The 57,671-nt window shown below is 43.9% G+C and carries 52 protein-coding genes (1 of these 52 running past the window's edge); 39 read left to right on the forward strand and 13 right to left on the reverse strand.

Going from position 1 to position 57,671, the window contains the following annotated elements; all coding sequences use genetic code 11:
- Positions 1-1,147: 1,147 nt before the first annotated feature.
- From mraZ to ftsZ, 14 genes are all read left to right on the forward strand, one after another.
- Complete coding sequence (mraZ, locus tag DQQ10_RS23730) at positions 1,148-1,591, forward strand: division/cell wall cluster transcriptional repressor MraZ (RefSeq protein ID WP_112749433.1); 444 nt, start codon at positions 1,148-1,150, stop codon at positions 1,589-1,591.
- A 96-nt stretch (positions 1,592-1,687) separates the two neighbouring features.
- Positions 1,688-2,050 (forward strand): four helix bundle protein, encoded by a 363-nt coding sequence (locus DQQ10_RS23735; protein WP_112749434.1) that lies wholly within the window; start codon positions 1,688-1,690, stop codon positions 2,048-2,050.
- 61 nt (positions 2,051-2,111) lie between these two features.
- Positions 2,112-3,065 carry a 16S rRNA (cytosine(1402)-N(4))-methyltransferase RsmH gene (rsmH, locus tag DQQ10_RS23740; protein ID WP_112749435.1) on the forward strand — a complete coding sequence of 318 codons (954 nt, stop codon included), beginning with the start codon at positions 2,112-2,114 and terminating at the stop codon, positions 3,063-3,065.
- Between the two features lie 48 nt (positions 3,066-3,113).
- Positions 3,114-3,512 (forward strand): FtsL-like putative cell division protein, encoded by a 399-nt coding sequence (locus tag DQQ10_RS23745; protein ID WP_112749436.1) that lies wholly within the window; start codon positions 3,114-3,116, stop codon positions 3,510-3,512.
- A 25-nt stretch (positions 3,513-3,537) separates the two neighbouring features.
- Positions 3,538-5,598 (forward strand): penicillin-binding protein, encoded by a 2,061-nt coding sequence (locus DQQ10_RS23750; RefSeq protein WP_317047966.1) that lies wholly within the window; start codon positions 3,538-3,540, stop codon positions 5,596-5,598.
- 54 nt (positions 5,599-5,652) lie between these two features.
- Positions 5,653-7,116, forward strand: a complete 1,464-nt coding sequence (locus DQQ10_RS23755) for a UDP-N-acetylmuramoyl-L-alanyl-D-glutamate--2,6-diaminopimelate ligase (protein WP_112749438.1) — start codon at positions 5,653-5,655, stop codon at positions 7,114-7,116.
- Between the two features lie 2 nt (positions 7,117-7,118).
- Complete coding sequence (gene mraY, locus DQQ10_RS23760; protein ID WP_112749439.1) at positions 7,119-8,345, forward strand: phospho-N-acetylmuramoyl-pentapeptide-transferase; 1,227 nt, start codon at positions 7,119-7,121, stop codon at positions 8,343-8,345.
- A gap of 3 nt (positions 8,346-8,348) precedes the next feature.
- Positions 8,349-9,701 (forward strand): UDP-N-acetylmuramoyl-L-alanine--D-glutamate ligase, encoded by a 1,353-nt coding sequence (gene murD, locus DQQ10_RS23765; RefSeq protein WP_112749440.1) that lies wholly within the window; start codon positions 8,349-8,351, stop codon positions 9,699-9,701.
- Between the two features lie 4 nt (positions 9,702-9,705).
- Positions 9,706-10,893, forward strand: a complete 1,188-nt coding sequence (locus tag DQQ10_RS23770) for an FtsW/RodA/SpoVE family cell cycle protein (RefSeq protein ID WP_112749441.1) — start codon at positions 9,706-9,708, stop codon at positions 10,891-10,893.
- A gap of 5 nt (positions 10,894-10,898) precedes the next feature.
- On the forward strand, positions 10,899-12,011 hold the full coding sequence (murG, locus tag DQQ10_RS23775; RefSeq protein WP_112749442.1) for an undecaprenyldiphospho-muramoylpentapeptide beta-N-acetylglucosaminyltransferase: 1,113 nt from the start codon (positions 10,899-10,901) through the stop codon (positions 12,009-12,011).
- A 55-nt stretch (positions 12,012-12,066) separates the two neighbouring features.
- A complete protein-coding gene (gene murC / locus DQQ10_RS23780; protein WP_112749443.1) occupies positions 12,067-13,461 on the forward strand; it encodes a UDP-N-acetylmuramate--L-alanine ligase in 1,395 nt (464 codons plus the stop codon).
- Positions 13,451-14,233, forward strand: coding sequence for a cell division protein FtsQ/DivIB (locus DQQ10_RS23785; RefSeq protein WP_112749444.1), 783 nt, complete (start codon positions 13,451-13,453; stop codon positions 14,231-14,233). Before murC ends, DQQ10_RS23785 begins: the two co-directional genes overlap by 11 nt.
- 104 nt (positions 14,234-14,337) lie before the next feature.
- A complete protein-coding gene (gene ftsA, locus DQQ10_RS23790; protein ID WP_112749445.1) occupies positions 14,338-15,648 on the forward strand; it encodes a cell division protein FtsA in 1,311 nt (436 codons plus the stop codon).
- Between the two features lie 40 nt (positions 15,649-15,688).
- The gene (ftsZ, locus tag DQQ10_RS23795) at positions 15,689-17,281 is read left to right on the forward strand and encodes a cell division protein FtsZ (protein WP_112749446.1); all 1,593 of its coding nucleotides are present in this window, start codon (positions 15,689-15,691) and stop codon (positions 17,279-17,281) included.
- Between the two features lie 654 nt (positions 17,282-17,935).
- Here the strand turns inward: ftsZ and DQQ10_RS23800 are convergent.
- The 4 genes from DQQ10_RS23800 to DQQ10_RS23815 are packed head-to-tail and all read right to left on the reverse strand — an operon-like array spanning position 17,936 to position 20,711.
- The gene (locus tag DQQ10_RS23800; RefSeq protein WP_112749447.1) at positions 17,936-18,391 is read right to left on the reverse strand and encodes an RES family NAD+ phosphorylase; all 456 of its coding nucleotides are present in this window, start codon (positions 18,389-18,391) and stop codon (positions 17,936-17,938) included.
- Positions 18,388-18,807 (reverse strand): type II RES/Xre toxin-antitoxin system antitoxin, encoded by a 420-nt coding sequence (gene parS / locus DQQ10_RS23805; protein ID WP_165824092.1) that lies wholly within the window; start codon positions 18,805-18,807, stop codon positions 18,388-18,390. Before parS ends, DQQ10_RS23800 begins: the two co-directional genes overlap by 4 nt.
- A 50-nt stretch (positions 18,808-18,857) precedes the next feature.
- Entirely contained in the window at positions 18,858-19,493 is a 636-nt protein-coding gene (gene nth, locus DQQ10_RS23810) for an endonuclease III (protein WP_112749449.1), read from the reverse strand.
- A 15-nt stretch (positions 19,494-19,508) separates the two neighbouring features.
- A complete protein-coding gene (locus tag DQQ10_RS23815) occupies positions 19,509-20,711 on the reverse strand; it encodes an exo-beta-N-acetylmuramidase NamZ family protein (RefSeq protein WP_112749450.1) in 1,203 nt (400 codons plus the stop codon).
- A gap of 70 nt (positions 20,712-20,781) precedes the next feature.
- Here DQQ10_RS23815 and DQQ10_RS27800 point away from each other — a divergent pair, with 70 nt between their 5' ends.
- Both DQQ10_RS27800 and DQQ10_RS23830 read left to right on the forward strand, forming a co-directional pair.
- Positions 20,782-22,002 (forward strand): ABC transporter permease, encoded by a 1,221-nt coding sequence (locus DQQ10_RS27800; protein ID WP_165824094.1) that lies wholly within the window; start codon positions 20,782-20,784, stop codon positions 22,000-22,002.
- A gap of 75 nt (positions 22,003-22,077) precedes the next feature.
- Entirely contained in the window at positions 22,078-22,635 is a 558-nt protein-coding gene (locus DQQ10_RS23830) for a hypothetical protein (protein WP_112749451.1), read from the forward strand.
- Positions 22,636-22,651: 16 nt separating this feature from the next.
- On the opposite strand, the gene DQQ10_RS23835 is transcribed toward DQQ10_RS23830, so the two are convergent.
- Complete coding sequence (locus tag DQQ10_RS23835; protein WP_112749452.1) at positions 22,652-23,398, reverse strand: polyprenol monophosphomannose synthase; 747 nt, start codon at positions 23,396-23,398, stop codon at positions 22,652-22,654.
- Between the two features lie 185 nt (positions 23,399-23,583).
- Positions 23,584-25,710, reverse strand: coding sequence for an elongation factor G (locus DQQ10_RS23840; RefSeq protein WP_112749453.1), 2,127 nt, complete (start codon positions 25,708-25,710; stop codon positions 23,584-23,586).
- Positions 25,711-25,994: 284 nt separating this feature from the next.
- On the opposite strand from DQQ10_RS23840, the gene DQQ10_RS28030 reads away from it, so the two are divergent.
- Together DQQ10_RS28030 and DQQ10_RS23855 are read left to right on the forward strand one after the other, a co-directional pair.
- On the forward strand, positions 25,995-26,816 hold the full coding sequence (locus DQQ10_RS28030) for a DUF4412 domain-containing protein (protein WP_165824096.1): 822 nt from the start codon (positions 25,995-25,997) through the stop codon (positions 26,814-26,816).
- Positions 26,817-26,936: 120 nt separating this feature from the next.
- On the forward strand, positions 26,937-27,725 hold the full coding sequence (locus DQQ10_RS23855) for a hypothetical protein (protein ID WP_112749456.1): 789 nt from the start codon (positions 26,937-26,939) through the stop codon (positions 27,723-27,725).
- A gap of 109 nt (positions 27,726-27,834) precedes the next feature.
- Here the strand turns inward: DQQ10_RS23855 and DQQ10_RS23860 are convergent, their stop codons facing one another.
- On the reverse strand, positions 27,835-29,232 hold the full coding sequence (locus tag DQQ10_RS23860) for a type III PLP-dependent enzyme domain-containing protein (protein ID WP_112749457.1): 1,398 nt from the start codon (positions 29,230-29,232) through the stop codon (positions 27,835-27,837).
- Between the two features lie 334 nt (positions 29,233-29,566).
- Here DQQ10_RS23860 and DQQ10_RS23865 point away from each other — a divergent pair, with 334 nt between their 5' ends.
- From DQQ10_RS23865 to argS, 3 genes are all read left to right on the forward strand, one after another.
- Entirely contained in the window at positions 29,567-30,529 is a 963-nt protein-coding gene (locus tag DQQ10_RS23865) for an arginase (protein WP_112749458.1), read from the forward strand.
- Positions 30,530-30,650: 121 nt separating this feature from the next.
- Positions 30,651-31,628 carry a deoxyhypusine synthase family protein gene (locus DQQ10_RS23870; RefSeq protein WP_112749459.1) on the forward strand — a complete coding sequence of 326 codons (978 nt, stop codon included), beginning with the start codon at positions 30,651-30,653 and terminating at the stop codon, positions 31,626-31,628.
- 76 nt (positions 31,629-31,704) lie between these two features.
- The gene (gene argS / locus DQQ10_RS23875) at positions 31,705-33,492 is read left to right on the forward strand and encodes an arginine--tRNA ligase (RefSeq protein WP_112749460.1); all 1,788 of its coding nucleotides are present in this window, start codon (positions 31,705-31,707) and stop codon (positions 33,490-33,492) included.
- Positions 33,493-33,701: 209 nt separating this feature from the next.
- On the opposite strand, the gene DQQ10_RS23880 is transcribed toward argS, so the two are convergent.
- The 3 genes from DQQ10_RS23880 to DQQ10_RS23890 form a co-directional block, all read right to left on the reverse strand.
- Positions 33,702-34,913, reverse strand: a complete 1,212-nt coding sequence (locus tag DQQ10_RS23880) for a DUF1624 domain-containing protein (RefSeq protein WP_112749461.1) — start codon at positions 34,911-34,913, stop codon at positions 33,702-33,704.
- 318 nt (positions 34,914-35,231) lie between these two features.
- Positions 35,232-35,774, reverse strand: a complete 543-nt coding sequence (locus tag DQQ10_RS23885) for a YceI family protein (RefSeq protein WP_185147045.1) — start codon at positions 35,772-35,774, stop codon at positions 35,232-35,234.
- Between the two features lie 262 nt (positions 35,775-36,036).
- Positions 36,037-36,618 carry a Crp/Fnr family transcriptional regulator gene (locus tag DQQ10_RS23890; protein WP_112749462.1) on the reverse strand — a complete coding sequence of 194 codons (582 nt, stop codon included), beginning with the start codon at positions 36,616-36,618 and terminating at the stop codon, positions 36,037-36,039.
- 52 nt (positions 36,619-36,670) lie between these two features.
- On the opposite strand from DQQ10_RS23890, the gene DQQ10_RS23895 reads away from it, so the two are divergent.
- Positions 36,671-37,156, forward strand: a complete 486-nt coding sequence (locus DQQ10_RS23895) for a YkgJ family cysteine cluster protein (RefSeq protein ID WP_112749463.1) — start codon at positions 36,671-36,673, stop codon at positions 37,154-37,156.
- 117 nt (positions 37,157-37,273) lie between these two features.
- Complete coding sequence (locus DQQ10_RS23900; RefSeq protein ID WP_112749464.1) at positions 37,274-38,680, forward strand: sialate O-acetylesterase; 1,407 nt, start codon at positions 37,274-37,276, stop codon at positions 38,678-38,680.
- 127 nt (positions 38,681-38,807) lie between these two features.
- Here DQQ10_RS23900 and trxA read toward each other — a convergent pair whose 3' ends face one another.
- The gene (trxA, locus tag DQQ10_RS23905) at positions 38,808-39,131 is read right to left on the reverse strand and encodes a thioredoxin (protein WP_112749465.1); all 324 of its coding nucleotides are present in this window, start codon (positions 39,129-39,131) and stop codon (positions 38,808-38,810) included.
- A 204-nt stretch (positions 39,132-39,335) separates the two neighbouring features.
- Positions 39,336-43,526 carry a DNA polymerase III subunit alpha gene (gene dnaE, locus DQQ10_RS23910; RefSeq protein ID WP_112749466.1) on the reverse strand — a complete coding sequence of 1,397 codons (4,191 nt, stop codon included), beginning with the start codon at positions 43,524-43,526 and terminating at the stop codon, positions 39,336-39,338.
- A 454-nt stretch (positions 43,527-43,980) separates the two neighbouring features.
- On the opposite strand from dnaE, the gene DQQ10_RS23915 reads away from it, so the two are divergent.
- The 6 genes from DQQ10_RS23915 to DQQ10_RS23935 all read left to right on the forward strand — a co-directional run bounded on the left by DQQ10_RS23915 (position 43,981) and on the right by DQQ10_RS23935 (position 48,854).
- Complete coding sequence (locus DQQ10_RS23915; RefSeq protein WP_112749467.1) at positions 43,981-44,658, forward strand: succinate dehydrogenase cytochrome b subunit; 678 nt, start codon at positions 43,981-43,983, stop codon at positions 44,656-44,658.
- Between the two features lie 40 nt (positions 44,659-44,698).
- Positions 44,699-46,621 carry a fumarate reductase/succinate dehydrogenase flavoprotein subunit gene (locus DQQ10_RS23920; RefSeq protein WP_112749468.1) on the forward strand — a complete coding sequence of 641 codons (1,923 nt, stop codon included), beginning with the start codon at positions 44,699-44,701 and terminating at the stop codon, positions 46,619-46,621.
- Between the two features lies 1 nt (position 46,622).
- Complete coding sequence (locus DQQ10_RS23925) at positions 46,623-47,390, forward strand: succinate dehydrogenase/fumarate reductase iron-sulfur subunit (RefSeq protein WP_112749528.1); 768 nt, start codon at positions 46,623-46,625, stop codon at positions 47,388-47,390.
- Between the two features lie 131 nt (positions 47,391-47,521).
- A complete protein-coding gene (locus DQQ10_RS28155; RefSeq protein WP_221409782.1) occupies positions 47,522-47,677 on the forward strand; it encodes a hypothetical protein in 156 nt (51 codons plus the stop codon).
- A gap of 57 nt (positions 47,678-47,734) precedes the next feature.
- Positions 47,735-48,160 carry a hypothetical protein gene (locus DQQ10_RS23930; protein WP_221409783.1) on the forward strand — a complete coding sequence of 142 codons (426 nt, stop codon included), beginning with the start codon at positions 47,735-47,737 and terminating at the stop codon, positions 48,158-48,160.
- 115 nt (positions 48,161-48,275) lie between these two features.
- A complete protein-coding gene (locus DQQ10_RS23935; protein WP_112749469.1) occupies positions 48,276-48,854 on the forward strand; it encodes a hypothetical protein in 579 nt (192 codons plus the stop codon).
- Positions 48,855-48,911: 57 nt separating this feature from the next.
- On the opposite strand, the gene DQQ10_RS23940 is transcribed toward DQQ10_RS23935, so the two are convergent.
- On the reverse strand, positions 48,912-49,424 hold the full coding sequence (locus DQQ10_RS23940; RefSeq protein ID WP_112749470.1) for a hypothetical protein: 513 nt from the start codon (positions 49,422-49,424) through the stop codon (positions 48,912-48,914).
- A 137-nt stretch (positions 49,425-49,561) separates the two neighbouring features.
- On the opposite strand from DQQ10_RS23940, the gene DQQ10_RS23945 reads away from it, so the two are divergent.
- The 10 genes from DQQ10_RS23945 to DQQ10_RS23995 all read left to right on the forward strand — a co-directional run.
- The gene (locus DQQ10_RS23945) at positions 49,562-50,929 is read left to right on the forward strand and encodes an LPP20 family lipoprotein (protein WP_165824098.1); all 1,368 of its coding nucleotides are present in this window, start codon (positions 49,562-49,564) and stop codon (positions 50,927-50,929) included.
- Between the two features lie 92 nt (positions 50,930-51,021).
- Positions 51,022-51,594, forward strand: a complete 573-nt coding sequence (locus DQQ10_RS23950) for an LPP20 family lipoprotein (RefSeq protein WP_112749472.1) — start codon at positions 51,022-51,024, stop codon at positions 51,592-51,594.
- Positions 51,595-51,840: 246 nt separating this feature from the next.
- Positions 51,841-52,605, forward strand: coding sequence for a J domain-containing protein (locus DQQ10_RS28350; RefSeq protein WP_112749474.1), 765 nt, complete (start codon positions 51,841-51,843; stop codon positions 52,603-52,605).
- Between the two features lie 12 nt (positions 52,606-52,617).
- Complete coding sequence (locus DQQ10_RS28355; RefSeq protein ID WP_112749475.1) at positions 52,618-53,397, forward strand: J domain-containing protein; 780 nt, start codon at positions 52,618-52,620, stop codon at positions 53,395-53,397.
- Between the two features lie 10 nt (positions 53,398-53,407).
- On the forward strand, positions 53,408-53,755 hold the full coding sequence (locus DQQ10_RS23970) for a translation initiation factor (protein ID WP_112749476.1): 348 nt from the start codon (positions 53,408-53,410) through the stop codon (positions 53,753-53,755).
- A gap of 113 nt (positions 53,756-53,868) precedes the next feature.
- Entirely contained in the window at positions 53,869-54,780 is a 912-nt protein-coding gene (locus tag DQQ10_RS23975; protein ID WP_112749477.1) for a YitT family protein, read from the forward strand.
- A 232-nt stretch (positions 54,781-55,012) separates the two neighbouring features.
- Complete coding sequence (locus DQQ10_RS23980) at positions 55,013-55,513, forward strand: NADH-quinone oxidoreductase subunit A (RefSeq protein ID WP_112749478.1); 501 nt, start codon at positions 55,013-55,015, stop codon at positions 55,511-55,513.
- Positions 55,510-56,052 (forward strand): NADH-quinone oxidoreductase subunit B, encoded by a 543-nt coding sequence (locus DQQ10_RS23985; protein ID WP_112749479.1) that lies wholly within the window; start codon positions 55,510-55,512, stop codon positions 56,050-56,052. The genes DQQ10_RS23980 and DQQ10_RS23985 overlap by 4 nt, the downstream gene beginning before the upstream one ends.
- Entirely contained in the window at positions 56,049-56,531 is a 483-nt protein-coding gene (locus tag DQQ10_RS23990; RefSeq protein WP_112749480.1) for an NADH-quinone oxidoreductase subunit C, read from the forward strand. Before DQQ10_RS23985 ends, DQQ10_RS23990 begins: the two co-directional genes overlap by 4 nt.
- A gap of 10 nt (positions 56,532-56,541) precedes the next feature.
- Positions 56,542-57,671: the 5' portion of an NADH-quinone oxidoreductase subunit D gene (locus tag DQQ10_RS23995; protein ID WP_112749481.1), read on the forward strand. Its footprint extends 88 nt past the window's final position; only the first 1,130 of its 1,218 coding nucleotides appear in the window; it begins with the start codon at positions 56,542-56,544; its stop codon lies off the right edge, out of view.

Raw genomic sequence — 57,671 nt, forward strand, 5'->3', positions numbered from 1 at the left:
TCGTTAACTTGTTCAGTCTGAATTGTTCGTCAAATAGACCTTTCGCCTTGTTTTTCATTTCCCTTACTTTGAAAGCAAGTACGCAAATCTTTACCGCTTTTCACTGAGGTTTTTAGAGATGCCCTTATCTGTTATCGGTAATGCACTTCTTTCAGACTTTTGGTCTTTATGTGTGAGTGCGATAGCAGAGGCAACCTATGAGTGTTGTCGGTTATCTGTTATCCGTGAACTGCGAACTGTGAACCGTTATGTGTGAGCGATAGTAGCGGCACCCCGCAGCAGCGTTGGGTTGTGTGTTGGGGCGAGGAGTACAGCGGATAGCGCGACCCGAACTTGAGAGGGGCACACCCAGGTGAATGAAAGTTTAAAGTTTTAAAGTTTAAAGTTTTAAAGTGAACCTGTGAACTGTGAGCTGCGAACTGTTATGTGAGCGATAGTAGCGGCACCCCGCAGCAGGGTTGGGTTGTGTGTTGGGGCGAGGAGTACAGCGGATAGCGCGACCCGAACTTGAGAGGGGCACACCCGGTGAGTAAAAAGTTGAAAGTTTAAAGTTTAAAGTTTTAAAGTGAACCTGTGAACTGTGAGCTGCGAACTGTGAACTGTTATGTGAGCGATAGTAGCGGCACCCCGCAGCAGGGTTAGGTTGTGTGTTGGGACGAGGAGTACGGCGGATAGCGCGACCCGAACGTGAGAGGGGCACACCCGGTGAGTAAAAAGTTGAAAGTTTAAAGTTTTAAGTGAACTGTGAACTGCGAACTGTGAGCTGTGAACTGTTATGTGTGAGCGATAGTAGCGGCACCCCGCAGCAGCGTTGGGTTGTGTGTTGGGGCGAGGAGTACAGCGGATAGCGCGACCCGAACTTGAGAGGGGCACACCCCGGGACCTTTCTAAAAGCTTCACTTTCTCCCACGACGAAATCAAATCCGGCTAACCACGATTCAGTAATAAAATCGGTTTTGCATGCAACGTCAACACCTCAACACGTCAACACCTCAACACCTCAACACATTCTTGACCACCTTCCCGCATTTCGACGGCAAAGTGGGGCGATTTGGGTGAAAAAATGTAAAAAAGTGGAGTAAAGTGGTTGAAAGTGGAGGAAATTTGAATATGTTTGCTTAGGAGAAAAAGGCAACCACTACGTCTAATGACTTTCTTCACCAGTGAATATGAGGCCAAGCTAGATTCCAAGGGCAGAATTGCACTGCCTTCGCGGATAAAAGCTCAACTACCGGAAAGCGGTGGTGATGAGCTCGTTATCCGTCGTGGATTCGAACAATGCCTGATTATTTATCCAATGGTGGAGTTCAAAAAGGTCTTCTCAAAAATTTCCGGTTTGAGTGAATTCAATGAAGAATACCGCAAACTCCAGCGGAATTTCTTCTCGGGAACAGCAACAGTTGAAATGGACAACACGGGCCGTTTCCTGATCCCGAAGAATATGCTCGGCTACGCTCAGCTCGACAAGGATGTGATCCTGGTGGGGATGGGTAATAAAGTTGAGGTTTGGAATCCCTCTATCTATGAGAAGCACCTAATCCAAGACCCAGGTGAGTTGTCGAAACTAGCGGAGAAGTATTTGAATGAGTAGCGGAGGCTGAATGCCTCAAGCTACAAGCTGCAAGTTTCAAGCTGTTTACAAAACCGTTGTGTTTTTAAGAGAAGCGCTTTTGCTTCGTCCTGTTGTATGAGAAATTATAAGAAGCTTTTCATCTGGCAGAAGGGGATGGTTATTGTCGAAAAGACTTACCGAATGGTCAAAAGCCTTCCTGATGAAGAGAAGTACGGATTGAGAAGTCAAGCTACAAGAGCTGCGGTTTCAATCGTGCTAAACATTGCAGAAGGCAGTGCGAAGACCCGTAAGAAGGATTATAAAAAGTATCTCGAAACATCATTGGGTTCGGCGTTTGAGTTGGAAACGTTACTCCTTGTTGTTGAAAGACTGAAGTTGGTAAATCGGGAAAGTACAGTGGATATTCTTGATGAAATTATCGAGGAGCAGCGAATGATTACCAGTTTCATAGAAAAAATAGGACGCGACAGCCAGTAGCAGCAAGTGAATGTCAGTGCATTTATGGCTTGCAGCTTGAGGCTTGAAACTTGAAGCCGAAATGCCAAAAGAAAAAGAAGATAAGGTTGAGGCCAGTGGATATCATAAACCTGTCATGCTCCAAGAGTGCATCGCTGGTTTGCAAATCGAGCCAACAAAAGTTTACGTCGACGTAACATTCGGCGGCGGGGGACATAGTAAAGAGATCTTAAAACATCTCGAGGAAGGAAAAGGAAGATTGATTGCTTTCGATCAGGATGATGATGCTAGAAAGCAAAGTGAAAAAATAGGAAGTCGTTCTTTAACATTTTGTCAGGCCAATTTCATGTACATGAAAAAGTATTTGAAGTTGAATGGCGTAACGAAAGTCGATGGGATATTGGCAGATCTGGGGATATCGTCGCACCAGATTGATTCTCCCGAAAGAGGATTTTCGACACGTTATGATGGGCCGCTCGATATGCGCATGGATCAGCAAGCTCCGAAAACAGCGGCTGATATCTTGAATACATACACAGAAGAAAATCTCCACAAGATCTTCGGAATGTATGGTGAACTAAAAAATGCGCGGACAGCTGCGGGACTTATCGTAAAGACGCGCGTGAATAAACCCTTTGCGCGTACAGAGGATTTGAAATTGGCACTGCAATCCATTGCTCCACGGGGCAAGGAAAATAAATACTTCGCACAGGTGTTTCAAGCTTTGCGCATTGAAGTGAATGCTGAGATGACCGCACTTGAAAATTTTTTGCACCAGTGTGCTGAAGTAATGGAAGAAGGCGGAAGGCTCGTGATTATGTCCTATCACTCGCTGGAAGATCGGATGGTGAAGAACTTTATCAGAACTGGTAAAGTCTTCGGTGAAGTAGAGAAGGACTTTTATGGAAATGAGATCAAACCTTTTGAGGCGGTTACGCGCAAGCCGATTGAAGCTTCAGAAGAAGAGGTCGAACAAAACAACAGAGCGCGAAGCGCAAAACTTCGCGTTGCTGAAAGAGTAAAAGAGAAAAAATAAACGTAAAGCTAAAACGCGGAGCGCGAAGCTCACAGCTCGAAGCTAATTATGGGAGAGAACAAGTTCAAGATTGGTCAACCGAAGGCAACGACTTCTGAAAAGAAGAGCGGGACAGGTGGGAGCATGTTTTCTGGTCTTGAGAAAAAGTTGAAGTTGGAAAGCTACTTCGAAGAAGGGTTTCCGGTACAACATCTACCAAAGATATTGTTCGTGTTGTTCTTGGGAATTCTTTATATCAGCAACTCTCACCACGCTGAAAAAACAGTGCGTGAGATTCATAAGATTGAAGAAGAAGTAGAGGATCTGCGTGCGGATTACACTACGCTGAAATCAGATCTGATGTTTTCAAGCAAACAGTCTGAAGTAGCGCGAAAAGTGAAAGAATTCGGTTTAAAAGAAAGTTTGACACCACCTGAAAAAATAGAAGTAGAAGAAGGTGAATATTAAGCAGTCCATATTATTAAGAGTACGCGTGGCATTTTTGTTCATGCTGATTTTTGCATTGGCAGTAGTTGCGAAAATCGGTCATTTACAATTTGTGCAGGGTGACAAGTGGGAGAAAATTGGTGAGCGCATTTCTTTTGATAACAAGCGCGTGAAAGCGACGCGTGGAAATATTTATTCTGACAACGGAAGTTTACTCGCAACGGACTTGCCTTTCTATAAAGTTGCGTTCGATGCGACACTCCCTGCCGATACTGTTTGGAAAAAAGGCATTGATAAACTTGCTAACAATCTCTCCGCTTTTTTTAAGAATAAGTCAGCGAAAGAGTATAAGCAGATGTTAGCAGATGCGCGGTCGTCGGGCAAACGCTACATGGTGTTGAGTCGGAAACAGATCGATTACCAGGATAAGAAAATGATGATGGAGTGGCCAATTTTTCGCGAAGGTAGACTTCGTGGCGGCGCCATCTTCGAGAAGGTGAATGTACGTTACAGGCCCTTCTCAAATCTTAGTCGCCGTACCATTGGTTTCGTCAATGAAAATGACAAGGGTGCCGGATTGGAATACAGTTTCAATGCACAGCTCGGCGGACAAGATGGATACGCCTACTATCAAAAGATTGCTGGTGGCGTATGGAAACCTGTATTCGATGCGAACAACGTGAAAGCTGTTGATGGTCTTGATATTCAAACAACGTTGGATATCAACCTCCAAGACGTAGCGGAAACTGCGTTGCACAATGCGATGATGAAACACAATGCCGATGATGGCTTGGTGGTGGTGATGAAAGTGAACACCGGAGAGATCAAAGCGATTTCGAACTTGAGTAGTGATGGTAATGGTAACTTCTATGAGAAGTTCAACTTTGCTGCGGGTATGGTTTTCGAACCAGGCTCGACCTTTAAGTTGGTAACCATGATTGCCTTGCTGGAAGATAGCCCCGTCGAGTTAAACGACAGCATCGACGTAGGTAATGGTGAGTACACTTTTTACAATCGCACGGTTCGCGATCACGAAGAAGATGGTCTCGGTGTAGTGTCAGTGCAGGAAGCCTTTGAACATTCTTCGAATGTGGCGATGGCCAAACTGGTCGATAAACATTTTGGTGTACGCCCCGAGAAGTTTGTAGACTACATTGATAAACTGAAATTATCGAAACCACTCGGACTGCAAATCGCAGGTGAACCAATGCCGAAGATCAAACGTCCGGGCGAAAAGGGATGGAGTGGTATCAGCTTACCGTGGATGGCTTATGGCTATGGATTTGAAATTACGCCGATGCATACCCTTGCACTTTACAACGCAGTAGCGAATGAAGGCAAGATGGTGAAGCCGATCATTGTGAAATCAATCCGGAAGGCAGACGAAGAGGAGGAAGAGTTTGAGACCGAAGTAATCAACAGCAAGATTTGCTCAAGCGAGACATTAGGCAAATTAAAAACACTTTTGGAAGGCGTTGTTGAACGCGGCACTGCTCAGAATATCAAGGGTACGCACTATCGAATCGCTGGAAAAACAGGGACAGCGCAGATCTTAGATAATGGCCATTACACTAAAAAATACCTGACCTCATTCGTTGGTTATTTTCCAGCGCACAACCCTCAATACAGTGCGATTGTGTTGATCAAAAATCCAAGAGGCTGGTATCAATATGGTAGCAGTGTGGCAGCGCCGGTGTTTAAAGAAATAGCGGATAATATTTACGCGCGCGATATTGATCTTCATGAGCCGATGGCGGTGAGAAAGTTTGCGCATGGTGAAGATGAAGTATTGCCAGTGATCAGAGCAGGTAATCAGCAGGAGTTAACGATGTTGTGCAATGAACTTGGAATTTCAAATCACTCACAAACGGAAGAGGAGTGGGTGAAGACATCACGAAACGGCGCAGCCGTTAATTGGAAGAAGACGACAGTTGGAAAAGATTTGGTGCCGGATGTGACGGGAATGACGTTCAGAGATGCTGTGTATCTGTTGGAAAAAAGTGGACTACATGTTTCTTACGAAGGTAAAGGCCGTGTGAAGCAACAATCGCTAACACCTGGCGGACGCGTAGGAAAAGGAAATAGAATTTATCTACGCTTGGGATAATTATGAGTAGCCAGCAGCTTAAATAGAAGAGGTATAATTTGACTTAAGATAGAAGTGCCAGAATTAAAAGACATACTTTACAAAGTTTCGCTCACATCAACTTATGGTGACATGAATGTTGATGTGAAAGGAGTATGCTCTGATTCACGTAAGGCAGCTGCAGGAACATTGTTCGTGGCTGTAAAGGGCACGCTCTCGGATGGCCATGATTACATCTCGAAAGCCGTTGACCTTGGCGCAACAGCTGTTGTTTGTGAGAAGTTACCGGAAGCCATAAACGACAAAGTAGTTTACGTAACCGTGAAGAACAGTGCTCAAGCACTTGGTATTATCGCTGCCAACTTCTTTGGTAACCCTTCAGAGAAAATGAAACTGACGGGTGTAACAGGTACGAACGGTAAGACTACCACGGCAACACTACTGTACCAGTTGTTTACAAAACTTGGCTATGTAGTGGGTTTGATTTCGACGGTAGAAAATCGCATAGCCGATAAGGTCATCCCTTCCACGCACACCACACCTGATCCGATTCAGCTTAACGAGCTGTTAAAAAAGATGGTGGATGCAGGATGTGCATACGTATTTATGGAAGTTAGCTCCCATGCTGTTGACCAGGATAGAATTGCTGGCTTGAAATTTATAGGTGCAATCTTTACAAACATCACGCACGATCACCTCGACTATCATAAGACATTCGAGAATTATATCAAGGCGAAGAAAAAATACTTCGATGAACTTCCTTCTGAAGCTTTTGCCATTGTGAACGCGGATGACAAACGCGGCATGGTGATGCTTCAAAACACGAAGGCTACTAAGTATACTTTCGGGTTAAAGAAGATGGTTGATTTCAAAGGAAAAATCATAACCAATTCTATTGAAGGACTCGAAGTGGAGATTGCAGGGAAGAACGTATGGTTTAAGATGATCGGCGACTTCAATGCTTACAATCTTCTTGGCGTTTACGGTGCAGCGGTATTGCTGGGACAAGATTCGGATGAAGTGCTTACGCAACTTTCGACCTTACAAGGAGCCCCCGGACGATTCGAGTTGGTGCTACCAGGTTCAAAAGTGATTGCTATCGTCGACTACGCGCATACGCCTGACGCTTTACAAAATGTGCTGGATACGATCGCGCAGTTCAGAACAGGAAATGAACAAGTGATTACAGTCGTAGGATGCGGCGGTAATCGTGATAAAACAAAACGTCCGTTGATGGCGTCGATTGCGTGCAGGCTTAGTGATAAAGTAATCCTCACGTCCGATAATCCGCGTGACGAAGATCCTATTGAGATCATCAAAGAAATGCAAACAGGTGTAATGCCGAGTGAAGCAAGAAAGACACTCGTCATTGCTGATCGTGAAGAAGCTATAAAGACAGCGTGTATGATGGCAAAGGAGAGAGATATTGTTTTGATAGCCGGAAAAGGACACGAAGATTATCAGGAAATAAAAGGTGTGAAGCACCCCTTTGATGATCGTAAAGTTGTGGAAAGGATGTTAAACCTCTTTTCAAATTAAGTATGTTGTATTATTTGTTTGACTATCTCGATAAACTTGACATACCTGGAGCCGGGGTGTTTCAATATATCTCTTTCCGTGCAGGTATGGCGGCATTCGTTTCGTTGCTGATTACCATCATGTTCGGAAAGCGTTTGATTAACTACTTGCGTAAAAAACAGGTCGGTGAAGATATTCGCGATCTTGGTTTGGAAGGTCAGATACAGAAGAAGGGCACACCGACAATGGGTGGCCTTATTATCATTGCAGCGATTCTCGTTCCTACATTGCTCTTCGCAAAATTAGATAACGTCTATGTTATCTTATTAATCGTTGCGACTTGCTGGCTAGGATTGATTGGCTTCCTTGATGACTACATTAAGGTTTTCAAAAAGAATAAGGAAGGTCTTGCAGGTAGATTCAAAATTGTCGGCCAAGTAGGTTTAGGTTTAATCGTAGGTCTGGTGTTGTATTTCAATGATGCCGTTGTTGTACGCGAGGTGAAACCATCGTCGTTGGCAAGTATTGAGATCAATGACCTTCAACAAGATGAGGTAGCGATCGACTTTAACGACGTGAAGTCGACAAAGACAACGGTTCCTTTTTTAAAGAACAACGAGCTCGACTATAGCAAGGTGCTGCCGTTTATTCCGGCAGAGTATACATGGGTGATCTATATCGTTGTGGTGATCTTGATTGTGACGTTTATCTCTAACGGTGCAAATATCACGGACGGAATAGATGGACTTGCCGCAGGGACATCAGCGATTATTGGATTGTCACTCGCAATTCTGGCGTATCTCTCGGGACGTATTGACTTCAGTAGTTATCTGAATATCATGTACATTCCAAACTTAGCTGAGCTTGTGATCTTCTGTACGGCATTCGTGGGCGCGTGCCTCGGATTCTTGTGGTACAATGCATATCCAGCACAAGTGTTTATGGGCGATACTGGAAGTTTAACACTGGGTGGTATCATCGCGGTGTTGGCGCTTGCAGTGAGAAAAGAACTTTTATTGCCTTTGTTGTGCGGAATATTCGTGATTGAAAACCTATCGGTAATCATTCAGGTGTCGTACTTCAAATACACAAAGAAAAAATATGGTGAAGGAAGACGGATCTTCTTGATGTCTCCGCTCCATCACCATTATCAAAAGAAACAGATTCATGAGGCGAAGATTGTCTCGCGTTTTTGGATCGTTGGAATTTTGTTGGCAATCATCACGTTGGCAACGTTGAAACTTAGATAAGGCATGGCTGAGAGAATCGTCATATTAGGAGCAGGGGAGAGCGGAACTGGTGCGGCATTGCTTGCGAAAGCAAAAGGCTTCGATGTGTTTGTATCAGACCAGGCTGTTTTAAAAGATAAGTATAAGACGGAATTGCAGAACAACGGAATTCCTTTTGAAGAAGGGAAACATACCGAATCTGAAATTCTTAACGCAAACACAATTATAAAAAGCCCTGGCATTCCTGATAAAGCAGAGATCATTAAAAAAATCAAAGCTGCAGGTATCACGGTTATCGATGAATTGGAATTTGCTTCTTACTACACATCAGCAAAAGTTATTGCCATTACCGGAACTAACGGTAAAACAACTACGACTTTGCTGACATACCACCTCATGAAGCAGGCTGGGTTCAATGTTGGACTCGCAGGCAATGTTGGTCAGAGTATGGCGCGCCAGGTCGTAGAGAAAGATTTTGATTGGTATGTACTGGAGATGAGTAGTTTTCAGCTCGATGGTACGAAGAAATTCAAACCAGAGATTTCCATACTGCTAAATATCACGCCTGATCATTTGGATCGTTATGAGTACAACATGCAAAATTATGTTGATTCAAAATTCCAGATCATCAAGAACCAGCGTGAGTCACAACACTTCATCTATTATGCAGACGATGTGCATACCGATGCGGAAATTAAGAAGCGCTCATTGGTGCCGCATCAGGTGAAGGTAACATTGAAAGCGGATGCGACGAAGAATGTTTACTGCAAGGGAACGGAAATGTTTTTTCAGTTGAAACAGTCATTTAGCATTCAACAATCAGATACAACGTTGAAAGGTCCACATAACCTGATCAACACGATGTGTGCGGTATCGGCAGTTCAAATCGCAGGCGGAAAATTGGAACTCATTCGTGAAGGATTAAAGAGTTTTATTAACGCGCCACACCGACTCGAATCGGTGGCAACTATTAAAGGCGTTGAATTTGTAAATGATTCGAAAGCTACCAATGTCGACTCTGTAGTGTATGCATTGGGTAGCTACGAAAAACCGTTGGTGTGGATTGCTGGTGGTGTTGATAAAGGTAATGATTACAACATCATTAAGGATGAAGTAAAGAAAAAAGCGAGGGCGCTGATTTGCCTCGGCAAGGATAACGAAAAGTTGAAAAAAGCTTTCGGAGATGTTGTCCCAACCATTCGTGAAACGCAAAGTGTTGCTGAACTGGTGAAGATTGCTCTGGAGGAGGCCAAGTCTGGAGACGTTGTATTGCTTTCTCCGGCGTGTGCAAGTTTTGATCTCTTTAAGAACTATGAAGATCGTGGAGATCAGTTTAGGAAGGCTGTGTTGGAGTTGAAAAAAATAGTAGAAGCGTAAACCGATGATAAAGCTAAAAGCATGGGCCGATAAACATCTGCAAGGTGACAAAGTCATTTGGGCAGTCGTGTTCGCGTTGTCTGCGATCAGCATACTCGTGGTGTACAGCTCTGTAGGAACGTTGGCGTACAAACGCTCGAAGAGTCCAGAGTGGATTTTGATCACGCATACGGCACACGTATTCATTGGTCTTGCTGCCATGTGGCTCGCGCATCGCGTGGACTATCGATACTACTCGAAGATCTCCCGTTTCGCATTGTTGCTTTCAATTCCGTTGTTACTCTACACATTTGTGGGTGGGGTAACCGTGAATGGTGCGGCACGATGGATCAGCTTATTCGGTGTAAGTTTTCAGCCTTCAGACTTTGCTAGTCTTGCCTTGATTGTAAACTTGGCGAGCATGCTTTCAAAACGTCAACAGAATATTGACGACATCAAAGAATCACTGATCCCCATTTTGTTCTGGTGTGGAATGATTTGCGGATTAATCGCTTTAACAAATATGTCGACAGCGATCTTGCTGCTGTTAACATGCATGATCTTGTTGTTCATCGGTCGCGTACCGACAAAATACTTGGCCATGCTATTCTTTGTCGGTGTATTGTTTGGGTCACTTGCATTCACGTTTGGTGTAAGAGGCGGTACGATGATCAGTCGTGTGAAGCAATGGATTGCGTTTACGATCAAAGGTGAAGGTGAACCGCAGTTTCAATCAAAGCATGGTTACATCGCTGTCGCAACGGGAGGGCTAACAGGAAAAGGCCCAGGTAACAGCGATCAACGCAATATCCTTCCGAATCCTTTCGCGGATTTTATTTTCGCGATCTACATCGAGGAGTACGGAATGATTGGCGCAATTGTGTTAATCGGATTGTATTTGCTGATTCTTCATCGTGGAATGAAAGCAGCTTATAATAGTGAGCGAGCGTTTGGAGGACTGCTCTCGGCAGGCTTGTGTTTCGACTTTGTCTGTCAGGCGTTCACCAACATGGGCGTTGTTGTTGGACTTGGTCCCGTAACAGGACAGCCGTTACCCTTGATTTCAATGGGTGGAACCTCGATGGTATTTACAGGTCTTGCTATCGGTATTGTTTTGAGTGTGAGTCGTGGAGAGCAAGATGAGAAGTGGGGACAAAGCACATCAACAGAAGGAAAAGAAGGAAATAAAAATGTAGCGGCGCAAGCAGCATAATTGAATTGAGTAAGAAACAACCATATCGATTGATCATAAGTGGTGGCGGAACCGGCGGACATATTTTTCCGGCGATCGCTATTGCGAATGCTTTTCGTGAACGTCACCCAGATGCTGAAATTCTCTTTGTAGGAGCAGAAGGCAGAATGGAAATGACGCGCGTACCGGAAGCCGGATACAAGATCGTTGGGTTGTGGATCAGCGGATTGCAACGAAAGCTTACGTGGTCTAATCTGATGTTCCCATTAAAAGTGATCGTGAGCTATTTCAAAGCAGCACGCATTGTGAAGAACTATCGCCCTGATGCCGTTATCGGAACAGGTGGCTATGCGAGCGGTCCCATCATGATGGCAGCAACGCGTTCAAATGTTCCATCACTGATTCAAGAGCAGAATTCTTTTGCCGGACTTACCAATAAACAGGTGGGTGGAAAAGTGAGCAAAGTGTGTGTAGCCTACGAGGGAATGGAAAAATATTTTCCGAAGGATAAAATTGTCTTGACTGGGAATCCAGTGAGAAAAGACATTTTGAGTGTAGAAGGGAAAAGGTTGCAAGCATTGTCACATTTCGGATTTGACGGTAACGTGAAAACTTTGCTGATCATCGGCGGAAGTCTTGGTGCCCGTACCATCAATGAGAGTGTTATCGCCGGCATAAGCAAACTGATTGATGCACAGATCCAGGTGATCTGGCAAACTGGCAAAGGGTATTACGATGCCTACAAAGCCAAGCTTGGTCAGTATGATTTAAAAAATATCCGTGTACAAGATTTTGTTCGCGAGATGGATCTTGCATACGCAGCTGCTGATGTCGTGATTTCACGTTCGGGGGCGATTGCCGTTTCGGAATTGTGTATTGCTGGGAAGCCTGCGATACTGGTACCTTCTCCGAATGTGGCGGAAGATCATCAAACGAAAAATGCCATGGCGCTGGTGAATAAAAATGCTGCGCTTATGGTAGCCGATAAAGATGCGCAAGATGTGCTTGTGGACGAAGCGTTGACATTGTTATTCGATGATCAACGCGCGAAAAAATTACGTGAGCAAATCACATTGCTTGCCAAGCCAAACGCGACGCAGGACATTGTGGTTGAAATTGAAAAAATGATTCAAGCATGAGCAAATTTTTATCGACGCACATAAATAAACTGGAACTCAAAAGAACACGTCAAGCGTGAAGATTGAACACTACGATAACATTTACTTCCTCGGGATCGGTGGCATTGGTATGAGTGCGCTGGCACGTTGGTTCATGAAAAAAGGACTCAAGGTGTCGGGCTACGATAAGACTGCGACGGCATTGACCTCAGCCTTAGAGCAAGAAGGGATGAACATCCACTACATTGACAGCGTTGATGCCATTCCTGCTGAAGTAAAATCTCAAAAAGATAGAACCCTCGTTATCTTCACGCCTGCTATTCCGAAAGATCACCAGGAGCATGCTTTCCTTAAAGAGCAAGCGTACACGATCTTAAAGCGATCTGAAGTACTAGGCCTCTTAACGAAGGGTTACAAAACGATTGGTGTTGCAGGTACGCATGGAAAGACGACCACATCATCGATGGTTGCGCATATCCTCAAAACAGCGGGTAAGCCGATGGTTGGTTTCTTGGGTGGGATTACAACGAATTACAATTCGAACCTTGTGATGCAAGGGGAGATAACAAACGATACATTAGTGGTTGTTGAAGCTGATGAATTCGATCGCTCTTTCCTGAGGTTATTCCCAGAGATTGCGATCGTTACTTCAGCCGATGCAGATCATCTTGATATTTATGGCGATCATCAAAGTGTGATTACGTCGTTTCAAGATTACATCAAACAAATTAATAGTGGTGGTACATTGATTATTCATGAAGCGTTTGCAGATATGCTCGCGGCGAATGTTAATCATGTAACCAAAATCACTTACAGCATGAGCCGGGGACGATTTTTTGCCGGCAATATTACCGCGAGTAGCGGATTTTTTGAGTTCGACCTTCATGGATTTGAAAAAGTTGAACATGTGACGCTCGGTGTCCCTGGTTTTCATAACATTGAAAATGCTATCGCCGCATCGGTAGCAGCGCATCAATGTGGTGTTTCTGTTGCGACCATCAAGAAAGCGCTCGAGTCTTTCTCAGGTGTGAAACGCAGATTTGAATTCATTCTCAAAGGAAAGAAGGTGATCTATGTCGATGACTATGCACACCATCCTACAGAGATTGAAGCATTCTTGAAATCGATGAAGTCGATGTATCCAAGACGTAAGGTAACGGCGATCTTTCAGCCTCACTTGTTCACCAGAACACGTGACTTTGCTGAAGGGTTTTCGAAGAGCCTCAGTCTTGCAGATGAATTGCTCCTCCTTGATATCTATCCGGCACGCGAATTACCGATCCCCGGCGTCGACTCGGATATGCTCTTCAAGGACGTTACCAGCGCTTCGAAGTTCAGGGTGAACAAAGGCAACCTGATGGAGAAGCTGGAATCCCTAGACCTTGATGTAGTGGTGACCATTGGCGCCGGCGACATCGACACCTTTATTGATCCAATTAAAAAAATGTTAGTAAAACGGTATGAAGTTTAAGTTTAACCTGAAGCGGGAAATTAAGATTGGTGCGGCCATTATCGCGGTGCTCTTGCTTATTGCCTTTACAGAGCGAAGACAAGGTGCCGTGGCCATCAAGGATATTTCCGTGAAACTTGAAAATGTAAATGAAAATCATTTCATGGACGAGTCTGATGTTTCTGAACTCATGCAGTTGAGTCAGGAAAATTTGCGCGGTGCAAACATTGAGAAAGTTAATCTTAAGTCAATCGAAAAAAAGATTAAGCAAGATCCGTTCATTCACGACGCTGAGTTGTATAGTGATCTGAAAGGGAATGTTGTGGCCCGCGTGGAACTTCGTCGCCCTGTTGCACGTATTGTGCGCAACGATGGGCCTGATGGATATATCGCTGAAGATGGAACGTTAATGCCTGTGTCAGACAAGTTTACGTCGCGTGTGGTGCTGGTTAGCGGTGCCTATGCACGAAAACTTTTGCTTCAGGATAATGTGATGAAAGCGCACGATGGAAAAGTAAGTGAAGAAGGTGTTCAATTGATGCAACTGATCAAAACGATCCGCGAAGATGAATTCTGGAGCGCTCAGATCGCACAACTCGATATCGATTCGAAATGTAAGATCACCATTTATCCACAAGTAGGAGATGAGCAGATTGAATTCGGAACGCCTGATAACCAGGAATTAAAATTTAAGAAACTGATGATCTACTACAAAGAAATCCTTCCACGGGTAGGATGGAACAAGTATGATCGCGTGAACTTGGAATACGAAGGACAAATAGTAACAGAGTAAGTTCACGGATAACAGTTCACGGTTTACAGCAATGCATTAACCGTCAACTGTCAACTGTGAACCGTGAACAAAGAGACAACAACCACTAAAAAATAGTTATCATCATGGAACATGAAAAAATAGTCGTCGGGTTAGACATAGGCACAACAAAGATCTGTGCTATCGTCGGCCGTAAGAATGAATTCGGTAAGCTTGAAGTACTCGGAATGGGTAAGGCGGAGTCGGAAGGAGTAGTGAAAGGTATCGTTTTCAATATTGACAAGACTGTATATGCCATTGAGAAAGCTATTAAAGAAGCTAGTGATCAGTCTGGTATCGATATTGGCGTGGTTAACGTTGGTATTGCCGGACAGCACATTCGCAGCTTTATCCAACATGGTGGTATTACACGTTCCTCCAAAGAAGACGAGATAACAATCGACGACGTAGAACGTCTCACCCAAGATATGTATCGCATGGTTGTTCCTCCAGGAAGCCAGATCATCCACGTGATGCCGCAAGACTACATGGTTGATTATGAAGATGGTATCAAAGAACCGGTGGGAATGTCAGGTGTTAGATTGGAAGCTGACTTCCATATAATCACGGCGCAAACTAATGCGATCAACAACATCAACAAATGTATTCGACGTGGTGGTTTGGAAATTGACGACTTGATTCTGGAGCCGTTGGCGTCTAGCCTAGCCGTGTTGAACGATGAAGAGAAAGAGGCAGGTGTTTGTCTCATTGATATCGGTGGCGGTACAACAGACATCGCAATTTTTTACGATAATATCATTCGTCATACTGCAGTTATCCCTTTCGGTGGTAATATTGTAACAAATGATATCAAGCAAGGTTTGATGGTGTTGCCGCAGCAAGCTGAACAGTTGAAGACGCGTTTTGGAAAAGCCATCGCAGAAGAAGCATCTCCAAATGAGATCGTATCGATCCCCGGAATCCGTAACCGTGCTGCGAAAGAGATCAGCGTAAAAAATCTTTCGAACATCATCCAGGCGAGAATGGAAGAAATTGTAGAGATGGCGCACGCCGAAATCATCAGCTCTGGTTTTGAAAACAGACTTGCCGGTGGTATCGTGATCACAGGTGGCGGTGCGCAACTTGCTAACTTGAAACAACTTGTTGAATATATGACTGGTATGGATACCCGTATCGGTTACCCGAACGAACACCTTGGCAAAAGCAAGATCGAAGCAGTGAAGAGCCCGATGTATGCTACAGCAGTAGGGCTGGTGTTGTCGGGATTCCGCTCACTAGACGAAAGAGAAGATCGCTACAAGGAGGCACGTGAGGTAGTACGTACTGCCAAAGTGAAAAAGCAGCCCGTTGCTGCATCGAAAAGTTTCTTCAATGATATATTGAATAAAACGAAGAGCTTGCTAATCGATGACTTAGACGGTAAGAACGAGTATTGATTTTTATCCAACAGAAACAACCACTAAATAATAGATAATCATGTTCGAAACTGGATCTTACAAATTTGAAGTTCCCAAACAAAGCGTGACACGCTCGATCATCAAGGTGATCGGTGTTGGCGGCGGGGGAAGCAATGCTGTAAACCATATGTACAAGCAAGGCATCAAAGATGTTGAGTTTGTGGTTTGCAACACTGATAACCAGGCGCTCCTTGGAAGCCCGGTGCCAAATAAATTACAGATCGGAACCAACCTCACGGAAGGTCTCGGCTGTGGTGCAAATCCTGAAGTAGGAAAGAATGCCGCGCTTGAAAGCAAAGAGCAGATTCGCGAAATGCTAACCGGTACCAAAATGGTGTTCGTCACAGCCGGAATGGGGGGCGGAACAGGAACTGGTGCTGCACCTGTCATTGCGAAAATCGCGAAAGACATGGACATCCTCACAGTAGGTATTGTGACGGCGCCGTTCATGTTTGAAGGAAAGAAGAAAATGAATCAGGCTGAACTCGGTATCGATGCGCTCAGAGCGAACTGCGATACTGTGCTCGTGATTCTAAACGATAAACTCAGAGAGATCTTCGGGAACCTCTCGATCAACCAAGCTTTCGCACAAGCCGACAACATTTTAACGACAGCAGCAAAAGGAATTGCCGAAATCATTACCCTCGCAGGTTATGTAAACGTCGATTTTCAAGATGTGCGCACCGTTATGTTGAATGCAGGTGCAGCGGTAATGGGATCAGCAGAAACGCGCGGTGAAGATCGTGCGAAGAAAGCTGCGGAAGGTGCTTTGTCTTCGCCGCTGCTTGACAACCGTGATATCATGGGCGCTAAGAAAATTCTTCTCTCTATCATCTCTGGTGTTGAAGCAGAATTGCAAATGGATGAACTCAGTGAAATCACGGAATACATCCAGGAACAAGCTGGTGATGAAGCTGAGATGATCTTTGGTCACGGTGTTGATCCTGACCTGGGCGATCGTATCCGTGTAACGGTTATCGCTACTGGTTTTCAAAGCAGCGAGTTGAAGGAAAACGCAACTGCAGCGAAGAAGAAAGAAGAGAAAAAGATTCATGACCTCGATCGTTCACAAGGATGGTTGTTTAATAGCAACGCTGATCATACGGTGAACAACACGGTTAATGAATCTCAACGCGACATTGAACTCCGTCGCCGTATCGAAGAGGAGACCAGGAAACAACAACAGAACGATCAGAAATCATCTGAGCGTGAGGTACATTTCTCGGGGCCATTCAACCGTACGGAACAGCAACAGCCTGTGAACACCGATGATGATGGTGAAGAAGGCTTGTTCAGAGACGATGAGTTCGACGTTACCTCAAACTACGGAGATCAAACCATCAATGACGATGGTATGATGGAACTTCGTTCAACTAAACAAAGACTCCAGCAACAAGCTGAAGAACGCAAAGAAAAGTTGAAGAAGGCTCGTAAAGGTGAGATGACTAAAGATGAGTTCAATGAGAAATGGTCATTGCCGGCATACCTTAGAAGAGGTGTGAAGATGAATGATGTACCGCACTCATCCGAACAGTTTATTTCGAAGTATAACCTGAATGACGATAACAATCTTTTAGGTAACAATAAGTTTCTCCACGATAACGTGGACTAGACTCGTAGCACGTAACGCGTAGCTCGAGGCTTTGAAGGTATGGCATTTCCGACGCGACTGGTGATTTACTCCATTCGTAGTGGTTGTTGGTTGTAAATATTTTTTGCCGGTGTCGGAATGCCAATTTTTTACAGTGAAGTAGGCGCGCCTTTTTTGTTTGCAGTTTTTTCTTCAGCAAATGCGCGCAAGTGATGCCGAACGTTGACCGCGTTCGGCATCTGCTTTTTACGGCGTTCAGCATTCAGGTATGGGTCTCTGCCTCGTCAGTGTTTAACTACGATAATGGATGGCAGATAATGTATGGCGCTGCGAAATGTTGTACATGCCGATGCTGTTGATCAATCACTTCAAAAGAAAAATTCATTCGGCAATGTCAGAGAAAATGAAACTCGTCCTGGGTTTTATCAGCGCACTAGTAACTGCAGCGGCAATCACTTTTTAAATGTTTATGCTTCCCGGCGCAGAAGAATTACTATTGGGGTGGTGCCGTAATTTTCAGTTTTGGATTTCTACCATTTCTGTTCTTCACGATGTACAAGAAATCCATAGCATAGCTGTGTTGAAACCCATGCCTGATCTCCAACAACCTAATACCTAATACCTAATACCTAATACCTAATACCTAATACCTAATACCTAATCTCCAATACTCAACTACTTATTCTCAATTAAAGTTAATCGCTTATCCAGCAGAATGCTTTTTGAGTCTTGTAGTTTGATTTGATAGGCCGACTCGTGACGCGGGTTGATGATGTAGTTGTAGGCGTCAGAGATAAGCGCAGAAGGCACTTTCATCAAGAGATGCGAATTGTTTTTGGCAAACTGATCACCTACTGCCCGCGTTGCTTCTTCATCTTTATACCATGTTTTCGAGAGTTTGGGAATGTAGGGTTCGATACCGTCAGGAACTTCGATTCCCATCATCACATAATCTTTTCCAATTTGTTCCAAAGGAATTCTGATGGCGATTTCCAATGCCGCGAGAATGTTGTTCTCTGCCGTATATACGAGAAATGTTCCCGGATTATTCCAGCGCCCGCCGTACATGGAAGCGCCGGTTCCGCTGAGATCCTTAGACCACTTCGATAAACAACAACGATAAAGAATCATGCAAGGATACCGTGTTCGATTCTTCCAAGTGTTCGCAGTATTTCATCAATACCACGACGCGTGTTAATTAGCTCGATGGGTTTCTCTCCATGGAAATCAATGGAAGGACGATTGAGCCATTCGTTGAAGTACTCAAGTGAATTAAAAATTTCTTTTCCTTTAGCGTATAATTCTGCAAGGTGAATTAACCGATCGCTGATATACAAACGCAAACGTTCTTTTGGTTTGTAATTGTCAAGTGTACGTTTTGTTACATCCAGGTAGTTGAACAAACGACGCTCATCGAGGTTTACTTGGGTCATAAAGAAAACAAGGGATTGCTTTGGAAGCCCCTCTTCCGCTAGATCGTCAAGGTCTTTTGGTTTGCCGAGAACTTTACTGCCACCCAATAAATCGGTAATCTTGTTCTTTGTCATAACCGGAAAATTTTCTATAAAGCTAACGAAAATTTTCCAAATATGGTTCGCTAGTCCCGCAGGTCTTTGCGCATGTACTTCGAACAGATTGGGCATTCCGTCCAAATATGGCCTCTGGCAGGGCAAAACGCCCTTCCAAAATAGATAATTTGTAAATGCGCTACATTCCATTTTGACTCCGGAATAAGTCTTTTCAAATCTTTTTCCGTCTGCTCAACACTTTTCCCATTGGTTAAACCCCAACGGTAAGCCAACCGATGAATGTGTGTGTCGACCGGAAAGGCAGGAATGTTAAACCATTGTGTCATCACTACCGAGGCAGTCTTGTGTCCTACAGCAGGCAGAGACTCGAGCGCTTCAAAAGTATTGGGAACTTCTCCATTGTACCGATCGATAAGTATTTGTGACAGCCCATGTATCCCCTTAGACTTCATCGGAGACAATCCACAAGGTTTGATGATCTCTCGAATTTCCTCCACCGACAACTTTATCATATCGTATGGATTATCGGCCATTTTGAAAAGCGACGGCGTCGTTTTGTTTACGCGCTCATCGGTACATTGTGCCGATAATAAAACAGAAATCAACAGTGTATACGCATCCTTATGATGAAGGGGGACTTCGGGTTTAGGAAAATGTTTATCTAAAATATTTAAGATGTCGCTTACTTTTTCCGCTTTTGTCATAATGACCAATAGGCTTTAAGGATACAATAAATATTTTGCGCGCATCTTTTCATATTGGGCAAGACCATCTTTCCACGAGTCGCGAATTTGTGCTTCGGTCAATCCGTCTTTCAATTGTTTTTTGAAAACATCATTTCCCATGATTTTATCAAACATTCCAATGAAGAATTTGTCTTTCTCGGGATACGCCTTATACATTTCAAAGATGTACTGCAGATCGATTTTGTCAGTCGGCACACTGGCTTGTCGAAGGTCTAATCCATAACACAGCTTATTCTCGTGCGGAGGATTAACCGCTACACCAGGCATATTGATCGGCGTGAATTGGAATGCATAAGATTTTAGCAGTGGGTTTCCTAGAACTTGAAAGGGGAATTCTGTTCCTCGTCCAATGCTGATCACAGTTTGTTCCAATAGACAAACGGATGGATATAGTTTGATCGACTGTTGGTTCGGAAGGTTGGGAGAAGGTTTCACCGGAAGTACATACTCGTCATGATGTTTCCAGCCGTGGACCTTGACGATCTTCAGCTCACATTTTTTTCCGCCTGCAAGCCAGCCTTCTCCGTTGATCATCTGCGCGAGCTCAGCAACGGTTAACCCATGAACGATTGGAATAGCATGCATACCAACGAACGATTTGAATGCGGGTTGAAGAATAGGTCCGTCGAAATACCCGCCATGCGGATTAGGACGATCGAGCACAATGAGCTGCTTATTGTTTTCAGCACAAGACTCCATCATGTAATGCATGGTGCTGATGTAAGTATAGAAACGTGCACCCACGTCTTGTATGTCGAAAATGATTACGTCGACATCGGCAACTTGTGCAGTTGTGGGTTTTCGGTTTGCGCCATAAAGTGATACAATCGGAAGTCCCGTTTTTGTATCCACGCCATCTTTTACGTGCTCGCCGTTAGCTGCCATCCCGCGAAATCCATGCTCTGGCGCGAAGATCTTCCGTATGGTAACACCGAGACTGATCAGTGTGTCTGCGAGGTGAGTTTGATTATTGACCAACGATGTATGATTCACCACCAATGCCACATTTTTTCCCTTTGTGAGCGGCAGAATTTTGTCGAGCTGATCGGCTCCCATCAATACTTTGCTGGGCACTGTGGCAGCTCCTGAGGGCGATTCAACTGTTGGACGCGGTGGTTGGCCCGTGCATTGGCATGTCCACAGAACAAGCAGAACGAAGGTCGATATTCTAATCATAAGACGGCGAGTGTTGGTTGAGACGGAATGTTATTCTATTTTGCGACAACGCCGAAAAGTTAGTAAGAAATTGAACCTTTCGTATTTCATATCCAAAAGAATCACGCGCGAACAGAAAGAGGGTTTTGCTTCAACGATTCACACCATCGCCATTGTGATTATTAGCGTTGGATTGGCAGCAGCCATCATTTCGTTTCTGGTGATGAAAGGTTTTCAAAATACGGTGAAAGAAAAAATATTCTCCTTCACGGGACACCTCCTCATTCAGAAACAATCGCTTGAACGTTCGATGGAAGAGGAACCGTTTAACTTTTATACACCTGCCTTTACCAATCCACAAGGCAACGATAATATTCGTCACAGCCAAGAGTATGCGCACAAAGTTGGTATTGTAAAGGCTCAAGATGAAGTACTCGGCGTCGTGTTAAAAGGCGTTGGTAAGAGTTTCGATCAGAAGAGCTTTGAGCCGTACTTGATAGAGGGGAAGTTTATCAAATTTCCAGACTCCGCGTATTCTAATCAGGTTGTGGTAAGTAAAATAATTGCCGATAAGTTACGCGCAAAAGTAGGTGACGACTTGGGCGTTCACTTCCTTCAAAATCCACCGCGCTTTCGGAAATTGAAAATCGCAGGCATCTATCAAACACATTTGTCTGAATACTTCGATAGTAAGATTATCATTGGCGATATACGCTTGATCAGAAGGTTGAATGATTGGTCGGACAGTCTAGCGGGTGGTGTGGAGATTTTTTTGCATGATGTCGAAAAGGTTGACGCGACGCAGGAATGGGTAGGGGAGTCGATGGATTTCGATTTGGATGTTCAGAAGATTAGCGATCTGTATATGCAGGTATTTGAATGGCTAAATCTAGTAAGTAGGCAGGTGAACATGATATTGGCCATCATTCTCCTTGTGATATGTGTAAATATGGTTTCTATTGTGCTGATCTTGGTAATGGAGCGTACGCAAATGATCGGCATGCTAAAGGCGCTGGGCGCGAGTAATGGCGCCGTGCGATCTGTTTTTATTTTTCAGGGCATGAATCTGATCTTAAAGGGCCTTTTTTGGGGTAACGTTCTTGGGCTTTCATTGTGTTTCATTCAAGATCAGTTCAAAATAGTGAAGCTGAATCCGCACGATTATTACATGGAATTCGTGCCCATTAGCTGGAATTGGGAAGTTGTAGGTTTGCTGAACCTGCTTACATTTGCAGTCGTTACGTTGGTTTTATTGTTGCCTACAATGGTTATTTCCAGGATTAACCCAATACGGGCTATTAGGTTTGATTAATAGCGTTTAAACTCTAATATATTTTATACCTTTGTAGATGTAAGGAGCCCACCTTATATCCGAAATGTTACTGTTATGCAGCTTAAATTTAAAAATCCGGTAAGACCGGACTTGACCTCTACTATCCAAAAAAGGAACCGCAGATTGCAGGCATTCTTTAACGCTAAGAATCTTGACATCCGGTTACATGGCGATGCCCAAAATCCACTGATGGTGTTGTGTGGTTGTGTTGGTTTATCCGCTTACGTTCACAATTTTGATTTGCGTATGCTCGACAAACCCAATCAAGGTGAAGTGATGAAAATCTTCAAGCTTACCGAGATTGTGCAAGGAACCCGCGAAGAAGTTGTGGAATGGCTTCAGAAGTACCCGCAAATGCCATTGTACCGCATTCAGCACGCTGGAAGCAAACTTTTCCTTTGTGGTTTTAACTTTGTTGACCGCGAACAAAAGCTTGGACGCTATCCTGTTTTTGCACGTGAAGACTATCATATCTACAAGCAGAAAGAAGCTGCGGAAGATATTCTGAACATGCTGAAGGAAGATGGCTACGAAGCGGAAATCACCGAGCCAGATTTAGAACTTGTGAAGTCTCACGTAGGCCCGATCTCTTTCGTTGGTTTGGAAGACTAAAAGTTTGTCAAGCAGTTTATCCTACCGGGATATATTTCTTGAACCAACTTTGAATGGTCATTTGCAAAACGCCGAAGAAGGCTTCTTTGAAGATGCCAGCAGACATCTTTGACTCTCCTCGTGTGCGGTCGGTGAAGATGATAGGTACCTCTTGGAGATTAAAACCGAATTTCCAGGCTAGGAATTTCATTTCTATTTGAAATGCATAACCTACAAACTTGATCTCGTCCAGCGGGATGGTCTGCAGCACCTTCCGGCGATAGCAAACAAAACCTGCTGTCGTATCTTTTACCGGGATGCTCGTAATCAGGCGCACATAGGTACTAGCAAAATATGACAGTAGTACGCGGCCCATCGGCCAGTTCACAACGTTCACGCCAGTCGCATATCGCGAGCCAATAGATACATCGGCTCCGCGCGCTTCACATGCGGTATGTAAATGCACCAAGTCTTTCGGATCATGCGAAAAATCCGCATCCATCTCCAAAATGTAATCGTAATTTTTTTCCAGCGCATACTTAAAGCCGGTGATGTAGGCCGTACCCAATCCAAGCTTTCCAGAACGTTTATACAGTTGAAGTCTATTCTCAGTGGTGTTGTAAACTTGCTGGAGTTCTTCAACAATCTGCCCTGTTCCGTCTGGCGAATTGTCGTCAACAATCAGTAAGTGAAATGATTTTGGTAGTGCAAAGACAGCATCAATGATCGCTCGGATATTCTCCCGCTCATTGTAGGTGGGTATAATGACAATCGCGTTTTGCACAGCCTAATGGTTCCTAACAAAACTAGGAAAAACACCACTTTAAACAATCGTTTTCCAACGCCGAAAATGCTTTTTCGACGGTCTTTCGATCGATAGCCTGTTTTTTTAGACATCTTGGCGTAGTGTGTCGGCGTGTTCGTGTTGATACACTTTTGTCCGCGTCAACACGCCAACATTTGCAACCATCAAACTACTGCCGCCTCGTGATTCATCTTTGCTAATTTCAGTTGATGATCCGTAGGCACAGGTGCATACTCGGCAAATGTCTGTGTGAAATTGGCACGTCCCTGCGATAATGAACGCAGTGCCGTCGAATAACGATCAAGTTCTGCCAGCGGCGTTCTGGCTTTGATCACTTGAAAATTTTCGGCACCATCCATCCCCATGATCAACGATCGTCGTGTTTGCAGATCGCTCATCACTTCGCCCATCACTTCTTCCGGCAACCTGATTTCAACATCATAAATTGGTTCGAGTAATTGTGGCTCTGATTTTAAGAAGGCTTCTTTAAAGGCCATCATTCCCGCAATCTTGAATGAGATGTCATTGGAATCGACTGGATGCATCTTTCCATCGAATACCATCACGCGTACATCACGCACATAAGATCCTGTGATCGGACCTTCTTCCATTTTTTCCATCACACCTTTTAATATCGAGGGAATGAAACGCGCATCGATTACGCCGCCGACAATACAATTATAGAAGACGAGTTTGCCGCCCCATTCGAGATCGATTTCCTCTTTGCCGCGCACCGAGTACTCTGTTGGTTCCGGCATGCCTTCATAGTAGGGCTCGATTTTTAGATGAACTTCACCAAATTGTCCTGCGCCTCCGGATTGTTTTTTATGCCGATACATCGCTGATGCCGACCGTCGAATAGTTTCGCGGTAAGATATTCTCGGTGTTACAAACTCGATATTCAATTTGTAAACATTTTCGAGATACCATTTGCACATCGCCAGGTGTAATTCTCCTTGTGCGGAAATGATGAGTTGCTTCAACTCCTTCGCGTAAGCAACTTCAATCGTCGGATCTTCCTGATGAATACGATGAAGAACTTCGCCGATCTTTTCATCGTCATTTTTGCTTTTGGCGACGACTGCCGTTCGAATGCGTGGCGCCGGAAACTCAATCGGCTGAATGGTGATGTTGTGCCCTTTTGCATGAAGCGTTTGATTCGTAAAAGTATCCTTTAATTTTAACGTCGCACCGATGTCGCCAGCAACAAGTTTGTCAATAGTGTGTCGCGTCTTACCATCCATAATAAAAAGTTGATGAATTCGCTCCGCTGTACCGGACGCACTGTTTATCAATTCATCGCCAACTGCGATTTCCCCAGTGATCACTTTAAAGAAAGATAACTTTCCTAAGTTAGGCTCAAGGTGTGTTTTGAAAATGAAAATACAAGTAGGTTGTGTTCTATCGAAAGGAACAGGTATTCCACCTGTAGACAACTCAGGTTGGGCTTCTTGTGGCGTTGGTGCTACATTGTCGATAAAACCCATCATACGACCGCTTCCCATATTCTTTCTTGCAGACATAACAAAAACAGGAAATACATCATGTCTGACCATTCCGATCTTTAACCCTTCGCGCATTTCGTCTTCATCGAGCGTGCCTTTTTCAAAATAGTGTTCCATGAGTTTCTCATCGTTCTCGGCCGCTTTTTCGACCAACGCATTGTGTAATTCATTCGCGCGTTCTAGCTCTGCTTCTGGAATGGCTAGCTTTTCCGGTTTACCACCGCCTTCCGGAAATTTGTACATCACCATTTTCAACAAGTCAACGATCGCGCTAAACCCTTCGCCTGTGGTGAGCGGATATTGCATTTGCGTGACGGCGCTACCAAATGTTTTTTGAAGCGACTCCAGTGCATCGTCAAAGTTTGCTTTCGGATGATCTACCTGATTGATGGCAAAGATGGTAGGCTTTTGAAAACGGTCGACGTAATTCCAAACGAGCTCTGTGCCCACTTCTACGCCGTGTTGTGCGTTGATGACCATCACGCAAGTGTCCGCTACGCGTACAGAAGAAATCATCTCACCAATGAAATCGTCGAAGCCAGGCGTATCGATGATGTTAATCTTGTAGTCTTTCCATTCGGTATGGAGCGATGTTGCGAAAACAGAGTTACCTCTTTCTTGTTCAATGTCGTGATAGTCGGATACGGTGTTTTTACTTTCAATGGTGCCACGCCGATGCGTGATACCGGCTTCAAATAGCATGTCTTCGGCCAGCAAAGTTTTGCCAGCCTTAGGCGCGCCCAACAGAACAATGTTCTTCAGATGTTTTTCATCGAATACTTTCATGGCGGTAATGTTTTGGTGGAACGATAGATTTTAAAACAGACGGATGCCAGGCTTCGGTAAGCTTCAATAAAAAGACGCTCGACTGAAGTGATTTCATAGGCAAGCGATTAAGGAGATTGGAAAGGAAGGAAATGTGAAATGAATATACTCTAAATAATCGGATTTGACTATTTGGTTATTGCTTTTCGTCAATTCGATGAGCATGCGTTAAACAGCTGTAAACTGCTTTCGGTTTAAGTTTTCTGTTTTAAGGTTTCTCTATCTTAGCATCAAATTCAATCATCATGAAAAATGTATTAACCCTCTTTGCATTTCTTTTTTGCTTCGCTTCTTACGCACAAAATTTCGAAGGTATCATTAAGTGGACTATCACCACCGAAATCACAGACCCGGAAACAAAAGCTAAAATGGAAGAAGCATCGAAGAAGATCGCCGATCCGAATAATCAAGCCAAGATGCGCGAATTGCAAACAAAAATGAATGATCCCGAATTCAAGAAGATGATGGAGGCGAACCCTCAGATGAAAACGCAAGTGGAAGCAGCTTTGAAAATGATGCAAGGTGGAGGTCTACAGAATATGCTGCCATCAGGGTATGAGACGCATCTCAAGAAACAGGATATGCTCACGAAGATTCAAGGCGGTGTTGCCGACAAACAAACCATGTTGTATTTGAAGGATAAGGACAAAGTATACAGCATCAACCACGATGCGAAAACATTTAGTGTACTACCTAATGGAGAGAAAGGCGCAGTTGAGAAAGATGCCAAAGTGACTAAAACAACAGAGACCAAAAAGATATTGAATTACAATTGCTCGAAGTATGTGATCGAGTCGGAGATCAATGGTAAAAAATTTAGTCACATTGTTTGGGCAACGAATGAGATCAAGAATATTGATTACAAATCTTTTTCAAAGCATCGTTATCAGGGAAGTAAGGTATTTTCATTTGAAAAGATTGATGGCGTTCCATTGCTGATGGAGATTAATTCTAAGGAGGGAAAAATGACGATGGAGGCGGTACAATTAAAAGAACAGACTTTGCCGGCAGAAGAGTTTGTGGTGCCTGCTGCCTACAAAGAAGTTCCACCTGCGTTTGGGTTTTGACCTTTTGCCTAACAATCAATGTTAACATAGATCAATAAATAACAAAACTAGAAGTACACACCGTACACACATTATTGCGGCTACCGCGCTTCGATTATCTTCGTTGGAAAATAAACCCCTATGAAGATAATCGTTTTACTGTTTCTAGTCAGTGTATCAAGTTCTCTCTACGCGCAAAATTTCGAAGGTATTGTTAAAGTCGCCGATCGTGTTCAAGTTGGTAGTGCTGAAGAAACGCAAGCCATGGAAGAACGTGTGAAAGGACCATTACGCAAAGAAATCGCGAAGAAAAAAAAGAAGCTTAATAGTAAGTCGCTTACGCCCGCGCAAAGGGCGTCGCTAGCAGCGGAAATAAAAAGTCAAGAAGAAACGATCAGCCTTCCACTAATGTCGAATATTGTTGAAGTTTGCGTCAAGAATCGGAATTTCTGTTTAAAGTTTCGCAATGGAACTTCTGCTAACCTCATGCTCGATAGTGCCAGTAAAGTGTATGACATCTCTCATAATAGGAAGACGTTTCAGGTGGATGATACCAAGCCTTTTTCAACATTTGGCAATGCGCCCGAGGTAATAAAAACTTCTGAAATGGCTACATTCATGAATACATCATGTGTGAAGTATGTTGTTAAGAGCACCGATCAAGAGAAGAAGGCTGTCGGTACATTTTGGGTTGCGCCCGATATCAAAGACGTGGAGTGGAAGTATGTGCTCATGTTTGAAGACGAGGATAGTACGTTGTTCAGTCAAATCGTAGGCCTTCCACTAAAAGTAGAAGTCATCTCTGGGAATGTAGCTTTTTTTAAAGATGTGCTGTCGATCGAAAGAATAGCCGTTGCAGACTCAAACTTCGAAATTCCGGCTGGCTACCAAGAGATCTTGCCCACAGCCGACACGAAGAAAGAAAAGTAGAACGCTGATAACATTAAAAAAGGCAGCCTATTGAGACTGCCTTTTTATTTTATATCTGTATCTCAATGTATTGACATCAGCACGTCAACACACAAACATCTTAAACACGTTAGGAAGAATATCCCAACACCTTCAACATACTTTCACTTGTTTGTTCTGAAGCGAAAAGTTTTGTTGTGATTTCTCCATCTTCATTGCGGTCGATAAGCACATGCTTCGGTGCAGGTACAAGGCAATGTTGAATTCCACCGTATCCACCAAGTGATTCCTGATAAGCCCCCGTGTGGAAGAAGCCAATATACAACGGCTCTTCATCGTTGATCATCGGCAAGAATACTTCGCCAGTGTGGGCTTCAGAGTTATAGTAATCCATACTGTCGCAGGTCAAGCCACCCATGTTCACTTTGTGATATGGATCATCCCATTTGTTAAGCGCGAGCAACACATACTTTTGGTTCAATCCCCACGCATCCGGTAAGTGTGTGATGAACGATCCATCGATCATATACCACAGCTCTTTATCGTTTTGGAGTTTTTGATCGATTACGTTATACAGTACCGCGCCACTTTCACCAACGGTATAGCTACCGAATTCGGTGAAGATGTTTGGTACAGGAACGTTGTTCTTATCACAAATCCACTTGATGTTTTCAACGATCTGTTCGATCATGTATTTGTAATCGTAGTGGAATGTCAATGATGTCTTGATTGGGAATCCACCACCAATATCGATCGAGTCGAGTGTTGGGCAGATCTTTTTCAATTCGCAATACTTGAATACAAAGCGGCTGAGTTCGCTCCAGTAGTACGCGGTGTCTTTGATACCGGTATTGATGAAGAAGTGAAGCATCTTCAGGGATGCTTTGCTGCTGGTTTCAATTTTTTCTTTGTAGAAATTGTTGATGTCGCTGTAGCGTATGCCCAGACGTGAAGTATAGAATTCGAATTTCGGTTCTTCGTCGGCCGCGACGCGAATACCTACTTGGTAGGGGCCAGTTACGTTTTGCTCGTAGGCATCGATCTCGCCCATCTTATCAAGGATCGGAACGCAGTTTTTGAAACCGTCATTCAACAATTCCGAAATGTACTGGGTGTAGAGTGGCATTTTGAAGCCATTGCATAGGATATAAGTATCCTTATTTATTTTTCCTTTGCTATAAAGCGATCTGACGATCGGAATATCAAAAGAAGAAGACGTTTCGATGTGAACGTCATTGTTTTTGGTAGCCTCCTCAAGGACGAAAGAAAAATGAGAAGATTTAGTACAATAGCAGTAAGTGTATTTGCCGTTGTACTTGAACTTTTCCATGGCGCTATTAAAAAGAGCCTGGACAGACCGAATATTCTCGCTAATTCTTGGGAGGTAGGTCAATTTTAGGGGGGTACCATACTCTTTTATGATCTCCATTACGGGAACATCATTAAAAAGCAATTCGTGGTCGCGGACCTTAAATTCTTTCTGAGGAAACTCAAAAGTTTGCTCAATAAGTTCGCGGTAGCTCTTCATCTATCGTTAAAACCTCCTTTAGCCGGCAGGCAGGCTTATCGTTTGTGTTTAAAGATGATTACTCGGCTTTTCGTTATACTCATTACCTTTTCGTTAGGTTTTTGTAAAACCGGCCAATTAGGGCGATGAATACCGTTTCGGGCTTTATAAAGGGTGCAATATTGTGATAAATTTGCCATCTTTGCAATACACATTCAGAACCATGGTTAATCGATTTTTCTGTATCCCGTTTGTTGAGGCTCACGCCTTACCCGACTTCTAAAGGGCGGGCAGAAAGAACGTTTTTTACATCCAACGGTTAACCTATTATTCATCAACCATAATTGCATTTGTCGTGAAAGAGTTAAAGATCATTGAAGTGAAGTCCGAAATCGGTGCCGGAACGCGTGGCGCCAGTCTGGGCGTAGAAGCAATGAAGATTGCCAGCCTCGACCTCAATTCCGATTTTTTTAAACAGCATGAATCCGTAGAAGTAGAGAACGTTAACGAACTCCTTTTTGATGGTGCAAAACATTCTTACGCCAAGTTTATCGACGGTGTAATGATCATGGAAGAAAGGGTATGCCTCGAAGTATACGAGCAAATCTTTGACGAATTTTTTCCGATCATCATGGCCGGCGATCATAGCACGTCATATGGAACAATTGCCGGTATCAAAAAAGCTCACCCCAAAGCAAGGCTTGGCGTGATTTGGATCGATGCCCATGCCGATATCCATACACCATTCACAACACCATCGGGTAACATGCACGGTATGGCACTTGCCATGGCAACAGGCATGGATAACCTTGAATGTAAAGTGAATGACCCGCGCGGCGAAACTCAAGAACTATGGGAGCAACTTAAGAACGTGGGCATGCCTGGACCGAAAGTTCTTCCTGAAGATATCGTCTACATTTCCGTTCGCGACCTTGAGAAACCTGAGAACTATCTCATCAATAAATACAACATCAACTTCATTGAAACGGAAGATGTGAAAAAAGCAGGACCAGCTGCGAGTGCAAAACGCGCCCTCGAGATGCTTGACCACTGCGATTTCATTTACGTTTCATTCGATGTCGATAGCATTGATAGCCGCGTGTCAGCTGGAACGGGTACACCTGTTCCGAATGGTCTAACCGTTGAAGAAGCTAAAATATTAAATGCTGAACTCGCCAAAGATCATAAAGTGTGCGCCTGGGAAATCGTTGAAGTAAATCCAACGCTTGACACAGAAAACCGAATGGCCGAGAGTGCCTTCGAAATTTTGGAGGCGACGGCGAAATCTATTGTGAACCGGCCGGTATTGGCGGAATAGACGATAGAAGGTGACATTATAAGAAAGAGGGGAGACCTGTCGACCGGAATGAAATGAAGGTTGGGGTAACTTCCCTCTTTTTATTTATTTTCGCCCCTGAATTTGAACTTATCGATAAGACATGAGCCAAAACAGACCGATTTCATCATTTATTGAGAAACACTACCTCCACTTCAACGCAGCAGCTTTAGTGGATGCAGCAAAAGGTTATAAGAAACACCTTGCCGAAGGAAAAAAAATGATGGTCACCCTTGCCGGTGCCATGAGTACAGGCGAACTAGGGATCAGTTTTGCTGAAATGATCCGCCAAGATAAAGTGCATATCATCTCTTGTACAGGTGCAAACCTAGAAGAGGATATCATGAATCTTGTAGCGCACTCACACTATCGCCGCATTCCAAACTACCGCGATCTCACGCCAGAACAAGAGTGGGAGCTTTTGGGCAATCACCTTAACCGCGTGACCGATACTTGTATCCCTGAAGAAGAAGCTTTCAGAAGATTGCAAGCACATCTTTTCAAAGTTTGGAAAGATGCTGAAGATAACGGCGAGCGTTTATTTCCGCACGAGTTCATGTTCCGCATGATCAACAGCGGCGACTTGAAACAATACTATGAGATCGATCCGAAGAATTCCTGGATGATCGCTGCAGCAGAAAAGAATATGCCGATGGTCGTTCCCGGTTGGGAAGACTCAACCATGGGTAACATCTTCGCTTCTTATGTGTTGACTGGCGAATTGAAAGCAAGCACCATGAAGTCGGGTATCGAATACATGGTATGGCTCGCAGACTGGTATACAGAAAATGCAGGCACTGAAGGTATCGGTTTCTTCCAAATTGGTGGCGGTATCGCTGGTGACTTTCCGATTTGCGTTGTTCCAATGCTTCACCAGGATCTCGAGCGTGACAACGTTCCTTTCTGGAGCTACTTCTGCCAGATCAGCGACTCTACGACAAGTTATGGTTCATACTCAGGCGCAGTTCCCAACGAAAAAATCACTTGGGGTAAACTGAGTATTGAAACACCGAAATACATCGTTGAATCAGATGCGACCATTGTAGCGCCACTGATCTTCGCGTATGTATTAGAGTGGTAATCCGAAATAATAGAATCAATCATTTTAGCTGAAGCAATTTCTCCGAACGGAATTGCTTCAGTCATTTATAAGAATCATGAATCTCGATCAACTTCTTCGTTCAGAAATCCAGAAAGCTGTTACTGCAGTTTTTCAACAACAAATCGATAATCTTCAACTTCAACCTACCAATGCAGAGTTCGAAGGATCACATACTTTGGTGTGCTTTCCGCTGACTAAAATTTCACGCAAAGGTCCTGAAGAAACTGCGCGCATGGTGGGCGACTATCTCGTGCAAAATGCGGGCATCGTAGCACGCTTCAATGTTGTAAAAGGGTTTTTGAACATCGTGTTGAATGATTCTGTTTGGGTGAATGTATTGCAGAACATCTATGCGAATAAGCAATACGGACAACTTCCATCGAATGGTCAGGAGATCATGATCGAGTATTCTTCACCGAATACAAACAAGCCATTGCACTTAGGTCACTTGAGAAATAATTTCTTAGGATGGAGTGTAAGCGAAATCTACAAAGCGAATGGATACAATGTGCACAAAGTACAGATCATCAACGATCGGGGTATTCACATTTGTAAGTCGATGGCTGCGTGGGTTCTTTATGGTGATGGTGAAACACCGAAAAGCTCTGGCGTAAAAGGAGATCACCTCGTTGGAAAATATTATGTGGAATTCAACAAGGCATATGTTGCTCAGGTAAATGCTTTGGTGGAGAAAGGTTCTACAAAAGAAGATGCAGAGAAGAATGCGCCCATCATGCAGATGGCTTCTGAAATGCTTCGCAAGTGGGAACAGAAAGATTCCGAGACCGTCGAGCTCTGGAAGACGATGAACGGCTGGGTATATGAAGGCTTCAATGAGACGTACAAAAAAATGGGCGTCGATTTTGAAAAGCTTTATTATGAATCCGATACTTATCTGCTCGGGAAAGAAGAAGTGTTGAAAGGCCTTGAATCCGGTGTGTTCTTCAAGAAGGAAGACGGTTCAGTGTGGGTTGATCTTACGGGAGATGGACTCGATCAAAAAGTGCTTCTTCGTGCCGATGGTACTTCTGTTTATATGACACAGGATATTGGTACGGCGATTCTTCGCTTCAGAGATTTTCCAAACATCACCGGACAAGTATATACTGTAGGGAATGAACAGGAATATCATTTCAAAGTATTGTTCTTAATCTTGAGCAAACTTGGATACGATTGGGCGAAACGTTGCTATCATTTGTCTTATGGCATGGTCGATCTCCCTACCGGGAAAATGAAATCGAGAGAAGGCACTGTGGTAGATGCGGACGATCTTATTCAGGAGATGGTTACGGAAGCGGAGAAACAAACCCGTGAACTGGGCAAGCTTGATGGTGTAAGTGCTGACGATGCACATAAGTTATTCAACATGATTGGCCTATCGGCATTGAAATTCTTCCTGCTGAAAGTTGACCCGAAGAAAAGAATGCTCTTCGATCCGAATGAGTCTATTCAATTACAAGGATTCACCGGGCCATTTATTCAATATACACATGCGCGTATCAAGGCGATTCTTCGTAAAGCAGAATCGTTGAACTTGTCGATCAGCGCTGATGACTTGAGTGCTATAACATCGCTTGAGCCAGCGGAGCGTGATGCGTTGCAAGTATTGAATTCTTTCGAATCAAAATTGAAAGAAGCTGCAAAAGATTATTCTCCTGCCGTAATCGCCAACTATGCATATGATCTGGCGAAACAGTACAATCAATTCTATCAGAACATTCCAATCTTCAATGAAGCAGATCAGGCGAAGCTGAAATTCAGAATAGCGTTATCGTCATCCATTGCGAATGCTGTTAAGAAAAGTATGGCGTTATTGGGGATAGAAGTGCCTGAAAGAATGTAAGGCGATAGCTGCGAATTACGAGCTACGTGCTGCGAGTTTTACGAGTTTGCTGTTCACGGTTGCGCTAAGTTGCGCCAAGGAAGAGAAAGTTTCGCGAAGAGTTTTTGCTTTGCGAAACTTTGCATCTTCGAGCAACTCGGCGGTATTGTCTGTTACGCGCTAGACGAAGTTTCGCGAAGCATTCAACTTGAACACTCGAACACCTGCATTTAAACATAGCTCAACCACCAATGCGAATGCGTACTCTTATAACGATTGTACCATTTGCAAAGCGGATACAACGATGCTACGATCGTTATCCAAATCAGGTAAACCCACGGCAAAGAGAATCCACTGCCTGGAATCACGCCGCCGAACCCATTGTTGAAATGAAAATTCAGATCAGCGAATGACATGTCTCGCATGATCATCATTGTCACGAGCGCCGTGAAGTGGATAAGATAAAAATGCAAGATGTAATAAAACATCGGCACACGCCCATAGATCACGAAAGGATTCGACTGTGAAATTGGTGTTTGTCGCATTTCCATAAGCGCAAGGATAATGAGAACAGGGCCAACCGTCATTAATGTATACAGCAATGAAACTGGATATTTAGTTACATTCAGGAAGCTGAGGATGGTGAAGGTAAAATCTTTCTGCACACTCCATGGGGCAGGGTCGCCGTAGACATTAATACCTCTTAAGATTAAGAACAAGAGCACCGCGCCAGCGCCAGAGTACAATAACAGGTCGAAGCGTTTAGCGGCATTAAAAGATTTTGCGAACCATTCGCCGATACCATAGCCAAGCGCCATAATACCAAGCCATGGAAGCAGTGGGTATGCAACAATGATTGCATGTTCTTGATCTAATGGAAGGAATCCTTGCTGTCTTAAAATAACCCAAAGCGCGTATCCGGAATCTTCTGGCTTTAAAGGGAAGAAGTCAAAGATGTTATGAAAGAAGATGAGGAATAGTCCGATTCCTAAAACGACACGTCCAGGTAAAAATACCAATCCTGCGAGAACAACCATCGACGCACCGATCACCCATATCACTTGGAAGAACGTGAAATCGTAATAGAAGTTGAAGAACAATCCGAAACGCACCACAACAACCTCAAGGAGAATGAGCCATAGCCCACGCGTTAGCAGGAATAGCGAAAGTTCTTTTGTTGTTTTTCTTTCCGTACTAATACGAATAGCGACGCCAGAAAGGAGTACGAACGTCGGTGCACAATAATGGGTGATCCACCGGGTGAAGAATAAAATTGGCGTTGTGGTTTCGAGGTTTGTAGGTTGATCGGTGATGCCGTAGATGTGAAAAAAATCTCGTGTATGATCTAGGGCCATGATTACCATGACAATCCCGCGGAGGATATCAATCGAAGCAATACGCGACTTCTGCGTAAGCATGCCATTGGATAGGGTGGAGGTCATACGTAAATGTAGAGTTTAAAGCAGAAAGCGGAAAGCTTAAAGCAGAAAGCTTACACCGGAAAGCTTGGATCGAGGAGAACATCTGTTTAGATCTTTGAGGTGGTGCCTCAAAGTCTCACCAAGGAATGCAGAAAGTTTCCCCAAGGAAATCCCTGCGATGATCCGTTGTTATCTCGGCAGAAAGTATAGTAAAAAAGAAAAGGCTACTTCAATAACTGAAGCAGCCTTCGCGAATCGAACCCCTCTAACCGATTACGCTAAAATTGTATGTAAAGACTTGAAGCTAGCAGCTTGTGGCCTGCAGCCATTTACAAAAGCTTACGCTACGATTTTCGTCAACTCGATATTGAAGTGGAGCTTCACTTCTTCTCCTACTACCATTCCACCCGCTTCTGTGAGTGCGCTCCAATTCAATCCGAAATCCTTGCGGTTAATCTTACCATTCACCTCAAATCCAGCTTTGATATTTCCCCAAGGATCTTTTGTTACACCGCCGAAATCAACATCCAGCGTGATAGGTTTTTTAACATCTCTGATCGTCAACTCGCCGACAAGTTTATAGTCGCCATCAATTTCAAGCACACCGTTGAAGGTAATATTTGGAAATCTTTCGGCAGCAAAAAAGTCTTCTGACTTCAAGTGACCATCACGATCTGCTTGGTTCGTGTCGATGCTATTGGTCTCGATGGTAACGTTAACCTCAGCGCCGTCAAATTTTTCGTCTTCGGCCGTTACATCGCCTTGGAACTTCTTGAAGTAGCCTGTTACTGTAGAGATTACTAAATGTTTTACTTTAAACTGAGCTTCTGAGTGTGTAGTGTCGATTGCCCATTTTGTTTTTGTTGCTATTGCAGTTGCCATAATGTTTTGTATTTAGTTCGTGTTTGATGATACAAAGCTATGGCAAGACTGCCCCCTGGCGCTTGAACTGGATTAAGATGTATGGGGAATGTTCTTGAACTAGGTTAAGTTCTGGTTCAGTAATCTGTGAGCTGTTACCGGTTGCCGGTTTCCAGTCGCCAGTTACAGCTATCCCTCAAGACGAAAAAGAATTCTTGCGATTCATCTGTATTTAAGCTTTCCGCTTTAAGCTTTCTGCTTTCCGCTTTAGGTTTTCTGCTTTCTACTTCTCCATTAGTTTCCTTCTGATCTTGCTTAAGAACTCTGGCGTAATTCCCAAGTACGAGGCAATGTATTTTAGCGGAACATATTGCTCTAGATTAGAATACTTTTCTGAAAAGTGAAGATAACGTTCTTCAGCCGTAGAAGCGTAACTATGGATGATGCGCTGCTGCGATACCACCAATGCATTTTGAAAGATGATTCGGAAGTAGCGCTCGAACTTTAAATATTTTTCTAGCACGAGCTCTAACGATACTTTGGGGAGTAATAAGATTTCGCTTTCAACGAGTGCTCTTGTGGAGTAGATGGAAGGTACCTTTTTCTGCAAGCTGTGTAAGTCGCCAGTCCACCATCCTGTAGTCGCGAACTGGATCACGTGGTCAGTTCCGTCTTTATCGGTATAGTAGGTCATGAGGCAGCCGGAGTTTACGTAGATCATAAACTTGGTCATCTCACCACTTTCTTCGATGAGTTCTCCGGGCTTGAGCTTCTTTGGTATCAGTTGCTCCGCGAGGAAATTTGCCTCAGCTTCGTCGAGGGCGACGTGTTTTTTAATGGCGGCGAGAATTACAGCTGTATTCATGATCAACAAAAATAAGTTTCTTTTCTCAACCTGCGATGAATAACTTTGCAGGATGGATCTGGAACGATTTCGGGAAAAGGCACACAATCGCTCGGCTGAAAATAAGAAGTTTCTGCTAGGATTAAAGCGTAAAGACCCACGTAAAGTCGATGACGAATTTCATGCTATGCACGAAGAGGTTTTCGAAGAAATTGATTGCCTCACCTGCGCAAACTGCTGCAAAACCACCAGTCCGATTTTCTACCCGACAGACATCGAACGTGTCGCCAAAGCGCTGCGAATGAAACCCGGCGACTTTATTGAGAAATATCTGCGCATTGACGAAGACAAGGACTATGTGCTGAAGTCATCACCGTGCCCGTTCCTCGATGCTGAGAACTATTGTATGGTGTACGAGGATCGTCCGAAAGCATGTCGCGAGTATCCGCATACGGATCGGAAAAAGATGGTGCAAATTATGGAACTCACGTATAAAAATACATTGGTGTGTCCGGCTGTTTTAGAAATGGTGGAAAGACTTAAGGAGTTAAAAGTTTAAAGTTCAAAGTTGAAAGTTGAAAGTTTAAAGACTTAAATTAACGATTAACGAATAACGAATAACGAATAACGAATAACGATTAACGATTAACGATTAACGACTACAAATTCACAATAGATGAGAAAAACAGTTCTCTTAATCACATTGCTGGTGGCCACAACCACCCTCCATGCCCAGCTTCGGCTAGCGTCGCTCTTCACCGATCACATGGTGATTCAACAACAATCTCCTGTGCCGATTTGGGGTTGGTCGTATCCATCACAAGAAGTTGTAATCAAAGTAAGTTGGGATACGACGACTTATCGTGTAAAGTCATTGAACACAACCGAATGGAGAACCTTTATCTTTAGTCCCGCCGCTGGTGGACCTCACACCATCACCATCAAAGCAGGATGGGAGGAACGTGTGCTGAAAGATGTGATGTCTGGTGAAGTTTGGTTGTGCTCCGGACAATCGAATATGGAATGGGGAATGCACATGTCTGCGGATGGGAAAGAAGTTACAGAACAAGTCAATGACCCGAACATTAGACTTTTTCAAGTGTCAAGATTTGCAGCTGATGCTCCTCAATTGCGAGGTGAAGGTGAATGGAAAGTGTGCGATAAGGAAGCTGTTCGTTATTTCAGTGCAGTGGGATATTTTTTTGCAAAACGACTGAACGGTCAATTGAATGTGCCTGTAGGAATTATCAGTTGTGCTTGGGGTGGAACACCTGCTGAAGCCTGGATACCAAAATCGATTGTTTACGGCAACCCAACGCTACGGGATGCTGCGGCAAAACTCACAGATGATAAACCATGGTGTCCAACGAAACCTGAAGTTGTTTATAACGGGATGCTTCGTCCATTAATTCCGTACAGGGTTGCCGGTGTATTATGGTATCAAGGAGAAGCGAATGTTGGATCGACAGCCTATAAGCCTTTAATGGAAGAGCTGATCAAAGATTGGCGCCGTGAATTCCTTTACGATTTTCCTTTCTACTATGTACAAATCGCACCGTTTGCAGGGTATGGAGAATTTCCTTCCGGTGCATTGCTACGCGAACAGCAAACAAAGATGCTAGAAATCCCAAATACAGGAATGGTCGTCGTGACAGACGTTGTTGATGACGTGAAGGACATTCACCCGAAGTATAAAAAGCCTGTAGGAGAACGTTTGGCAAATCTTGCTCTGGGGGATCGTTATGGTAAGGAAGGCATTGCGTATCGCAATCCTATCTTCAAGCAAATGAATGTTGAGAAAGGTAAAGTGAGAATTTCATTTGACTATGTGCTCACCGGCCTTGTTTCAAAAGGTGGAGAGCCTAACGAATTTATGATTGCTGGTGCTGATAAAAAATTCTATCCAGCGAAGGCAAAGATCGAAGGAAAGACTGTTGTGGTCTCCGCGAAAGAAGTGAAAGATCCTGTAGCTGTACGTTTTGCGTTTAAGAACGGATCATTGCCGAACCTCTTTAGTACAGAGGGATTACCGGTGAATGGATTTAGAACGGATAGTTGGGGGGAAGAAGAAGTAAAGAAGTAAGGAGTAAGAAGTAAGTGTCTGTGGAAGAAAACAGCTTCTATTCCTATTAACTGATAACGAATAACTGATAACTAAAAAAATGCCGGAACTGCTCCGGCATTTTTTTTAGTATTAAGATCAGAAGGACTTACGCTACTTGTGCAGCAAGTTTCTGAGAAAGTACTGATTTAGGTACTGCGCCAACTTGTTTGTCAACGATTTGGCCACCTTTGAAAACGAGCAAAGTAGGGATGCTGCGAACACCGAAACGCGCTGTAACCGATGGGTTCTCATCAACATTCAGTTTACCGATAACGGCTTTACCTTCGTAGTCGCCTGCAAGTTCCTCTACTACAGGTCCAATCATCTTACAAGGTCCACACCACTCAGCCCAAAAGTCTACGAGTACAGGTTTATCAGAGTTTATGATCTGATCAAAGTTAGCGTCTGTGAGTTCAATTGCTTTTCCCATAATATTAAAGATTCAAAATTTTTATTTGCCTTAGTGTTCAATTATACAAACCCAAAGGTAGTAGTAATAGTTCAAATTTTATTTCTCGCGTTGCGATTAACTGGCGCATCCGAGATTCTTTAACATGAACGCCAATATTTATGGCCTCGCGGCGGCTACGTAGCCAATCATCTTCGGACCTCCGCCTGATTTCAATATAAAATTCTATACCATTACCTCTACTTCAACTTCGCCGGTTTTCTTCATTTTCGATACCATCTCGTTAACCGGATTCACCCGGAAGCGACGCGACATAAGCTCTAAATTGATGTTTTCTTTATCATCTCTGAGCTTCAAATACAACGGTGTACTTCCGCTGTACTCTTGGCAAACCAATTCAATTTTACCGATCAAATCTGCCGTGATATCCACTGCATTGAGTCTGATCTGAACACCTTTGCTTCGTTTTAGCCCAATTTCGTTCAGCAGATCAATATTTCTGATCTTATACTCAATGTTCATTTGCCCCCATGAATTTTTGATCACCGCGCCTTCGATGAATACAAACCACCCAACGTTCATGAAGTTCTTAAATTTCAAATAATCTTCACCGAACAGCGTGAACGTACAATTGCCGTTATAGTCTTCGAGTGTGAATTTCCCGAAAGGCTTGCCGGTCTTGGTCGTACGGTGTTCGACTGCCGATACGATGCCACCAAGTTTCAATTCGCGACCGAGCAATGGCTCAAGCTCATTAAGCTGCGAACATGTTGCTGTACAGAAACTATCAATTTCAAAACGGAAATTGTCGAGTGGGTGACCAGAAATATAAATACCTACAACCTCTTTCTCAAGATTAAGTTTTTCTATTTCACTGAAAGGCTCAACGACTTCAATTTTTGGTTTCGGCATTACCGTGCCGCTGCTTCCACCGAAAAGACTAGCTTGATTGCTTTGTTCTTCTTGTGTTGTTTTCGCTGCATACTTGATTGCTTTTTCGAGCAAGCTGATGTCGCCATCTTTTGCATATACATATTGGCGACGATGCACATTGGTAAAGCAGTCGAACGCACCCGATAACGCAAGACATTCAAACGTCTTTTTGTTGACGGCACGATTGCTAAGTCGCTTTGCAAAATCAAAAATATCTTCAAACGGACCTTTTGCTTCTCGCTCTTGAATGATGGCTTCAACAGCAGCTTCACCAGCACCTTTAATAGCGCCCAGTCCAAAGCGTATTTCACCGTTTTTGTTTACTTCAAAATAGACACCTGATTCGTTTACGTGAGGACCGAGTACTTTCAATCCAAGGCTTCGACACTCTTCGATGTGGAAAGTAACGCTCTCTAGGTTGTTTTGCGAGTGTGTTAGTACGGCTGCCATATATTGGGCAGGGTAATTCGCTTTCAGGTATGCTGTGTGATACGCAACAAGTGAATAACACGTCGAGTGAGATTTATTGAAAGCGTATTGTGCAAATGCTTCCCAGTCGGTCCAAACTTTCTCGCAAATTTCTTTCGCATGTCCGCGTTCTCCAGCACCCTTGATGAATTTATCTTTCATCTTATCAAGGACCGCTTTCTGCTTTTTACCCATCGCCTTACGCAGTACGTCGGCATCACCTTTACTGAAGCCCGCAAGACTCTGCGACAACAACATTACCTGCTCTTGGTACACGGTAATACCGTACGTCTCGGCGAGGTATTCCTCCATTTGCGGGAGATCGTATTTGATTGGCTCACGTCCATGTTTACGATTAACGAACGCCGGAATGTATTCCATCGGTCCCGGGCGATACAAGGCGTTCATCGCAATCAAATCTTCAAACTTATCCGGTTTTAATTGACGCAGATATTTCTGCATCCCCGGACTTTCAAACTGGAACGTTCCTCCCGTTTCGCCGCGTTGGAAAAGTTGGTAGGTCTTTACGTCATCCAGTGGAATGTCGTCGACAACGATATCAATGCCGAAGCTTTTCTTAATGTTATTCCTCGCGGTATTGATGATTGAAAGCGTAGTCAATCCCAAGAAGTCCATCTTGAGCATACCGGCACTTTCTACAACGCTGTTGTCGAATTGCGTTACCAACATCTCCGAATCTTTCGCCGTCGATACAGGAACAAGATTTCGAAGATCTTCTGGTGTAATGATCACGCCACAAGCGTGTGTTCCCGTACTTCTCACAGAGCCTTCAAGAATCACAGCTTGTTGAAGAACTTGTGCTTTGAGATCGCTGCCTTTTTTAATGTCGGCGAGTTCCTTCACTTCGGAGAATGCGTCGTCGAGTGATGTACCAGGTTTCTCTGGGATCATCTTCGCGAGAATGTTCGCATCCATCAGCGGAAGTTCCATCACACGTGCGCAATCTTTAATTGACGACTTCGCCGCCATCGTACCGTACGTGATGATCTGTGCAACCTGCGTCTTTCCGTATTTCTCGATTACATATTTTAATACACGATCGCGCCCCACGTCATCGAAGTCAATGTCAATATCGGGAAGTGATACACGGTCTGGATTTAGAAAACGCTCGAAGAGTAGGTCGTACTTAATCGGATCCACGTTGGTGATTCCGATGCAATAGGCCACGGCAGATCCTGCAGCAGATCCACGACCTGGTCCTACCGACACACCGATCTCGCGCGCTTTTGAGGTGAAATCTTGTACGATAAGGAAGTAACCCGGATATCCTGTTTTCTTGATTGTCTCTAATTCGAAGTCGAGGCGTTCGCGAATTGGATCTGTGATTTCCGCATATTTCTTTTTCGCACCTTCATACGTGAGGTAGCGCAAATAATCATCTTCTGTTTGGAAGTCAGGTGGGATGTCGAACTTGGGAAGAAGTACACTACGCTCAAGTGTGTACGATTCTATCTTGTCAAGGATCTCACTGATGGTTTCGATCGCTTCAGGCATATCGCTGAAGATCGATTTCATTTCTTCCTGCGACTTGAAATAGTATTCTGAATTCGAGAGTCCATAGCGGTGGCCGCGTCCGTATCCGATTGGCGTGGATTTGAATTCACCTTCTTTGATACAGAGCAGAACATCGTGCGCACTTGCTTCTTCTTTGTCGATGTAGTAGCACTCGTTCGCAGCGAAATATTTTACCCCGTGTTTCTTCGCAAAGCGTAAGAGTGTCTCATTCACGTGATCTTCTTCCGGAATGCCGTGACGATTTAATTCGATGTAGAAGTCGTCACCGAATTGCTGATGCCACCACATGAATGCTTCCTCTGCTTGTTTTTCGCCCACGTTCAATATGAGGTGAGGTACTTCGCTGGAAAGATTTCCGGTGGTTGCAATCAAGTCTTGCTTGAACTGCGTAACAAGTTCTTTGTCGATACGCGGATGAATGCCATACAAACCTTCAATAAATCCATAAGAACTCAACTTCGCCAAGTTGTGATAACCATTTTTGTTTTTGGCAATCAGTACCTGGTGGTAGCGTTTATCAGGATTGTCTTTCGTGAATTTGAGTTTCTTTCGTTCTTCTGCAATAAAAAATTCACAACCGACAATGGCTTTGATCTCCTGATTGTTGGCCTCGCGAACGAACTTGAAAACACCGTACATGTTACCGAGGTCTGTCATCGCTACGGCCGGCATGTTGAGTGCTTTGGCTTTGCTGACTAAACTTTTTACTTCCGGTGTGGCTTGAAGTACGGAATATTGAGAGTGCGCATGAAGATGAACAAAAGGCTTGTCGGTCATCACGGCCTTTTCTCCTCTTAGGGAGTAGCCCGCATCTTTCTTCTTTTCTTTCTTTGCAAAGTTCGCCGCATCAAGATTGGGTTCTTCGTAAACGATTTGGTCAAACGGTGTTTCATCGAAAGGCTTAACAACTTTGTGTGTGATCAATCCGAAGAAGCATCGTGCCGTTGCAGCAACGTCGTACGAGGCATCGTGTGCATCACCAAAACCTTTGTTAAAAAGTTTTTCGTGAAGCTCGATCAAACGCGGCATTTTTAATCGACCACCAATACCACCGGTGAGTTGGCAGAACTCAGTAGAAGCGAGACCGGTATCAACTTTAGCAAGGTTGAGGAATTGTTCCGGCGCAAGCGATTTACGGATGAATTCTGCGCCGATGATGTTGATATCGAACTCTATGTTATGACCGACGAGCTGTGATGTTCTCGATAAATCTTGGATGAAGTATCCAAGGACGGTCATCAAGTCATTTCCTTCTTCTAACGCACGCTTCGTTGATATTCCGTGGATCTGTTCCGCTTTGTAGGGGATGTCAAATCCTTCAGGTTTTACGATGTAGTTATGGTGGGAGATAAGTTTTCCGCCAGCATCATGAAGCTGCCAGGCAATCTGCACTAATCGAGGCCAGTTGTCAAGGTCAGTAATGGGTGCGGACTTATTGTGCGGAACGCCTGTGGTTTCCGTATCGAAAATTAAATACATCCGGTAAGTTCAGTGGTTGTGAAGCCGTAAAATTAAGGGAAGCAGCGGTTTGGTAAAGCTTTCGTCAGACGTAAATCGCATAATTAATTTTTCATTTTGGGAAATATTACCAAAATAGAATCTTAAATCTGTCCTGTCGCTTGCTATCGACTTTCGTAATCATTTGAATGATAGATATTTAGTTCTTTAGGCCTGATTATTGGGATTAGCGTTCGAAATTGAATTCGAAGAGTTTTATGAAAACCGTGATGAAGTTCCTAAAAGAGTTTTTACGCAAAGAATGGTTCCTGCTAATTGCAGTCGGATCGATTGCTTTGATTATTCTCCTCTTCGAATTTCTGTAAGTCAACAGTCGATTGCGCTCGGGTTATTTAGAATTTTTATAAAGTAAACTTAGCCTTGGTGAAATAGGCTTTGGGGAGTATTTTTCGCAAAAATTTTCCAAACGCCATATATGAATTGGTTCACCAAACTTCTGTCGAGTACTTTAGGCAGAAAAGTTCTCATGGCCCTTACGGGGCTCTTTCTCATTCTGTTTCTCGTGGTTCACTTGATCGGGAATCTGCAGTTGTTGCACAGCGACCAGGGACAGGCTTTCAACATCTATGCAAGGTTCATGACCACCAATCCCCTGATCAAGACGGTCAGCTACGTAAACTATGCGATCATCCTCGTTCACATCGTGTGGGCATTGTTGCTTACGATTCACAATCGCAAGTCACGCGGCCCTGAAGGTTATGCTGTCACCAATGGTTCATCAGCATGGACGTCACGCAACATGGGAATTCTCGGTACATTGATCCTCATCTTTTTGGTAATCCACTTGAAAGGATTTTGGGCTGAGATGCATTGGGGTGGTATCAGTACTGTTACGTACGACAACGAAGTGTACAAAGACCTTTATACTGTAGTTGATAAAGCTTACACGATGGAATGGTATGTGGCGATCTACGTAGTGAGCATGATTGCTTTGGCCTTCCACTTATGGCACGGCTTCATCAGTGCATTTCAAACACTCGGTTTGAATCACTCGAAGTACAATGGCCTCATCAGATTCGTTGGAAGAGCTTTCGCGATCATCGTGCCTGCACTTTTCGCACTCATTCCAATTTGGATGTATCTCGATAAATAATTGTTAAATCCCTCGCATTCGCGTAATCATATTATCTCATATGAAACTAGATTCAAAAATTCCTGAAGGACCGCTGGCAGAGAAATGGACCAAACACAAGTTCAATCTTAAACTCGTCAACCCGGCCAATAAGCGTAAGTACGATGTTATTGTTGTCGGAACTGGTCTTGCGGGTGCTTCAGCAGCAGCATCTTTAGCTGAACTTGGTTACAATGTAAAAGCATTCTGCTTCCAGGATAGTCCTCGTCGTGCACACAGCATTGCAGCACAAGGGGGTATCAACGCAGCAAAGAATTATCAGAACGATGGTGATAGCGTTTATCGCCTTTTCTACGATACCATTAAAGGTGGTGACTATCGCGCACGCGAATCTAATGTGCACCGTCTTGCTGAAGTAAGCGTGAACATTATCGATCAGTGTGTTGCGCAAGGTGTACCTTTTGCCCGCGAATATGGCGGACTTCTCGCGAACCGCTCTTTCGGTGGTGCGCAGGTTTCCAGAACGTTCTACGCACGCGGTCAGACCGGACAACAACTTCTGCTCGGTGCATATTCTGCTTTGAACCGTCAGATTGCCAATGGTAAAGTGAAGATGTATACCCGCACAGAGATGCTCGACGTGGTACTCGTCGATGGCAAAGCGAGAGGTATCATCACACGTGACCTTGTAACCGGTAAACTCGAATCGCATAGCGGACACGCTGTACTGCTTTGTACGGGTGGATACGGTAACGTATTCTTCTTGTCTACAAATGCGAAAGGCTCAAACGTAACGGCATCGTGGAGAGCGCACAAGAAAGGTGCATTGTTCGGCAATCCTTGCTATACACAAATTCACCCGACTTGTATCCCTGTATCCGGAGATCATCAGTCGAAGCTGACGTTGATGTCAGAATCACTTCGTAACGATGGTCGCGTCTGGGTTCCAAAAGTTGCCAAGCCAGGACTTACCGCGAAAGAAGCGAAAAATATTCCTGAAGCAGATCGTGATTACTTCCTCGAAAGAAAATATCCATCGTTCGGTAACCTCGTGCCACGCGACGTTGCTTCACGCAATGCCAAGATGATGTGTGATGAAGGGAGAGGAGTTGGTAAAACAGGTCTCGCGGTGTTCCTTGATTTCACCGATGCGATTAAACGCGATGGGAAGAAAGCCGTAGAAGCTAAATACGGAAACCTCTTCGATATGTATGCGCAGATCACTGGCGATAATCCATACGAAGGTCCAATGATGATCTATCCTGCAGTTCACTATACAATGGGTGGCCTCTGGGTCGATTATAACCTCATGACTACTGTTCCTGGTCTTTATGCGTTGGGTGAAGCGAACTTCTCTGATCACGGCGCTAACCGTCTTGGTGCGAGTGCCTTGATGCAAGGTTTGGCCGACGGATACTTCGTGATTCCTTATACAATCGGGGATTACCTTGCGGGAATCTCGCAAGAGAAAGTATCGACTGATCGCCCTGAATTTAAAGAGGCGATGGATAAAGTGAATAACACGATCAATACCATTCTGAATATTAAGGGTAAGCGCACGGTTGATGAACTTCACCGCGAGCTTGGCTTGATCATGTGGAACTACTGCGGTATGTCGCGTACAGATGCCGGACTTCGTGAAGCGAAAGGCAAGATCCAACAACTTAAGAAAGAATTCTGGTCGAACGTTGCTGTGCTGGGAAGCAATAATGAATTGAATCAAGAACTTGAGAAGGCGATGCGTGTTGCTGATTTCATCGAGCTTGGTGAATTGATGGTAGATGATGCTTTGAACCGTACAGAATCTTGCGGCGGTCACTTCCGTGAAGAATCACAAACGCCAGACGGCGAAGCGCTGCGCAACGACGATGATTTCTCTTATGTGGCTGCATGGGAATTCAAGGGTGAAAATCAGCCTGAAGTTCTTCATAAGGAAGAGCTCAATTATGAATTTATTAAACGGACTCAAAGAAGCTACAAATAATATGAAGATCACGCTGAAAGTTTGGCGCCAGAAAAATAACGCTACCAAGGGTGGCTTCAAGGTATATCCGATCGAACATGTATCGACCGATATGTCATTTCTGGAAATGCTCGATGTATTGAACAATGATCTTGTTCGCAAAGGTGAGGACGCTGTAGCCTTTGATCACGATTGTCGTGAAGGTATCTGCGGAATGTGCAGTCTCTATATCAATGGAAAACCACACGGACCTCAGCAAACAACTACATGTCAGTTACACATGCGCTCTTTCAAGGATGGCGACACTATTACGGTAGAACCATGGAGAGCAAAAGCATTCCCTGTAATCCGCGACCTCGTGGTCGACAGAACTGCTTTCGATAGAATTCAACAAGCCGGTGGATATGTATCCATCAACACGGGTGGTGTTCCTGATGCGAACGAGATTCCGATTCCGAAGAAGATCGCTGACGAAGCTTTCGATGCAGCGGTATGTATCGGATGTGGTGCCTGTGTAGCAGCATGTAAGAATGCGTCTGCCATGTTGTTCGTGAGTGCTAAAGTTTCTCAGCTTGCTTTGTTACCACAAGGTAAACCGGAACGTAAAGAGCGTGCAGAGAAAATGGTAGCGCAAATGGATGCTGAAGGTTTTGGTGCATGTACGAACACTGGCGCATGCGAAGCAGAATGTCCGAAAGGTATTAGCTTGACAAACATCGCGCGACTTAACCGTGAGTATTTGTCGGCATCGCTTACCTCTTATGAAGTCGAAGTAAAAGGCGGCGACTAAGCCTCTTGTTACGAAAATATGAAGAGCCGTCTCAAATTTGGGGCGGCTTTTTTTGTGCTGCTTGGTGTCAATTTGATTAGCTTAAGTTACCTTAAAATAACAACGTTGTTAAACAAACCAATACCGTCACCATGGGACTAGACATGAGACCAATGGGGAAACCCAAGCCAGGATTCGAAGATCGATTTGAGGAAATTTATAAGATGCTATCAAGCAATAAGATTCCTCCATCGTCATCCAAAGAAGATTTATTGAAGGAATGGTTTACAGGACAAATTAAGACCTAAGATACCATCAACGCTCCAAGAGTCGGGCGAGACAAAGAAGCCGACGATTGGATTAAGATGAAATATGATCAACTCGAACAGAAGCCACCGTTCGATGAGGTGATGCGACAATACAATGGCTTCTATGTGATCGAGCTTGCAAAAGAACAAGACGGTGTTCCTGTTTACAGGGCGATGGGGCAAGATGAGAATGTGTTTAGAGGGCAATTTATGTCAGATTGTGTTGACTTAATTGGTGACGAATTGGTGAGTGAAGCTTGGCAAACGAAGCTGGCAAAAGAAACGCTAGACTATGGCAACAGGCTCATGCGTGTGGCAGATGAAATCGCGAAGGACCAGAACTTGGAATATCTCAAGTCGCAACGCCAACCACCTGACACTGCCCAAGAATTAGTAGCGAGTAAATTACACATCGTCTATTCATTGGCGCGGTGGTTGATTTTCTATGGCAAAAATGGGCACGGTTACGAGGCGGATTTTTAGTATGTCTTAGGCGTAGATAGTGGCAATGCAAATCGAAAAGCCATCTTAAAATGTAAGGTGGCTTTTTTGTTGCCCGCCCATTCTATGCATACATTGCAATGATCAAATCACATTCGTGAAAAAAGATCTCAGAACAATTGCGCATACAGCAAGTTTGGATTTGAAAATCGTAAACGAAACAATGAAAGTCAGCGCTAAGTTCAGCCTTCGCAATAGATTTAATATTGGAATGTTGTTGATTTTCGTTGTCAGTATTACTGTTTTGTATTTCTTGATTGATCGGGTTAACAACATCGATTGGGCTTTCGTCGTGATGATGCTTCTTGTCACCGTTCTTCTGATGCTTTCGTTACTTTCCCTGATTAAACAATGCACCGATTTTTTGCTCATCACGGGAAAAGAAATTGTATTCAGAAACAGTTTGCGTACGCGTGTAATTAAAGTTGAGCCAGCGTTGAAAGTGAACACGTCAATACAGAGAATATTTACAAGAACGCAATATGCATCGCGTGGCTCATATTCTTGGCAAGTTGAAATCACGATTGAGAAGCGTGAAGCGAAAATCAGGATCTTGGATTTTAGTGTAGACCACGATTATTTCGATGGAGCAGATTATCTGCGAAAAACCATTGAACGATTTTTAACACAGAAGATAGAAGCCACTCACGCCGGCAACTTGCCGCACAAGAACTAAAAAGAAAAGGCCATCTTCATCTTAAAGACGGCCTTTAATGTTATACCTGGAGATTTGCTAGTTAGAGCGACAGGTGCTGAATCCGAGACGTCCGGCGGCACCATCATTGGCAAACGCCTTACCGATATTTCCACCAGCTAAAACAATATCCTTATCAGGGCCAGATGCTGCTAAATGCACTTTAATACAAGCATCAAGGCCGATGATATCGTTGTATGTAATTTTTGATTCGTCGGCGAGCTGCGACAAAATTGTTTCGCTTTTACCATTGCTGCCTTCGACCGGCATGAGTTGAGCTGCTACATCCGCATCGGGGGTGCCGATATTGCCGAGGTGCAGGTGAACAGGATGCTGAAGCTTACCTTCGGTTCCCGTAAGCTGTAAGGTTACGAGTATCGTGCCGTCCACCTTTTCCTGAAAGGTAACGGCGCCTTGAACAGCGTATTCTGAGCCTGGTTTCAATGCGTAAGTCGCCTCATTTCCGGTGAAATCATTCTTCTTCACAGATTCGTTTTCTTGGCAAGCAACAAGGGCCAACGAGATCAAGCCGATTATCATGAGATATTTCATAAAACACCTTTATTTATGATAAAATTAGAAAATTCGCTGATTAAAAAGCTAAATTTCCTGCCAGAACCTTATGTGATTCCTGATGATTTGGCACGGATGTAGCAAGCATAGGAACGGAAAAGCGTAATATTTATTTTGTGAAGCGACTTTACACACTCCTCTTCGTGATCGCGGCCGGATGCAGCCCAAAAGTCCAACCGCCCGACCCAGAATCGCTCAAACCAGCGTGGTTGAAAACCGAACCTTATCAGGACGGTTACTACACCGGTATTGGCCATTCCGTCAAAGATGGCACGAATAACTACATTCAAGCCGCCAAGAAAAGTGCGCTCGATGACCTTATCTCCGATATCAAAGTCAATATTTCGTCGACATCCATTTTAAGTCAGTTCGAAGCCGATAAAAGTGTATCGGAGCAATACGAACAAATTATTAAAACCACTGCAGCCGACGAAATTGAAGAGTTCGAACTTGTTGATGCATGGGAAGATCCAAACAACTATTGGGTATACTATCGCCTCTCCATCTCGCGCTACAGGCAAATTAAAGAAGAGCAAAAACGAAACGCGACATTACTTGCTACCGACTACCTGCAAAAAGCGAAAGATGCAGAGCGCGCTTCGGAAAGATTGCAAGCCATCAGTTTCTACTTCCAAGCATTTAGAAGTATTGAAAAGTATTTGGGTGAAGCCATTCGCGTGCAAGTCGATGGTAAAGAGGTACTGTTGGTGAATGAAATTTATGCGTCAATTCAAACTACGCTCGACAAGGTTTTTCTAAAAGTAGATCCGCCGGCATTGAACATTAATCGACGACTTCAGCAGAGTGGTCAGTCGGTCGTAGCGAAGGCCAATTACAAGGACAATAGCAAACTGGTTGCAGACCTTCCTTTGTTTGCTGCGTTCGAAAAAGGCGCTGGCGACGTGTTTCCCAATTATAAAACCGATGAACATGGTCAAGCAAAAATTCTGTTGACCAAAATCGGTTCGCGTGATCTTGAGCAAACGCTGAATGTAAAAGTTGATATTGACATGTTGAGCGGAAACTCCAGTTCGCCAATATTCAAATTGATTGCAAAAACTTTCCATGTTCCGCAATCACAGGCAATGCTTCGTGTGCAACGTCCGGTGGTTTACATGACATCGCTAGAAAAAAGTTTAGGCCAAAACAAAGCCAGTATTCAAATCAGCAACAAGCTCCGGAATTTACTGGCGAACAACGGATTTGAATTTACCGATTCGAAAGGTACCGCAGACCTTTGGTTCGATGTGCAATCAGATTCGGAGCGCGGTTCGATTACGGGTAGCATCTACATTACCTATCTTACGAGCAATATCAAGGTGATGGCGGTAAAAGAAAATAAAGAGATCTATGCGACGACATTAGACCGCGTTCGTGGTTATGGATTGGATTATGATAAATCAAGTATCGACGCCTACAGTAAAGCCTTGGAAACGCTTGAAAAGGAGCGTATGAGTGAATTACTGAATACAATTTTGCAGTAGGTTGAACTAAAAATCAACTTTTTCGCAGAATCATCAGGTTTGGTATTTGATTTGCCTAAGTATAACTTGTAAACTAAATTTTCAATTGACATATGAAAAAACTTGCCCTATCTGCACTGACGATGATTGCCCTTGGGACTGTCTTTGTAACAGGCTGTAAAAGCAAAAAAGAAGTAAAGGCTCCTAAAGGTGAAGTTGAGGTTTCTGTTCCATGTTCAGGTCCTGATTTCTTTACGACCAATAAATTTTTCCGCGCGAATTCAATTGGTGAAAGTGAAGATCAGGTAGTATCAAAGAAGAAAGCGTTAACAAACGCACGCAATGAACTCGCACAAGCAATTCAAACTACCGTTAAGACCGTAACCGACAACTATGTAAACTCTCGCGAAATGAATAACCGCGAAGAAGTGGAGGAGCGTTTTGAAAGTCTTAACCGCGAAGTAGTAGACCAAACTATTTCTGGTGTGCGTACCATTTGCGAGAAATTAATGAAGACTGCAGAAGGTAGATATAAAACATATATCGCAATTGAATTGTCTGCCGATGAACTGGTGTCGAAGTATAACGAACGCATCTCTAAAGATGAGCGTTTGAAAATCGATTACGACTACGAAAAGTTCAAGGAGACTTTTGAGAAAGAAATGGAGAAAATGGGTAATAACTAATACCATCCTCCTAAAAACAATATTGCAGAAGCCCGGATATTTCGCCGGGCTTCTGTATTTTTGTGAAGTCCCCAATCCATCTCGTATGGAAACGCCACATCAAATAAAACTCGGTATCAAGCCGAGCCAACAAATTTACCCCTATCAGGCTTCCGCCGAATATTTCACCTGCCTTTCGCCATTGTCTTTGAATGTTACTATCGATGACAATATCACCTGCCATTACCGGTTAGAAATAGGTGTCAGATGAAAGATTATTATGCAATTTTAGGCGTGAGTGATCACGCGCATTCATCTGAGATCAAGCGTGCTTATCGAAGACTAGCTATTCAGTATCATCCCGACAAAAATCCGTCACCAGAAGCGCAGACACTCTTCGTGGAGATCAATGAAGCATACGATGTCTTGATCGATCCGCAAGAAAGACGTGCTTATGACCTTCGCCGGTATAAACCTTTTGCTGAATTTGTTCAAGAGGAACAGCTTCCGAAACATCGAGATCCTCGATATCGACCAAAGCCGAACTACAAAAGAGAAAAGTCGCAACAGCTACGCTTCATGGAACGCATGGCGCAACCCGCGCGCATGTTGAATATTGTCGGGCTTGTTCTTGTTCTCCTATTTACTGTAGACTACATCATGCCTTATCGTCAAACTTCAGAAGTGATCACCAATGGCCCTGAAATTGAATTACAGCGTCGCGGTGCGCCTTATTATTTGACGACAGCTTCTCATAAAACGGTTAAAGTGTACCGAAAGCTCAGTGAGTTTGGTGGACGCATAAAGCTTACGCAGACACGTATTTTTGGAATCACGATGTCGGTGAGTGATCTGTCAGGGTTTAATCAAGTAACAATGGGCTACATGTATCGCGGGTATATCATCTTTCCGTTATTTCTGTTGATTGCTTCCGTAGTGGGTGTAATCAACCGAAGGAACATTATTATTAATTTTAATTTTGCTGTGGGTACGGGCCTCATGTTGATCATTAACTATTTCCTGGTATTCTAACTAATTGAAGAGATGAAAGACTACTATGCAATTCTCGGTGTCCGCGAAGCGGCAAGTTCTGCAGAGATTAAGCGCGCTTATCGTTTGCTGGCCGTGCAATATCACCCCGACAAAAATCCGAGTGCAGAAGCAGAGTCATTGTTCAAGGAAATAAACGAAGCATATGATGTGCTGAGCGATGTAAATAAAAAGTTTTTCTATGATCAACGACGGTATAAGTCGCTGCACGAAGTGTTGGCCGAAGAGCCGGTAAAAACGCACCGAGATCCGCGCTATCGAGCAAAAACAGCAACAACGAATCGAACAGGGAAACCTAGAAAGCCACCGGAGTATTTGTTGATGGAGAAGTTGAACAAGTATGTGTTATGGATAAATATTGCAGGTGCGGCGATTGTTGTATTCTTTTTATTTGATTATGTCATTCCATACAAAACAACTCAGGAGGCAGTCTATTCCATTCGTGAGGTACGGAATGTAAGATCCCGAGGTATTGTGTATTATATGATCACGACGGAATCAGATAAAAAAATAAAAGTTTATGATCTCGTTCCAGGAATAGCCGATGGATTTACGCTAGACTCAAGTCGCATTTACGGTATGCCAATGGCGATTTCAACGAGTAGGGGAGAGTTCAAGCTTGCCTACATGTATAGTGCACTAATCTTTGTTCCTTTGTTGTTGTTGCTTATTGCCAGCATCGGAATCTTGATCAAGAAAAATATCACAGGGGCTTTTAACTGTGGTATTGTAACAACAGTACTAATAATCATAACTTTGGTGTTGATCTACTAACTCACAAGCCATGGCAAAGAAAAACGATTGGAAAAATAGGGAAGGCGTTGTTTACTCCACCAATTCTGATTTTGATTACGCCTATCAACAGCAAGAGGAGGCAACAACGCTATCGCCGCAGCAACAACAGCTCCGTGTTCAGTTGGACAAAAGCATGCGTGCAGGGAAGCAAGTTACGTTGGTAACGGGGTTCGTTGGAGCGTCGACAGATCTTGAGGCGCTCGGAAAAATGCTCAAGTCGAAATGTGGTGTTGGCGGATCTGTGAAAGATGGCGAAGTACTCATTCAAGGCGATCATCGCGATAAAGTCGTCCAAGTCTTGATCAAAGAAGGTTATAAAGCAAAACGCACCGGCTAACCTTTAATACCGTTTTAATCGACATATCTTTTATTTCAATAGAGATTCATATATGTTTCTCGCCTGGTAGCGGACGCTCATGTATTGCCGCTAGATTTGATTATTTTTAACACATGTCTACCCAACAAAGATTTGTAGAGCTTCAGGCTATTCGACTGAGAAGAATTAACCTGTGGCGCTGGATTAAAGATATTGCTTTTATATGTCTGGGCGTAGCCGCCGCCACCTTTGGACTAAAAGGTTTTTTATTGCCAAACGAATTTCTCGATGGTGGTGTCGTCGGGATCTCCCTATTAATCAATGTACTGACAAAACTCGATTTATCAATTTTGTTGGTGGTGATCAACATTCCATTCATGATCATCGGTTATACGCAGATATCAAAAGTGTTTGCGCTCAAAACATTTGCCGCCATCATTACCCTCGCGATATGTCTTGAGTTTATTGAGGTGCCTTTTATCACGCACGATAAATTGTTGGTCTCTTTCTTCGGCGGATTCTTTCTCGGCCTAGGAATTGGTCTTTCAATTAGAGGTGGGTGTGTGATTGATGGAACCGAAGTGCTGGCGATTTATACGAGTCGAAAGACTGCGCTCACGGTAGGCGATATTATTCTCATTTTGAACATCATCATTTTCGCCGTTGCGGGCTATTATCTCAAAATTGAGATTGCACTATATGCTATTCTCACCTATCTCGTTGCTTCTAAAACCGTCGACTTTGTTGTGCATGGTATTGAGGAGTATACAAGCGTGATGATTGTGTCACAAAAAAGCAATGAGATTATGCATGCCATTAGTGATCATATGGGTAGGGGAGTAACGATCTTAAAAGGCAAGCGTGGTTTCGGAAAACACGGCCATCGCGATGATGATATCGATGTTTTATTCTCAGTAATTACACGTCTCGAACTTCAGAAACTGAAAACAGAAATCGCAAAAATCGACGAAGAAGCTTTTGTTGTCGAAAATAGCGTCAATGATATTAAAGGCGGAATGATCAAGAAAAGACCGTTACATGATTGATGTGTTGGCGTGTTGATGTTTGGCATGTTGAGCGTTAAAGGGTCTTCCGCCGGAATTGGATGTCGGTTAGTGAGGGCTTTTTCCTAACGGTCATTGGTGATCATCGTATCATAGGGCCGTGATTGTTAATCCAGCTTAAAATCATTCCTACGCAGTGGTCAATCGAAAATGTTGAGCGTGTAACTAAACAGGGTTTCACAATCCACTTCAATGCTTATCTTTGATTCCGATTATGAAGCAAAGTCTGTCAGCATTCGGAGAAGTATTATTGTTTATCGCCGGCGGCACGATCTTTATTCTAGTCACATTCCTGGTGTCGCGCCTCATTCGCCCTGCGAGACCCAATCCTGAGAAGTTATCGACCTACGAGAGTGGTGAAGAGCCAACCAGCGAAGCGTGGTCGCAATTCAATACACGGTTTTATATTGTTGCCCTCATCTTTTTACTTTTTGAAGTGGAGATTGTGTTTCTTTTTCCTTGGACAACAATCTTCGCTAAAAGCGATTTGATTAAAGCAACAGACGGTCAATGGGGATGGTTTACCCTCCTGGAGATGATAATCTTTATTGTGATTCTTGCCTTAGGCCTTGTGTATGCGTGGGTGAATGGACATCTCGATTGGATCAAGCCTGATCCGAAACCGACTCAGATCGATTCGCCAGTACCGCATGCGTTGTACGAGAAGCTTAACGAAAAATTCAAGAACTATCGAAAAGAAGGAGAACGCTTATGAAAGGGTTGCTGGATCAACAATTTGCGCAGGGAGGTGTAATGGTGACGCGATTGGAAGACTTGCTTAACTGGGCAAGACTTTCTTCCATGTTCCCGATGACCTTTGGTATTGCATGTTGCGCAATAGAGTTTATGAGTACGGGAACAACCGTTTACGACATGGATCGTTTCGGAATGGCACCACGCGCAACACCGCGACAAGCCGATGTGATGATCGTCGCCGGAACAGTAACATTTAAAATGGCGGATCGCATTAAGCGTTTATATGAACAGATGGCCGAGCCTCGCTATGTGATCTCGATGGGCTCGTGCTCGAATTGTGGTGGTCCTTACTGGCAGCATGGTTATCATGTGGTGAAAGGCGTTGATCGCATCGTGCCGGTTGACGTATACGTGCCAGGGTGCCCACCAAGACCCGAAGCATTGATCGGCGGATTTTTGAAACTTCAGGAGAAAATCCGTGCCGAATCGCTGGTGGCACCAACTGCTATTGAAAATCTGTTGAAAAAAGAAAATGTTGATCACACTGTTGCATCATGAGCTTAGATGAATTCAAAAATATCATTGAATCGACTTCACTAAAACAAGAAGTGAAGTTTGATATGAATGCTCGTCCTCATGCAATAATTCTTGCTGCCGAAGATTTGCTCGCTGTTTGTGAAATACTTCAACGTAATCCTGCAACCTATTTCGATATGCTTTCATGCATCACAGGAATAGATAATGGCGCTGAAGCAAATACGATGGAGGTAGTTTATAATTTGTATTCAATACCATTCAACTTACACTTGATGTTGAAAGTGGTATTGCCACGTGAAAATCCGCGGGTCGAATCAGTCAGTGGCATTTGGAAAACTGCAGATTGGCTTGAACGCGAGGTGTTCGATATGTATGGAATTCAATTCTTGAACCATCCAGACTTACGCCGAATTTTGATGCCTGCTGACTGGGAAGGATATCCTCTGCGCAAGGATTACAAGCATCAGGATTATTACAGAAATATCAAGGTGGAGTATTAAAGCGAGTACATTGTCAAAGGGCATTCAATATCAATATAAGGAAGGAAATCTTTCAGCGTCAGAACCTAACAAGTTAAAGGCGGAGAATCTTCATTCAGAAGAGATGATCTTAAACTTGGGGCCGCAGCACCCGTCCACGCACGGTGTGCTAAGACTTGAGGTACTCATGGAAGGTGAAATCGTAAAAGAAGTTGTTCCTCACATTGGATATCTGCACCGTTGTTTCGAAAAACACGCAGAGAATCTTCCCTATAATCAAATCATTCCGTTTGTCGACAGACTCGACTACGTGGCAGCCATGAACAACGAGCATGTGTATGCGATGGGCGTGGAGCGTATGCTTGGTATTGAAGAGCAAATTCCCAAGCGTGTTGAATATGCAAGAGTATTGGTAGCGGAACTTAATAGGATTGCTTCTCATTTTATTGCGATCGGCACGTATGGAATGGACATCGGGGCGTTCACACCGTTCTTTTGGATCATGCGCGATCGCGAACATATCATGCGGCTGCTAGAATGGGCATCGGGTGCGCGATTGCTCTACAACTACATTTGGATTGGCGGACTATTTTATGATTTGCCGATTGGGTTTGAAGAGAAGTGCGAAGAATTTGTTCGTTACATTAAACCGAAGTTTCAAGAACTCGAAGAGATTCTTATCAATAATAAAATTTTTATTGACCGTACAGCGAATGTGGGTGTGTTACCGCTTGATTTAGCGATCAACTGCGGTGTAACGGGACCGATGTTAAGGGCCTCGGGCCTTCGCTACGACCTGCGACGCGTTGACGGTTATTCTGTATACCCTGCGTTAGACTTCGAAGTCCCTATCGGCGAAGGGAAAATGGGCAAGGTCGGCGATTGCTGGGACCGGACGTATGTGCGTTATCTCGAATTACACGAATCAATCAAGATCATTGAGCAATGCTTGGTTCAATTAAAAGGAGATCATAAACGCACGCGTGATTTTGATCCACAAGCGCTTGTGCCAAAGAAGATTCGCCCGAAGATGCAAGACCTTTATGTGAGAGGTGAGATTCCAAAGGGCGAGCTTGGTTTCTTCTTCCGTGCCGACGGTCGCAATGATTTTCCTTTTCGCTGCAAGTGTAGGTCATGCAGTTTTGTAAACTTGTCTGTACT

It is taken from the genome of Pseudochryseolinea flava (assembly GCF_003286915.1).
Classification (GTDB): domain Bacteria; phylum Bacteroidota; class Bacteroidia; order Cytophagales; family Cyclobacteriaceae; genus Ohtaekwangia; species Ohtaekwangia flava.

Bases quoted from the DNA above. Each gene is read 5' to 3' on its own strand.
- DQQ10_RS23925 (WP_112749528.1), top strand. From the start codon at position 46,623: ATGAAGATCACGCTGAAAGTTTGGCGCCAGAAAAATAACGCTACCAAG.
- DQQ10_RS23870 (WP_112749459.1), top strand. From the start codon at position 30,651: ATGAGCCAAAACAGACCGATTTCATCATTTATTGAGAAACACTACCTC.
- DQQ10_RS23885 (WP_185147045.1), bottom strand. From the start codon at position 35,774: ATGGCAACTGCAATAGCAACAAAAACAAAATGGGCAATCGACACTACA.
- ftsZ (WP_112749446.1), top strand. From the start codon at position 15,689: ATGTTCGAAACTGGATCTTACAAATTTGAAGTTCCCAAACAAAGCGTG.
- ftsA (WP_112749445.1), top strand. From the start codon at position 14,338: ATGGAACATGAAAAAATAGTCGTCGGGTTAGACATAGGCACAACAAAG.
- mraY (WP_112749439.1), top strand. From the start codon at position 7,119: ATGTTGTATTATTTGTTTGACTATCTCGATAAACTTGACATACCTGGA.
- argS (WP_112749460.1), top strand. From the start codon at position 31,705: ATGAATCTCGATCAACTTCTTCGTTCAGAAATCCAGAAAGCTGTTACT.
- DQQ10_RS23815 (WP_112749450.1), bottom strand. From the start codon at position 20,711: ATGATTAGAATATCGACCTTCGTTCTGCTTGTTCTGTGGACATGCCAA.
- DQQ10_RS23890 (WP_112749462.1), bottom strand. From the start codon at position 36,618: ATGAATACAGCTGTAATTCTCGCCGCCATTAAAAAACACGTCGCCCTC.
- murD (WP_112749440.1), top strand. From the start codon at position 8,349: ATGGCTGAGAGAATCGTCATATTAGGAGCAGGGGAGAGCGGAACTGGT.
- DQQ10_RS23860 (WP_112749457.1), bottom strand. From the start codon at position 29,232: ATGAAGAGCTACCGCGAACTTATTGAGCAAACTTTTGAGTTTCCTCAG.
- DQQ10_RS23770 (WP_112749441.1), top strand. From the start codon at position 9,706: ATGATAAAGCTAAAAGCATGGGCCGATAAACATCTGCAAGGTGACAAA.
- DQQ10_RS28030 (WP_165824096.1), top strand. From the start codon at position 25,995: ATGAAAAATGTATTAACCCTCTTTGCATTTCTTTTTTGCTTCGCTTCT.
- DQQ10_RS23970 (WP_112749476.1), top strand. From the start codon at position 53,408: ATGGCAAAGAAAAACGATTGGAAAAATAGGGAAGGCGTTGTTTACTCC.
- DQQ10_RS23735 (WP_112749434.1), top strand. From the start codon at position 1,688: ATGAGAAATTATAAGAAGCTTTTCATCTGGCAGAAGGGGATGGTTATT.
- DQQ10_RS23895 (WP_112749463.1), top strand. From the start codon at position 36,671: ATGGATCTGGAACGATTTCGGGAAAAGGCACACAATCGCTCGGCTGAA.
- DQQ10_RS23745 (WP_112749436.1), top strand. From the start codon at position 3,114: ATGGGAGAGAACAAGTTCAAGATTGGTCAACCGAAGGCAACGACTTCT.
- DQQ10_RS23940 (WP_112749470.1), bottom strand. From the start codon at position 49,424: ATGAAATATCTCATGATAATCGGCTTGATCTCGTTGGCCCTTGTTGCT.
- trxA (WP_112749465.1), bottom strand. From the start codon at position 39,131: ATGGGAAAAGCAATTGAACTCACAGACGCTAACTTTGATCAGATCATA.
- DQQ10_RS23900 (WP_112749464.1), top strand. From the start codon at position 37,274: ATGAGAAAAACAGTTCTCTTAATCACATTGCTGGTGGCCACAACCACC.
- DQQ10_RS23830 (WP_112749451.1), top strand. From the start codon at position 22,078: ATGCAGCTTAAATTTAAAAATCCGGTAAGACCGGACTTGACCTCTACT.
- DQQ10_RS28155 (WP_221409782.1), top strand. From the start codon at position 47,522: ATGGGACTAGACATGAGACCAATGGGGAAACCCAAGCCAGGATTCGAA.
- DQQ10_RS23980 (WP_112749478.1), top strand. From the start codon at position 55,013: ATGAAGCAAAGTCTGTCAGCATTCGGAGAAGTATTATTGTTTATCGCC.
- DQQ10_RS23880 (WP_112749461.1), bottom strand. From the start codon at position 34,913: ATGACCTCCACCCTATCCAATGGCATGCTTACGCAGAAGTCGCGTATT.
- DQQ10_RS23975 (WP_112749477.1), top strand. From the start codon at position 53,869: ATGTCTACCCAACAAAGATTTGTAGAGCTTCAGGCTATTCGACTGAGA.
- DQQ10_RS23915 (WP_112749467.1), top strand. From the start codon at position 43,981: ATGAATTGGTTCACCAAACTTCTGTCGAGTACTTTAGGCAGAAAAGTT.
- DQQ10_RS23785 (WP_112749444.1), top strand. From the start codon at position 13,451: ATGAAGTTTAAGTTTAACCTGAAGCGGGAAATTAAGATTGGTGCGGCC.
- DQQ10_RS23985 (WP_112749479.1), top strand. From the start codon at position 55,510: ATGAAAGGGTTGCTGGATCAACAATTTGCGCAGGGAGGTGTAATGGTG.
- mraZ (WP_112749433.1), top strand. From the start codon at position 1,148: ATGACTTTCTTCACCAGTGAATATGAGGCCAAGCTAGATTCCAAGGGC.
- DQQ10_RS23990 (WP_112749480.1), top strand. From the start codon at position 56,049: ATGAGCTTAGATGAATTCAAAAATATCATTGAATCGACTTCACTAAAA.
- nth (WP_112749449.1), bottom strand. From the start codon at position 19,493: ATGACAAAAGCGGAAAAAGTAAGCGACATCTTAAATATTTTAGATAAA.
- DQQ10_RS23855 (WP_112749456.1), top strand. From the start codon at position 26,937: ATGAAGATAATCGTTTTACTGTTTCTAGTCAGTGTATCAAGTTCTCTC.
- DQQ10_RS23920 (WP_112749468.1), top strand. From the start codon at position 44,699: ATGAAACTAGATTCAAAAATTCCTGAAGGACCGCTGGCAGAGAAATGG.
- DQQ10_RS23930 (WP_221409783.1), top strand. From the start codon at position 47,735: ATGAAATATGATCAACTCGAACAGAAGCCACCGTTCGATGAGGTGATG.
- dnaE (WP_112749466.1), bottom strand. From the start codon at position 43,526: ATGTATTTAATTTTCGATACGGAAACCACAGGCGTTCCGCACAATAAG.
- parS (WP_165824092.1), bottom strand. From the start codon at position 18,807: ATGACAAAGAACAAGATTACCGATTTATTGGGTGGCAGTAAAGTTCTC.
- DQQ10_RS23840 (WP_112749453.1), bottom strand. From the start codon at position 25,710: ATGAAAGTATTCGATGAAAAACATCTGAAGAACATTGTTCTGTTGGGC.
- rsmH (WP_112749435.1), top strand. From the start codon at position 2,112: ATGCCAAAAGAAAAAGAAGATAAGGTTGAGGCCAGTGGATATCATAAA.
- DQQ10_RS28355 (WP_112749475.1), top strand. From the start codon at position 52,618: ATGAAAGACTACTATGCAATTCTCGGTGTCCGCGAAGCGGCAAGTTCT.
- DQQ10_RS23800 (WP_112749447.1), bottom strand. From the start codon at position 18,391: ATGATTCTTTATCGTTGTTGTTTATCGAAGTGGTCTAAGGATCTCAGC.
- DQQ10_RS23950 (WP_112749472.1), top strand. From the start codon at position 51,022: ATGAAAAAACTTGCCCTATCTGCACTGACGATGATTGCCCTTGGGACT.
- DQQ10_RS28350 (WP_112749474.1), top strand. From the start codon at position 51,841: ATGAAAGATTATTATGCAATTTTAGGCGTGAGTGATCACGCGCATTCA.